The 50,920-nt window shown below is 61.4% G+C and carries 55 protein-coding genes and 3 pseudogenes; 37 read left to right on the top strand and 21 right to left on the bottom strand.

The window, feature by feature from the left end:
* The first annotated feature begins 338 nt into the window (after positions 1-338).
* Positions 339-1,486, top strand: a protein-coding gene (locus tag FOA17_RS19390) for an IS3 family transposase (RefSeq protein ID WP_407646079.1) whose coding sequence is annotated in 2 segments (ribosomal slippage) — positions 339-594 and positions 594-1,486 — 1,149 coding nt in all. Because the reading frame shifts where the segments join, the coding sequence is not laid out codon by codon here.
* A gap of 307 nt (positions 1,487-1,793) precedes the next feature.
* Here the strand turns inward: FOA17_RS19390 and FOA17_RS19395 are convergent.
* The 7 genes from FOA17_RS19395 to lnt all read right to left on the bottom strand — a co-directional run bounded on the left by FOA17_RS19395 (position 1,794) and on the right by lnt (position 6,929).
* On the bottom strand, positions 1,794-2,264 hold the full coding sequence (locus FOA17_RS19395) for a DUF411 domain-containing protein (protein ID WP_089258465.1): 471 nt from the start codon (positions 2,262-2,264) through the stop codon (positions 1,794-1,796).
* Entirely contained in the window at positions 2,261-3,490 is a 1,230-nt protein-coding gene (locus FOA17_RS19400; protein ID WP_089258463.1) for a M23 family metallopeptidase, read from the bottom strand. Before FOA17_RS19400 ends, FOA17_RS19395 begins: the two co-directional genes overlap by 4 nt.
* On the bottom strand, positions 3,441-3,983 hold the full coding sequence (locus FOA17_RS19405) for an SCO family protein (RefSeq protein ID WP_189382369.1): 543 nt from the start codon (positions 3,981-3,983) through the stop codon (positions 3,441-3,443). Before FOA17_RS19405 ends, FOA17_RS19400 begins: the two co-directional genes overlap by 50 nt.
* Positions 3,984-4,021: 38 nt before the next feature.
* A complete protein-coding gene (locus FOA17_RS19410) occupies positions 4,022-4,495 on the bottom strand; it encodes a copper chaperone PCu(A)C (RefSeq protein WP_089258459.1) in 474 nt (157 codons plus the stop codon).
* 3 nt (positions 4,496-4,498) lie between these two features.
* Positions 4,499-5,092, bottom strand: a complete 594-nt coding sequence (locus FOA17_RS19415) for an SCO family protein (protein WP_089258457.1) — start codon at positions 5,090-5,092, stop codon at positions 4,499-4,501.
* Between the two features lie 104 nt (positions 5,093-5,196).
* Entirely contained in the window at positions 5,197-5,370 is a 174-nt protein-coding gene (locus FOA17_RS19980) for a hypothetical protein (RefSeq protein ID WP_100196071.1), read from the bottom strand.
* The gene (lnt, locus tag FOA17_RS19420) at positions 5,367-6,929 is read right to left on the bottom strand and encodes an apolipoprotein N-acyltransferase (protein WP_089258455.1); all 1,563 of its coding nucleotides are present in this window, start codon (positions 6,927-6,929) and stop codon (positions 5,367-5,369) included. The genes FOA17_RS19980 and lnt overlap by 4 nt, the downstream gene beginning before the upstream one ends.
* 343 nt (positions 6,930-7,272) lie before the next feature.
* Here lnt and FOA17_RS19425 point away from each other — a divergent pair, with 343 nt between their 5' ends.
* Complete coding sequence (locus FOA17_RS19425) at positions 7,273-7,866, top strand: L,D-transpeptidase (RefSeq protein ID WP_089258453.1); 594 nt, start codon at positions 7,273-7,275, stop codon at positions 7,864-7,866.
* An 83-nt stretch (positions 7,867-7,949) separates the two neighbouring features.
* On the opposite strand, the gene FOA17_RS19430 is transcribed toward FOA17_RS19425, so the two are convergent.
* A complete protein-coding gene (locus FOA17_RS19430) occupies positions 7,950-9,275 on the bottom strand; it encodes an Nramp family divalent metal transporter (protein WP_089258451.1) in 1,326 nt (441 codons plus the stop codon).
* Positions 9,276-9,393: 118 nt separating this feature from the next.
* On the opposite strand from FOA17_RS19430, the gene mntR reads away from it, so the two are divergent.
* A complete protein-coding gene (mntR, locus tag FOA17_RS19435; RefSeq protein WP_089258449.1) occupies positions 9,394-9,846 on the top strand; it encodes a manganese-binding transcriptional regulator MntR in 453 nt (150 codons plus the stop codon).
* Between the two features lie 6 nt (positions 9,847-9,852).
* Here mntR and FOA17_RS19440 read toward each other — a convergent pair whose 3' ends face one another.
* Genes FOA17_RS19440 through FOA17_RS19460 form a run of 5 tightly spaced genes read right to left on the bottom strand, consistent with a single transcriptional unit; the run spans position 9,853 to position 14,358 of the window.
* Positions 9,853-10,512, bottom strand: coding sequence for a DsbA family protein (locus FOA17_RS19440; protein WP_089258447.1), 660 nt, complete (start codon positions 10,510-10,512; stop codon positions 9,853-9,855).
* The gene (locus tag FOA17_RS19445; protein ID WP_089258445.1) at positions 10,509-10,946 is read right to left on the bottom strand and encodes a disulfide bond formation protein B; all 438 of its coding nucleotides are present in this window, start codon (positions 10,944-10,946) and stop codon (positions 10,509-10,511) included. The genes FOA17_RS19440 and FOA17_RS19445 overlap by 4 nt, the downstream gene beginning before the upstream one ends.
* The gene (lspA, locus tag FOA17_RS19450; protein ID WP_089258443.1) at positions 10,933-11,418 is read right to left on the bottom strand and encodes a signal peptidase II; all 486 of its coding nucleotides are present in this window, start codon (positions 11,416-11,418) and stop codon (positions 10,933-10,935) included. The genes FOA17_RS19445 and lspA overlap by 14 nt, the downstream gene beginning before the upstream one ends.
* A complete protein-coding gene (locus FOA17_RS19455; protein WP_089258441.1) occupies positions 11,415-12,038 on the bottom strand; it encodes a methyltransferase family protein in 624 nt (207 codons plus the stop codon). Before FOA17_RS19455 ends, lspA begins: the two co-directional genes overlap by 4 nt.
* A 4-nt stretch (positions 12,039-12,042) precedes the next feature.
* A complete protein-coding gene (locus FOA17_RS19460) occupies positions 12,043-14,358 on the bottom strand; it encodes a heavy metal translocating P-type ATPase (RefSeq protein WP_413081135.1) in 2,316 nt (771 codons plus the stop codon).
* 83 nt (positions 14,359-14,441) lie between these two features.
* On the opposite strand from FOA17_RS19460, the gene FOA17_RS19465 reads away from it, so the two are divergent.
* Entirely contained in the window at positions 14,442-14,879 is a 438-nt protein-coding gene (locus FOA17_RS19465; protein ID WP_149143157.1) for a MerR family transcriptional regulator, read from the top strand.
* A 399-nt stretch (positions 14,880-15,278) separates the two neighbouring features.
* On the opposite strand, the gene FOA17_RS19470 is transcribed toward FOA17_RS19465, so the two are convergent.
* The 3 genes from FOA17_RS19470 to FOA17_RS19480 all read right to left on the bottom strand — a co-directional run bounded on the left by FOA17_RS19470 (position 15,279) and on the right by FOA17_RS19480 (position 17,377).
* The gene (locus FOA17_RS19470) at positions 15,279-16,121 is read right to left on the bottom strand and encodes a hypothetical protein (RefSeq protein ID WP_149143158.1); all 843 of its coding nucleotides are present in this window, start codon (positions 16,119-16,121) and stop codon (positions 15,279-15,281) included.
* Between the two features lie 216 nt (positions 16,122-16,337).
* The gene (locus tag FOA17_RS19475) at positions 16,338-16,970 is read right to left on the bottom strand and encodes a hypothetical protein (protein WP_229825825.1); all 633 of its coding nucleotides are present in this window, start codon (positions 16,968-16,970) and stop codon (positions 16,338-16,340) included.
* The gene (locus FOA17_RS19480) at positions 16,967-17,377 is read right to left on the bottom strand and encodes a hypothetical protein (protein WP_149143159.1); all 411 of its coding nucleotides are present in this window, start codon (positions 17,375-17,377) and stop codon (positions 16,967-16,969) included. Before FOA17_RS19480 ends, FOA17_RS19475 begins: the two co-directional genes overlap by 4 nt.
* 191 nt (positions 17,378-17,568) lie before the next feature.
* On the opposite strand from FOA17_RS19480, the gene FOA17_RS19485 reads away from it, so the two are divergent.
* From FOA17_RS19485 to FOA17_RS19560, 16 genes are all read left to right on the top strand, one after another.
* Complete coding sequence (locus FOA17_RS19485) at positions 17,569-17,907, top strand: hypothetical protein (protein WP_141135736.1); 339 nt, start codon at positions 17,569-17,571, stop codon at positions 17,905-17,907.
* A complete protein-coding gene (locus FOA17_RS19490; RefSeq protein WP_238991906.1) occupies positions 17,816-18,505 on the top strand; it encodes a lytic transglycosylase domain-containing protein in 690 nt (229 codons plus the stop codon). The genes FOA17_RS19485 and FOA17_RS19490 overlap by 92 nt, the downstream gene beginning before the upstream one ends.
* Positions 18,506-18,525: 20 nt before the next feature.
* Positions 18,526-18,825 carry a TrbC/VirB2 family protein gene (locus FOA17_RS19495; protein ID WP_149143160.1) on the top strand — a complete coding sequence of 100 codons (300 nt, stop codon included), beginning with the start codon at positions 18,526-18,528 and terminating at the stop codon, positions 18,823-18,825.
* 12 nt (positions 18,826-18,837) lie between these two features.
* Positions 18,838-19,104 (top strand): VirB3 family type IV secretion system protein, encoded by a 267-nt coding sequence (locus FOA17_RS19500; RefSeq protein WP_149143161.1) that lies wholly within the window; start codon positions 18,838-18,840, stop codon positions 19,102-19,104.
* Entirely contained in the window at positions 19,094-21,436 is a 2,343-nt protein-coding gene (locus FOA17_RS19505; RefSeq protein ID WP_149143162.1) for a VirB4 family type IV secretion/conjugal transfer ATPase, read from the top strand. Before FOA17_RS19500 ends, FOA17_RS19505 begins: the two co-directional genes overlap by 11 nt.
* A 242-nt stretch (positions 21,437-21,678) precedes the next feature.
* A complete protein-coding gene (locus FOA17_RS20365; protein ID WP_275260250.1) occupies positions 21,679-22,770 on the top strand; it encodes a lytic transglycosylase domain-containing protein in 1,092 nt (363 codons plus the stop codon).
* Positions 22,767-23,564: a type IV secretion system protein gene (locus tag FOA17_RS19515; RefSeq protein WP_149143164.1), complete on the top strand. Its 798-nt coding sequence runs from the start codon at positions 22,767-22,769 to the stop codon at positions 23,562-23,564. Before FOA17_RS20365 ends, FOA17_RS19515 begins: the two co-directional genes overlap by 4 nt.
* Before the next feature lie 2 nt (positions 23,565-23,566).
* The gene (locus FOA17_RS19520; RefSeq protein ID WP_162528327.1) at positions 23,567-24,046 is read left to right on the top strand and encodes a hypothetical protein; all 480 of its coding nucleotides are present in this window, start codon (positions 23,567-23,569) and stop codon (positions 24,044-24,046) included.
* A complete protein-coding gene (locus FOA17_RS19525) occupies positions 24,046-25,044 on the top strand; it encodes a TrbL/VirB6 family protein (protein WP_149143166.1) in 999 nt (332 codons plus the stop codon). Before FOA17_RS19520 ends, FOA17_RS19525 begins: the two co-directional genes overlap by 1 nt.
* Positions 25,045-25,091: 47 nt before the next feature.
* Complete coding sequence (locus tag FOA17_RS19530) at positions 25,092-25,772, top strand: VirB8 family type IV secretion system protein (protein ID WP_149143167.1); 681 nt, start codon at positions 25,092-25,094, stop codon at positions 25,770-25,772.
* 1 nt (position 25,773) lies between these two features.
* Positions 25,774-26,490 (top strand): TrbG/VirB9 family P-type conjugative transfer protein, encoded by a 717-nt coding sequence (locus FOA17_RS19535; protein WP_149143168.1) that lies wholly within the window; start codon positions 25,774-25,776, stop codon positions 26,488-26,490.
* Positions 26,487-27,809, top strand: a complete 1,323-nt coding sequence (locus FOA17_RS19540) for a TraB/TrbI/VirB10 family type IV secretion system protein (RefSeq protein WP_149143169.1) — start codon at positions 26,487-26,489, stop codon at positions 27,807-27,809. The genes FOA17_RS19535 and FOA17_RS19540 overlap by 4 nt, the downstream gene beginning before the upstream one ends.
* Positions 27,809-28,795, top strand: coding sequence for an ATPase, T2SS/T4P/T4SS family (locus FOA17_RS19545; protein ID WP_149143170.1), 987 nt, complete (start codon positions 27,809-27,811; stop codon positions 28,793-28,795). Before FOA17_RS19540 ends, FOA17_RS19545 begins: the two co-directional genes overlap by 1 nt.
* Positions 28,796-28,860: 65 nt before the next feature.
* Complete coding sequence (locus FOA17_RS19550) at positions 28,861-31,071, top strand: hypothetical protein (protein ID WP_149143171.1); 2,211 nt, start codon at positions 28,861-28,863, stop codon at positions 31,069-31,071.
* A 2-nt stretch (positions 31,072-31,073) separates the two neighbouring features.
* Entirely contained in the window at positions 31,074-33,056 is a 1,983-nt protein-coding gene (locus FOA17_RS19555) for a type IV secretory system conjugative DNA transfer family protein (RefSeq protein WP_149143172.1), read from the top strand.
* Positions 33,057-33,251: 195 nt separating this feature from the next.
* Complete coding sequence (locus tag FOA17_RS19560; RefSeq protein WP_203232361.1) at positions 33,252-33,848, top strand: WYL domain-containing protein; 597 nt, start codon at positions 33,252-33,254, stop codon at positions 33,846-33,848.
* Positions 33,849-34,260: 412 nt separating this feature from the next.
* On the opposite strand, the gene FOA17_RS19565 is transcribed toward FOA17_RS19560, so the two are convergent.
* Positions 34,261-35,031 (bottom strand): IclR family transcriptional regulator, encoded by a 771-nt coding sequence (locus FOA17_RS19565; RefSeq protein WP_149143174.1) that lies wholly within the window; start codon positions 35,029-35,031, stop codon positions 34,261-34,263.
* 215 nt (positions 35,032-35,246) lie between these two features.
* Here FOA17_RS19565 and FOA17_RS19570 point away from each other — a divergent pair, with 215 nt between their 5' ends.
* The 10 genes and pseudogenes from FOA17_RS19570 to FOA17_RS19615 all read left to right on the top strand — a co-directional run.
* Positions 35,247-36,083: a cyclase family protein gene (locus tag FOA17_RS19570; protein ID WP_162528328.1), complete on the top strand. Its 837-nt coding sequence runs from the start codon at positions 35,247-35,249 to the stop codon at positions 36,081-36,083.
* The gene (locus FOA17_RS19575; protein WP_149143175.1) at positions 36,083-36,430 is read left to right on the top strand and encodes a cupin domain-containing protein; all 348 of its coding nucleotides are present in this window, start codon (positions 36,083-36,085) and stop codon (positions 36,428-36,430) included. The genes FOA17_RS19570 and FOA17_RS19575 overlap by 1 nt, the downstream gene beginning before the upstream one ends.
* A complete protein-coding gene (locus FOA17_RS19580; protein WP_149143176.1) occupies positions 36,430-37,224 on the top strand; it encodes an SDR family NAD(P)-dependent oxidoreductase in 795 nt (264 codons plus the stop codon). Before FOA17_RS19575 ends, FOA17_RS19580 begins: the two co-directional genes overlap by 1 nt.
* Positions 37,202-38,164 carry a 3-hydroxyacyl-CoA dehydrogenase family protein gene (locus FOA17_RS19585; RefSeq protein ID WP_238991907.1) on the top strand — a complete coding sequence of 321 codons (963 nt, stop codon included), beginning with the start codon at positions 37,202-37,204 and terminating at the stop codon, positions 38,162-38,164. Before FOA17_RS19580 ends, FOA17_RS19585 begins: the two co-directional genes overlap by 23 nt.
* A 50-nt stretch (positions 38,165-38,214) precedes the next feature.
* Entirely contained in the window at positions 38,215-39,486 is a 1,272-nt protein-coding gene (locus tag FOA17_RS19590) for an ABC transporter substrate-binding protein (RefSeq protein ID WP_149143177.1), read from the top strand.
* 58 nt (positions 39,487-39,544) lie between these two features.
* A complete protein-coding gene (locus FOA17_RS19595; protein WP_149143178.1) occupies positions 39,545-40,273 on the top strand; it encodes an ABC transporter ATP-binding protein in 729 nt (242 codons plus the stop codon).
* Positions 40,266-40,970: an ABC transporter ATP-binding protein gene (locus FOA17_RS19600; protein ID WP_149143179.1), complete on the top strand. Its 705-nt coding sequence runs from the start codon at positions 40,266-40,268 to the stop codon at positions 40,968-40,970. The genes FOA17_RS19595 and FOA17_RS19600 overlap by 8 nt, the downstream gene beginning before the upstream one ends.
* 5 nt (positions 40,971-40,975) lie before the next feature.
* Positions 40,976-41,839 carry a branched-chain amino acid ABC transporter permease gene (locus tag FOA17_RS19605; protein ID WP_149143180.1) on the top strand — a complete coding sequence of 288 codons (864 nt, stop codon included), beginning with the start codon at positions 40,976-40,978 and terminating at the stop codon, positions 41,837-41,839.
* A gap of 3 nt (positions 41,840-41,842) precedes the next feature.
* Positions 41,843-42,868, top strand: coding sequence for a branched-chain amino acid ABC transporter permease (locus FOA17_RS19610; protein WP_149143181.1), 1,026 nt, complete (start codon positions 41,843-41,845; stop codon positions 42,866-42,868).
* Positions 42,869-42,872: 4 nt separating this feature from the next.
* Positions 42,873-43,394, top strand: a pseudogene (locus FOA17_RS19615) (beta-keto acid cleavage family enzyme); the annotation flags it as partial.
* Between the two features lie 16 nt (positions 43,395-43,410).
* Here the strand turns inward: FOA17_RS19615 and FOA17_RS19620 are convergent.
* Positions 43,411-43,629 (bottom strand): annotated as a pseudogene (locus FOA17_RS19620) (transposase); the annotation flags it as partial.
* A 95-nt stretch (positions 43,630-43,724) separates the two neighbouring features.
* Here FOA17_RS19620 and FOA17_RS19625 point away from each other — a divergent pair.
* Positions 43,725-44,123 (top strand): annotated as a pseudogene (locus FOA17_RS19625) (beta-keto acid cleavage family enzyme); the annotation flags it as partial.
* Between the two features lie 278 nt (positions 44,124-44,401).
* On the opposite strand, the gene FOA17_RS19630 reads toward FOA17_RS19625, so the two are convergent.
* The 3 genes from FOA17_RS19630 to mobC form a co-directional block, all read right to left on the bottom strand.
* Positions 44,402-44,884, bottom strand: coding sequence for a helix-turn-helix domain-containing protein (locus tag FOA17_RS19630; protein ID WP_149143182.1), 483 nt, complete (start codon positions 44,882-44,884; stop codon positions 44,402-44,404).
* 76 nt (positions 44,885-44,960) lie between these two features.
* The gene (locus FOA17_RS19635; protein WP_149143183.1) at positions 44,961-46,784 is read right to left on the bottom strand and encodes a relaxase/mobilization nuclease domain-containing protein; all 1,824 of its coding nucleotides are present in this window, start codon (positions 46,782-46,784) and stop codon (positions 44,961-44,963) included.
* Positions 46,777-47,334 carry a plasmid mobilization relaxosome protein MobC gene (gene mobC / locus FOA17_RS20240; RefSeq protein WP_149143184.1) on the bottom strand — a complete coding sequence of 186 codons (558 nt, stop codon included), beginning with the start codon at positions 47,332-47,334 and terminating at the stop codon, positions 46,777-46,779. The genes FOA17_RS19635 and mobC overlap by 8 nt, the downstream gene beginning before the upstream one ends.
* Before the next feature lie 545 nt (positions 47,335-47,879).
* On the opposite strand from mobC, the gene FOA17_RS19645 reads away from it, so the two are divergent.
* The 6 genes from FOA17_RS19645 to FOA17_RS19670 all read left to right on the top strand — a co-directional run bounded on the left by FOA17_RS19645 (position 47,880) and on the right by FOA17_RS19670 (position 50,694).
* Complete coding sequence (locus FOA17_RS19645; RefSeq protein ID WP_149143185.1) at positions 47,880-48,605, top strand: nucleotide-binding protein; 726 nt, start codon at positions 47,880-47,882, stop codon at positions 48,603-48,605.
* Positions 48,605-49,318 (top strand): hypothetical protein, encoded by a 714-nt coding sequence (locus FOA17_RS19650; RefSeq protein WP_149143186.1) that lies wholly within the window; start codon positions 48,605-48,607, stop codon positions 49,316-49,318. The genes FOA17_RS19645 and FOA17_RS19650 overlap by 1 nt, the downstream gene beginning before the upstream one ends.
* Positions 49,315-49,551: a hypothetical protein gene (locus tag FOA17_RS19655; RefSeq protein WP_149143187.1), complete on the top strand. Its 237-nt coding sequence runs from the start codon at positions 49,315-49,317 to the stop codon at positions 49,549-49,551. The genes FOA17_RS19650 and FOA17_RS19655 overlap by 4 nt, the downstream gene beginning before the upstream one ends.
* 156 nt (positions 49,552-49,707) lie before the next feature.
* The gene (locus FOA17_RS19660) at positions 49,708-49,953 is read left to right on the top strand and encodes a WGR domain-containing protein (protein ID WP_149143188.1); all 246 of its coding nucleotides are present in this window, start codon (positions 49,708-49,710) and stop codon (positions 49,951-49,953) included.
* Between the two features lie 118 nt (positions 49,954-50,071).
* Entirely contained in the window at positions 50,072-50,362 is a 291-nt protein-coding gene (locus FOA17_RS19665; RefSeq protein ID WP_149143189.1) for a hypothetical protein, read from the top strand.
* 44 nt (positions 50,363-50,406) lie between these two features.
* Positions 50,407-50,694: a type II toxin-antitoxin system RelE/ParE family toxin gene (locus tag FOA17_RS19670; protein ID WP_238991908.1), complete on the top strand. Its 288-nt coding sequence runs from the start codon at positions 50,407-50,409 to the stop codon at positions 50,692-50,694.
* Positions 50,695-50,920: the final 226 nt, after the last annotated feature.

Below are 50,920 nucleotides of genomic sequence, written 5' to 3' on the forward strand. Positions count from 1 at the left end.
GTGGGCTATTCTTCCAGGCCCGGCAGTTTCGAGAGCGGAAACTTCGCGCTCTGACTTACTCTTGGTGCGCAATCAGATTCTGGAATTGAAGCGTCCAAAAAAACCTTTGTGAGATTCAACACAACCAAGTTGAAAAGTATGTCACAGAACGCCCGTCAATACACTCTCACCTAAGGAAAATCCCCCCTGCCATAACTGAAACCCATCGTTTGGGCTTCCGAGGGTCCTGCATTCTCAAAAAGGTGTATCCTGTCTTGTGAGCTACTCCCCGAAAATCGGACAGTTACGGAAGCTATGATCTGACGTCTGCTGGTCTCTAAGAACGAGGAGATCAGGATATGAAGAAACGTAGGAACCATGACGCTGGGTTCAAAGCCCGCGTGGCGCTGGAAGCCGTGAAGGGCGAACGCACGGTTTCGGAGTTGGCTGCCGAATACGGTGTGCATCCGACGATGATCCACCAGTGGAAGAAGGCTCTGCTGGAGGGGGCAGCTGACATTTTCGAACGTGGCGGCGGCAAGAAGGCCCCTGAGGTCGATGAAGACACGGTGCGGGCGTTGCATGCCAAGATCGGGGAACTGGCCGTCGCCAATGATTTTTTGTCCAGAAAGCTCAAGCCCTGGACCGGGAAGTGAGGCGTAGCATGATCGAACGGACCCACCCAAAGCTGTCGGTCGGTGAGCAGTGCCGCCTGCTGTCGATCTCGCGGTCGTCGTTCTACTACGCGCCGCAGGGCGAGACGGCGATGAACCTCGACTTCATGCTGCTGATCGACAAGCAGTTCCTGGACACCCCGTTCTACGGCGTGCGGCAGATGACTTGGCACTTGCAGAACGAGGGCCATGCCGTGAACCAGAAACGCATCCGGCGGCTGATGCGTCTCATGCGCCTGATGCCGATCTACCAGAAGCCCGACACTAGCAAGCCCGCGAAGGGGCACAAGACCTACCCCTATCTGCTGGGCGGGCTGCGGATCGACCGACCCAATCAGGTCTGGTGCGCCGACATCACCTATCTGCCGATGAGAAAGGGCTTCCTGTATCTGGTCGCCATCATGGACTGGTTCACCCGAAAGGTTCTGGCCTGGCGCATCTCCAACACGCTGGAAGCCGACTTCTGCGTCGAGGCGCTGAACGAAGCAGTTCACAAGTTCGGCACGCCCGAGATCATGAACACGGATCAGGGCAGCCAGTTCACATCCTTCGCCTGGACCGACCGGCTAAAGCGTATCGGCACCCGGATCTCGATGGACGGTAAGGGGCGCTGCCTGGACAATATCTTCATCGAGCGTCTCTGGCGGTCCCTGAAGTATGAATGCGTCTACCTGCATGCTTGGGAGACCGGATCGCAGGCCAAGGCCGGCATTGGGCGCTGGATCATCTTCTACAACCACCATCGCCCACACACTGCCCATGGCGGACAGCCGCCCGCCGTGGTCTACTTTACCGCAACCCAAACCGATCAGCAGGTGCAGGCAGTAGCTTAAATCAGCCGGAAAACTGTCCAAAAGTTGGGGAGTAGCTCACTCTCCTCAAAGTCGCCAAACCAGCCGCGAGCTGATTCTTGACGGGTACTAAGCGGGATAGTCTGCCGACACCTCATTATTCAGGTCGTCAGAACTGTCCCGCCGTATTCGGCTGCTGTACAGCGCCTACGGCAAAAATTGACGTCGATAATCCGACGTTGTGCTGAAACCTCGGTTAGTCAAAATAACATGACCGGACACCATTTTCTGCGTGAGCACCAAAAGACGCACAGGCAGTCTGGCTGATCCGATATAATTACAGTTCATGTCAGGCGGCCGGATAGCTTGAAAAAACTTCCAGGCTTCCATCCCGGCGAACCAGCAGAACGTCATAGGCGTCCCGACCGTCTTCTGATCCCATGCCCGGCGAGCCGTAAGGCATGCCGGGCACGGCGAGGCCAACTGCGTCAGGACGCTCGTCAAGAAGCCTGCGGATATCCGCAGCCGGGACATGGCCGTCTAGCGCATAGCCGTCAACAGTGCCCGTGTGACAGGAAAACGCCTTTGCTGGTATGCCCTGATCCATCTTGAAGCGGATTAACAAGGTTCCCATCGACACCTCATCCGTAACCGTGAACCCCTGTTCGCGCAGATAGTCCACCCATGCATCGCAACATTCGCAGCCACGCCCCTTTACGACATGGATCGGCGGTTCTTCCTGTGCCCTTGCAGCAGGGGCTATGGCCAAGGCGGTCGCTGCCAGAATGACCTCGCGGCGGCCGATGCGATAGTCCGTCATCCACGTTCTCCATCGATCGCCGTCATGAAGCCGGTTTCGCTGCGCCAGGTGGCGAGGGTATCGAGATCTTCTGCCGAAGCAATCTCTTGTTCCGGCAGGGCATCCTGATCTTTCGGGTCAACCGGTCGGCCGTCGACACGAACTTCGTAGTGAAGGTTGGGGCCGCTCACGAGCCCGGTCGCGCCGACGGCACCAATCTCGTCTCCAGCCTTGACCCGTGTGCCCACGCGAACGTCTTCGGCAATTTCAGAGAGATGCGCATATCGCGTCACAACCCCGCCGCCGTGATCGATGTCGATCGTGGTGCCGTAGCCGCGGATCGTTCCCGCAAAGATCACCCGCCCGGCACCAGTTGCCGAGACGTCGGTCCCCACAGGTGCCGCATAATCGATCCCGGTATGCATGCGCACGCCGCCCAACACCGGATGGTTTCGGCGGCCGAAAACGGATGACAGTCGTGCGCCAAGTATGGGCGCCGCTGAACGCTGCACGGCTTCACCGTCTTCGAAGACTATGACTGGACCCGCGGCTTCGGTCGCAACGAGTTCGAGCACGCGATCCGCAAGTTCAAGTCTGGCGTAACTCAGGCGAGGCTCTCCCGCGATGCTGCCATCGGGAAGCTGATCTTCCTGCCAGACCAGCGCGAAGGTTTCTCCGCCTTTGAGATCGCGCCTGAAATCGACCTGACCCGCAAGCAGTGCGGTCAAATCAACAGCAAATCGTTCGGGTGCATTTCGTGCCATCAGGGCGTCATAGAGAGTTCCGTTGAGGGTCAAGGTCTCTCGCCGGTCTGTCTCACGAACCGGCGGGTCAAGACGCTGTGCCGCGATCGGCCCGTCGAACGAGAGAGCGATCTCCACACCATCTTCCACGAAGAGCGATAGGCGTGTCAGCGATGCCGGATCCCAGGACGCCGTAGTCCATTCGATCCGGTGGCCAGGTCGCAGGTCCGTCAGGTCGTAGACACCTGAGAGCGCAAGGGCTGCTTCTGCCCGGACCGTCCCGGGGATTCCTGCGTGACCAAGGACGCTGTCCAGGGTGTCACCGGGGGCGATTGTGGCTTCGAATGCCACGGGCAAATGCGCCGTCGGAGGATCGGCCACTGCCTGGAGCGGGGCGAAAGCCGCGATAGCAAGGATCAGAAATGCGGAGCGGATCATCTGGCAGAATGACCTTTCAACTGAGGGTTCGGCGGAGTTTGGGGACGGCGAAACGCCGGTCTTCATGGAAGTCTATGATGCTGGCAAAGCGCCCATCGGGGTGGAAAAGAAATACACCGGCGGTGTGGTCCATCGTGTAGTCGCCGCCCTCCTTATCGACGCGGCGATAGGTTGCGCGAAAATCCGCGGCCGCCTGAGCGACCTCGTCAGCAGGGCCCGTCAGCCCAATGATGCGTGGATCGAAGTTGCTGACGTAACCGGCTAGGGCATCGGGCGTGTCGCGCTCCGGATCGACCGAAATCAACGCCACGATCAAACGATCCGCGTCGGCACCCAGCTCCTCGAGCCAGAGCGATATGTCGCTCAATGTGGTCGGGCAGACGTCCGGGCACCAGGTGAAGCCGAAAAATACCATGACAGGGCGACCGGCCCAGTCAGAAGGTCGGACCAAGCGACCCTGGTGGTCGGTCAATGTCCAGGTCATCTGACCGATCGGCACGGGCAGGACCTCGCTGCGGGCTGGCCGATTGCGCGTGCGATAGGCCCCGACGCCCAGCATGAAGGCGACGGCTCCGACTGCCCCTCCCGCACCCAGGATTATTGCCCTGCGTCGGCGCAATCCGGACCCTCCGCGCGCAACGAGAGGACGTCGACATTCACGGTAACCTCGCCAGACTTTTCGAAGGAAAGGGTAACCGGAAAGCTGTCGCCCTCCTTGAGGGCCGTCGTCAGCTCCATCAGCATGCCGTGGTAGCCACCCGGCGCGAGCTGGACACTCTGACCGGCAGGGACCGGGACTGACATCGCATGCGGCATCGATGCGATGCCATCCTGTACGACAGTCTCGTGCAACATCGGCATTCCGGCTGCTGGCGTCGTGATGCCAACGAGCGCATCGTCGGTCGTCCCGGAGTTCTTGATCTCGACATAGAACACTCCGGGCCGTCCCGCGCCGATTGTCGCCTTGGACCAAGCGTGTTCAACGGTAAGATCGCCGATTGTCACGGTCTCACAGGCCATTGCTGCAGGTGCGGAGAAGATCAGTGTTGTGGCGAGAAGGAAGTGTTTCATGGGTCAGAGCCTTGTTAGAAGGTCGGAAACGATTTCGGCAGCAGATGTACCGTAGGTGAATTGACGCAGCCACTCCCCGTCTGGGCCGATGAGATAAAGGCTAGGGCTGTGCGCCATCGTGTATCCGTCCGGCGACGAAGTGTCGGCCTCCTGCTCGTAGAAGATCTTGAAGCTTGCGGCCGCAGACTTTGTATCCTCTTCGCTTCCTGCCAAAGCAAGGATCGCTGGATGAAAGGCCTTTGTGTAGTCATCCAGCCCTAAACGCCTGTCCCGTTCTGGATCGATTGAAATGAAAATCGGCTGCACCGATCCCGCGGCAGATCCAAGATCATCCATGACCTGAGCGACTTCGGAGAGCGTCGTCGGACAGACATCCGGGCAGCTTGTAAAGCCGAAGAACACCAACAGGAACTTTCCGCGAAATTCGGCAGTCGTGCGCATACGGCCTTCGCTGTCTGCAAGCGCGAAGGTAGGCATAAAGGCTGAATCAGCTGTTGCGGTGTCGTCCGTTGCAGGCCACCACCGCACCGCCAAAAACGTGATGACCGCCGCAGTGGCGGCGATCCAAAGGATAATCTGAAGAGAACGAAGACGCATGAACAGTCCGGAAGGCGAGATCAGCCTGTCGTCTAGAACCTCGAGCAACTAGAGGTTCAACCGACGAAAAAGTGAGGATTTCAGGATCGGCGATGTTTCGCCGATCAGGCTGCCCCAAGATACCTTGCGAGAGCGATTCCAAGGAGAGTGCCGAGCAGCCCGAAGGCGATGGCGAAGCCTGCGCCGTACTGCAGGCGGTCGACGGTCTTTCCGCCCCGCCGCCGTGCAACGAGGTAACCCCAAAGGAACCCGATGATTGCGAAGAGCGGCCCGATCATTTCGATGCACCTTTCAGGTTTGCCTGTTGCTGCCGGGCCCAATAGCCACTGATCGCCCACGAAGTGAGCATGAGAAAGAGAAGCGCCCAGTCTCCGAAGCGGGCGTAGATGGTTGCGGGCAATGGGCGGGGCAAGCGGATGTCGATCACGCCTGACGTGTCGATTTCGAGCATGGCCAATGTTGCCCCGTAGGAATCAACCACTGCCGAAATTCCCGTGTTGGCGGCCCGGACGAGAGGCAGGCCCTCTTCAATGGCCCGCATCCGGGCCGATGCCAAATGCTGCCATGGCCCGATCGAGGCACCGAACCAAGCGTCGTTTGTCGCGTTGAAGATCCAGTCCGGTCTGATCGCATCATCGACCACGTGTCCGGGAAAAATGATCTCATAGCAGATTGCGATCCCTGCATAGGGGTGTGGGCCGAACGCCAGTGTCCGGGGCCCTGGCCCCGGCGTGAAGTCTCCGAGCGATTGAACCAGACGCTGAAGGGGCAAAAGGCTCCGCCACGGAACGTATTCACCGAACGGGACGAGATGATGTTTGGCATAGCGGGTCAGGATGGTGCCGTCACGAGAGATAGCAAGCACGGCATTCCGGTAGACTGTCCCGGCCCCGGTTTCCTCCCGTTCCGGGCTGCCTGTCAGCAAGACGCCGGTCTCGGGCAAGAGCCAGCCCAACATTGCCCGGGCACCGGCATCCTCTGCCAGGAACCCTGGCCAAGCGGTTTCCGGCCAGAGCAGAATGTCGAAGTCGCCGGGCTGGGCCGAAAGCGCGATGAGTTTCAGGATGTTTGAGTTTCGGGTGGCATCATCCCATTTGGCACTCTGTGCGATGTTCGGCTGGACGACACGGATTTGCGCGCCGCGCTCTGACGGCACATCGGCGAACAGCAAGCGCATTGCACCAAATGCGGTCACCGACAAGGCGATCGCGCCCGCAGTGGCGAGGCGGCTGATGCGTTTCCCGTCGGCGGCCGAGACAAAAGCCAGTCCGGCCAGCGCGGCGCAGAGCACCAGAAGAAATCCCAGGCCGTAGCTTCCGAAGACAGAGGAAGCCTGCGCAGCGACCGGCCAGTCAGAGAGTGTGTAGGCAGCCAGGTTCCAGGGAAACCCGGTGAGAACATGGCCTCGCAGCCACTCCGTGGCGGTCCAGCTTGTCGCCATCGAGAGTGCCAACGGCAACCCGGCGCGTTCCATCCGTGCCGCCAGAGCGCAGGCCAGGGCAGGAAAGACCGACAGAAGCGCCGAAAGACCAAGAACCGCCGGCAGAGCCAGCCAACCGAACCGGTCCGCCTCAACCTGAAAACTTTCGGTGATCCAGAAAAGCCCGGGCACGAATTGACCGAGGCCGAAGAAGTATCCCAGCCTGAACGCGATGAAACCGGATGCGCGACGCACCAACACTGCCAGCAGAGCAAAGGCGATCAGCGCAAGTGGCAAGATCGAGTATGGCTGCAGAGCCAAGACGAAAAGGACACCTGCCACGATGGCGGCCCCCAAACTGGCCCAGCTTTGGACAGGCTTCCGGCTCGAGAACTGGTGTGCGCTTGAAACGTACATTCTTGCCACAACCCCTAAAATGGGAGGGATGGATAGCTGCTCTAGTAGCTTGAGGTGCAACGCATATGTTCGAAGATCACGGCATTGTCAGATTGGTGGCGCAGCGGTCGATTTTCGACGTGGGCTTGAAACTGTGGAAGGATCTTCCGCTTAGAACAAAACGACCAAGAGTTGGTGGGACATCTTCGTCGCTTGCAAGCCGCCAGATAAACTAGTGTGCGGTTGCGGGGAGAAAGGATGGTCGCGCTCATCGCCCCGAGTGCCGCGTGCTAACGGCTGTTTGATTTGCCTCGTCCACGAGCGAACGATACTCACACTCGAAAAGCGCTTGGAGGAGTGTTCCATGACCAGCGATTTGATGAAGCGGCGGGCTTTGCTGAGGGGCGCAATCGGGGTGGCCAGTTTTGCATCCCTGCCAGCCTGGGCGCAGGAAGGCAGCACGGAGTTTCAAGCTCCCGTCTCCAGCAGCGTGCGGAACAACGTGTCCAGCTTCCGGATGCCTCAGTGGCAGGATTACTTTGAGAACACCCGCGGTGGCGCGATCCTTGCGGACACCAAGTCACGTGCACTGCACTTTTGGTCAGAAGATCAATCGATCTACCTTCTCTATCCATCGTCCGTCCCTCTGTCCGAGGAACTGACCCGGCTCGGGCGAACCGAGGTTGTCCGCAAGGCCGTGAACCCGCCGTGGCGCCCGACGGCTTCCATGCTCGAGCGAAACCCAGATTGGCCGAAGATGGTGGAGGGCGGTGCACCTGACAACCCACTGGGTGTTCGGGGATTGTATCTGTCATGGCCAGCCTACTTGATCCACGGTACTCACGACACCCGAAAGATCGGACGCAGATCATCGAATGGATGCATCGGTCTATACAATGAGCATGTCATAGAACTCTACGACATCGCACAAGTTGGCACTCAGGTGCTGCTGATCTGATTTCTTGTACCGCCACACTCTTTGACCCAAGCGGGTTTCCGTGACGGGTTTCACCCTTGGAATCCAGAAGGAACAAGCAGGCGTTAGCCCAACACAACAGTCGACAGCAGATTCACGTTTAGCACGATGATCACCGTCGCGATCAACCAGCACACGGCAGTCAACCACCATGGAGCCACCAGTTCGCCCATCTTGGCGCGGCTGGCGGTGAACATGACCAAAGGCACGATGGCAAAAGGCAGCTGGAATGACAGCACGACCTGACTGAGGATCAGAAGCTGCCCCACGCCTTCGGTGCCATAAAGCAGGATCACGAAGATCGCGGGCACGATCGCAAGGCAGCGGGTGATGAGCCGCCGCGCCCAGGGGGCGATGCGCAAATTGATGAACCCTTCCATCACGATCTGGCCTGCCATGGTAGCGGTCACTGTGGAATTGAGGCCCGCACACAACAGCGCCACGCCGAACAGGATCGGCGCCAGCGATGATCCCAGCAAGGGCTCTAGGAGCAAATGCGCCTTGTCGATCTCGGCCACGTCGTTTTCGCCCGCAGTGTAGAAGGTGGCGGCCGCGAGGATCAGGATAGAGGCATTGATTGTCAGAGCGAACATCAGCGCGATGGTGCTGTCCCAGGTCGCCAGTCGCAGCGCCTCGCGCTTGGCGGGCAAGTCAAGGCCGAAGGCGCGGGTCTGCACGATGCCGGAATGTAAGTAAAGATTGTGGGGCATCACGGTCGCACCGATGATCCCGAGCGCCAAATAGAGCATGGTCGGGTTGCCCAAGATCTCGCGGCTGGGGGCAAACCCGGCGATGACCTCACCCCACACCGGATCAGCCTGCGCGATGAGCACGACGAAACAGGCGGCGATTAGCGCCATAAGCGAGATGATCAGAGCCTCGATCCAGCGGAAGCCCTTGTTCTGGAGCCACAGGATCAGGAACACGTCAGCAGCGGTGATGAAGATGCCAATCTCCAGCGGAATGCCGAAGAGCAGATTTAGGCCGATGGCGGTGCCGATCACCTCAGCCAGGTCGGTGGCGATGATGGCCAGTTCGGCAAAGATCCAGAGGGGAATGGACATCCACTTCGGAAAGGCGTCGCGGCAGGCTTGTGCCAAATCGCGGCCCGACGCGACCGCCAGGCGCGCGCAGAGAGATTGCAGGAGGATCGCCATGATGTTCGACAGCAGCGCGACGAACAACAGCGTGTAGCCAAAGGCCGCACCACCCGCGAGCGAGGTCGCCCAGTTGCCGGGGTCCATGTAGCCCACGGCCACTAGGTATCCGGGGCCGATGAAAGCAAGGAAGCGCCTGAACCTGCTGGTGCCGCCATTGCCGACCGCGATAGTGCGGAAGACTTCCGAAAGGGAGGGTGTCTCGCTCTCTCGACGCCAAGCGTTCGCGGACATGGATTTTGCTTTCTGCAGTCATATGGTCGCGCCAAAGTCTTGGCGCACAAAGTTAGACATGGCTAACAATCTGCCCTATGCCTTTACTTGTCAATCCATCCCATGCGACACTGACGCGATGACAGAGTTTGATCCTGCACCCCACGCCACATCGGATGACCGGCCTGCGGACCTGCGCGCCGGAGCGTTTCAGGGCGTGCGCGAAGCCCGGCGCAATGAGCTGGCCGAGGATTACGTCGAACTGATTGCGGAGTTGATCCACGACCAAGGTGAGGCGCGGCCCGTGGACATCGCCGCGCGGCTTGGCGTGAAAGTGCCGACGGTGAGCAAGACGCTCGACCGCCTGGCGCGGGAGGGGCTGATCACGCGCGCGAAGTATCGGTCGGTCTTTCTGACAGATGACGGGCGTTCGCTGGCAAAGGAATGCCGGCGGCGGCACGAGATCGTGCTGCGCTTTCTCATCAGTCTAGGTCTCGACCCCGTAACGGCGGAGCGCGATGCCGAGGGCATCGAGCATCACGTCAGCGAGCGGACGCTGGCCCTGTTTTCGGCCTTCGCTAGCCGGTCCTGAACGCCGTCAGCTATTCTGGACCGCGAACCGCACATCGGCGATCAGGCTGTCGGCGCTGAAGTTTTCCAGCCGCTTTCCGTTCAAGAAAAACGTCGGTGTCTGGCGGATGCCCAGGGCTTCGACATCGGCCGCGTCCTGGTTCAGAATTCCGGTGATCCCCGGGAAGAACTGGTCGGTTTCTGCCTTCTCGAGATCGAGACCTGCCGCACCAGCGATTTCCCAAGCGACATCCATCTCTGGCGAGCCGTGAACGGCCCAACCGGGCTGCTGCTCGAGAAGTGCGTCCAGCACCGGCTCGAACTTGTCCTGCATCCGCGCGGCCTCGAGGATGCGCACGGCCTCGTCCGAGCCTTCGTGGAAGACGGTGTAGCGCAGCACAACGCGGACCTGCGTCGGAAACTGCCGTCGGATTTCCTGCACCACCGGGTGGTAAGCGCGGCAGGCCTCGCAAGAGGGATCGAAGAACTCGACCAATGTGACGGGCGCATCGGCGGGACCGAAGCTGGGGGAATACTCTCGGACCAAAAGCGCCTGATCTGCGGTGGGCGTGGCGGCTGCCAGTGCCTCGGCCTCGGCTTCACGGCGACGGTTCAGGATGATGGTGCCAGCTGCAAAGGCGGCAAGCCCGACTGCGGATGCTCCGATCAGGAGGTTGCGGCGATTCATGGGCGGTGCCCTTTCGGCAAGAGGAGACAAACAAGGATCGCCGCGAAGGCGACCGCTGAAAGATAGGGGATGGGCAGGCCGAGGATCATCTGCGCCTCGCCGGTGCAGGATGGGCCATTCTCAGTGCAAGGCACGATAGGCGCGGGCAAGAGGCCGGCGTATAGGCCCGAATGCCAGGCCGCTAGCGCCAGCCCGGCCAAGGCCAACGGCAAGGCGTATGTGCGCGCTATGCCGTCTGCACGCCAGAGCGACAGACCAAGGATTGGCACGAGCGGGAACATGGCGATGCGCTGATACCAGCAGAGCGTACAGGGCATCTGTCCCAACACTTCGCCGATAAAGAGCGCGCCAAGCGTCGCCGCCAATGCAATCAGGAAGGCGGCGATCAGTGAGAGATCGTCGCGCGACAGACTCTGCGGGTCAGCTTTGGTCAAGAACAGGCTCCTTGCGGCGTCGAAGGGGAAGAGAGGCGGCAAGGATCAAGACCGCGCCCAGAGTGATCGCAATATCGGCGACGTTGAACGTGGGCCAATGCCAGTCGCGCCAATAGAAATCAAGAAAATCGGTCACGGCACCCTGTCGCAGGCGGTCGATGATGTTGCCAAGCGCCCCACCCACAACCAGGCCATAACCTATTCGTTCCAGCGGGTGCTGCGCCCGAAAAGCCATGACGGCGAAGGCAAGCGTCAGCGCGCCCGTCAGCGCCGCCATCAGGAGCGGCTTGCCCGCCATGACGCCACCCATCATACCAAAACTCGCACCCTCGTTGAAGCCAAGGGTGAGGTTGAAGCCCGGAAAAACCGGGACCGCAATCCCCTGCGACAGCGCAGACAGGGCCGCTGCCTTGGTCAATTGGTCTGCCACCACTGTGGCAGCGATCAGGCAGATCAGCACCGCTCGGGTCATCGTGCAGCCTTTCGGTTTATGCCGATCCAGCGCGGGACCGATGCGGCGTAACGGTCATAGTCAGACCCGATTGCGTCATGCAGGGCGGCCTCTTCCGACCGGACTTGCGTGCTGGCCGACCAGAGAAACAGGATTGGCGCGAGGACTGTCGGGACTGCCGGAACCGCCATCGCAACACCTGCCAGCAGGGCAAACTGACCGACAAAGGTTGGGTTGCGGCTAAAGCGGTAGAGCCCGTTCGAGACCAGATCGCCGGTCTCGCCGCCTGCCACGCCGACGCGCCACGACGATCCCATCGACATCTGTGCTGCAAAGGCGACCATCGCGCCAAGTCCGGCGACAAATACTCCGATCAGGCCGAGGACCACGGCACCCCCCTCGGTCCAGAGGGGATCGACCTTGTGCAGGGCAGGCATGGCGAGCCAGAGGAGTGGCCCGAAAAAGGCAAGTACGAAGGCGAGACGGAAGCCCATCGCAGCCAGACGGTCGCGTCCCGTGGCGCGCGAAAACAGCCAGACAGGCCGACCCGCCGCTTGCGCCGCCAGCGCACTACCCCAGAAGAACAGAGCCAGATAGCCGAACAGAAGGGCCAACGCGGCCCAGCCAAAACCTGAGATCATGATGTCAGCTCTCACGCTCAGGGTTGAACCGAAGCAGGCGCAGGGCGTTCAGGGTCACAAGCACTGTCGCCCCGGTATCGGCCAGGATCGCAATCCACAGGCCGGTCAGACCGAAAACCGAGGTCACCAGAAACACGGCTTTCAGCCCCAATGCGATGGTCACGTTCTGGCGGATGTTGGCCATCGCTACACGCGACAGGCGGATCGTGGCGGGGATGTCTGTCACCCGGTCGCGCAGGATTGCCGCATCGGCGGTTTCCAGCGCCACATCGGTGCCCGAGCCCATCGCCACGCCGACCGACGCCTGCTTCAGCGCCGGCGCATCGTTGATACCGTCGCCAATCATCATGACGCCACCCTTGGAGCCAATCTCGCGGATATAGGCGAGCTTGTCTTCGGGTAGCATGTCGGCCTCGAACCGCAGGCCGAGGCTTCCGGCAATCGCGGAGGCTGTGCGGGGGTTATCCCCGGTCAGGATCACAGAGGTCACCCCCATGGCCGTCAGCTGGCGCACAGCATCCTTGGCGTCCGCCCGTGGCTCGTCTCGCATGGCGATCAACCCAAGTGGGGTCTTCTCCCGGAACACCGCAACAGCGGTCTTGCCATCCTCTTCGAAGATTGTGGCCTGTCGCAAACCAAGGGCTTCAAGCCCACCATGTTCCATCGCGTAACGCGGAGAGGTGACCCATGCAGGCGCACCACCCACCGTCGCGACCACGCCTTTCCCCATCAACGCCTTTGCATCCTGCGACGACAGCGCGGCCACGCCTGCGTCCTTTGCCTTGTTCAGGATGGCGATGGCCAGCGGGTGGCTCGACCCCGTCTCGACCCCGGCCGCAACGGCCAGAAGCTCGGCTTTGGTGGTGGCCCCGAACGGCACGACGTCCGTCACCTGTGGACGACCATGTGTCAACGTCCCGGTCTTGTCGAAGGTCACGACATCAACCTTCGCCGCCGCCTCGATCACGGCACCGCCTTTCATCAAGAGGCCGCGCCGCGCGCCCGTGGACATAGCCGAGGCAATGGAAGCGGGGACCGAAATGACCAGCGCGCAAGGGCAACCGATCAGCAGTAGGGCAAGACCGCGGTAAACCCAGGTGTCCCAAGGCTGGTCGAACGCCAGCGGCGGCACCAGCGCCACCAGCGCCGCCACGGCAACGATGGCGGGCATATACCAGCGGCTGAAGCGGTCGATGAAGCGCTCGGTCGGCGCGCGGGCCTCCTCGGCCTCTTCGACCAGACGGATGATGCGGGCGATGGTGTTGTCTTCCGCGCCCTTAGTGACTTTTACCCGCAGCGCTGCCTCGGTGTTGATTGCGCCTGCGAAGACCGCATCCCCCGGCCCGCGCGTCTTGGGCACGCTTTCGCCAGTGACCGGGCTTTCATCGACGCCCGACGTGCCGTCCACGATCTCGCCATCCGCCGGAATCCGGTCGCCGGGGCGGACCAGCACGGTCTGGCCCACGTTCAGGCTTGCGGCAGGCACCTCGCGCGTGGTGTCGCCGGTGACGAGTTGCGCGGTCTTCGGGACAAGATTTGCCAGCGCCCGGATCCCGTCGCGCGCTTTGCCTGCCGCGACGCCTTCCAAAACTTCGCCCACGGCGAAGAGGAAAACGACCAACGCCGCCTCTTCGGCCGCATTGATGAACAGCGCGCCGATGGCAGCGATGGTCATCAGGCTTTCGATGGTAAATGGTTGCCCCATCCGCAATGCCGCAAAGGCACGCTGCGCCACCGGGGCCACGCCGATCAGACAGGCCGCGACGAAGGCCCATTTGCCGATCTCGGGCGCAAGATATTCGATGATCCAGGCGGCACCCAGCAAAAAGGCAGTGAAGATCACCAGCCTACCCTTGGCCGTTTGAAACCACCGCTTGCTCCGGTCAGCAGGGTCGTCATGGATATGGCCGGCGCTACCGTGGCTGGACTCGTCCTGCTTGGTGCCGGCTGCCTTTAGGCCGTGATCGTGACCGGCATGATTGTGACTGGCATGATCGTGTTTGGCGTGATTGACATCCGCATCCGCGTCAGTCTTTTCGACTGCAGCTTGTCCGGGCAAAACGAACTCTTTCTTCGCCGATGCCGTGCGTGGCGCAATCTCGTAGCCAAGTGCGCGGACAGTCTTCTCGATCCTGTCTTTCCCGGTCTGTGTTTCATCGAGCGTCAGTCGCAGGCGCTCCGACATGATCCCGACCTCAACGCCGCTTACTCCCGGCAGACGCGCGACAGCATCTTTGATTTTAGTTGCGCAGGACCCGCAGTCCATGCCTGTCACTGTCCAGTCGCAGGACGTTTCGCGTGCAGCTTCTGGCATCGTCATTCCTCCTGCCGCAGGGCGGGCAGTTGATTTCATCGAATCAGTAACTTAATGTCTCTAGCAACTATAGCTTCAAGAGGAATCTGATGCTGACCATCGGAAAATTGGGCGAAGCCGCCGGGGTGAAGGTTCCGACGATTCGCTACTACGAGCAGATCGGCCTTTTGCCCAAAGCGGAGCGTAGCTCAGGTAACCAGCGGCTTTACAGCCGCAAAGCGCTGGAACGGCTGGCCTTCATCCGCCACGCCCGAGACCTGGGCTTCAGCCTCGAGGCAATCCGCGACCTCCTCAGCCTGTCGGACAAGCCCGACCAATCCTGTGCCGGCGCCGATGCCATCGCCAAGGCGCAACTGGCTGAGGTCGAAAGCCGTCTTGCGAGGCTGACGGCGTTGAAAAGTGAACTGGAACGCATGGTCGTGCAATGCGCAGGCGGGAAAATCGCCGATTGCCGGGTGATCGAAGTGCTGGGCGACCATTCCCTATGCTCTGCTGATCACCGCCACCCCGAGCCTGAGCCGAATTGACGGCCGCCAAAAGCGCGCGTGCGGTTGATGCCGGAGCGGCGTCGGCGCGAGATCGCGGTGTGCTTCATCTATTGGACATATACGCGCCAAGTCGCAACAAAACTTTGACTGGTTCCCGGTTTGGCAAGTCCTGCCATCTTCTCCAGTCTGTTAACCTTGGTACTTTCGAATCTTGCAAGAAGGTCGGGTGCGGTGAATGATGAGATCTACATCATTTCCTTTCGGTTCCTGGCGTGCAGAGCAGTAGTGGTCGAATCATGTCTGACTAACGCACCAGTCGTTCTTTTTTCCCTCCTGACCGGCGCGAGACGTCACGTAACAAGCAATCGCTCAAACCAAAAAGCTGGTCAACGACTGCTTACCGTGGCCACGATGAATTAGAATTCGGAGTTTCTCTTCTCATCGCGATATCTCAGACGCGATGACCGCGTAGCCATGGACCGCAAGGATGGCCGCGAACCTTGCGCATCCGAATTGTTCAGCGACTCTAATAACCCGGGCATCGTAGGCCGCTTTGCCAATAAGCCTGCAGAGATCAGATGCGTGAAACTGCCAATTCTTGCTCGGAGCAGCCGAAATCAGCCGCTGCAGTTCCTGTTCCTTCAGGGTTGCCGCGCGCTTCGGCTCTACGTGCACAGCGCCTTTCACTTTCGTTTCTGGCAAGGCGCGCCACCGCCGCATGAAGCCCAGAAGAAACCCCGCGGGCACAGCTGCATTCCCGCGCGCTCTGTTGAAGGCAACGAAGCGCTCCCAAATGACCTGCGCATCGACGTTCCAGCAGGCGAGCGACGCTTTCGCAGCCTTGATCAGATCCGCCCAAGGTGTGCGATAAACGTTGCTCCCTGCATCAATGTCGATCCTGCCTGCAAAGATAGTTTTGTTCTTAGAGTCGCTAGATAGTGATGTGTCGCCTGAGGCTGACACGACATCTGGCGGCGCATCGGCAGCCTCGTGCCCCCCAAACCTGAAGAGCCACGGCGCGAACTTACCGTTTGGCTTCCACCGGACCAGCGCCAATCCTGAAGCCGCAAGCTCGACCAACAGTGCCGTGAGGTGCTGACGCGACACTCCCATCTTCTCGGCGAGATGCGCCAGCGTGAACGCGGCTGTTCCGCGCTCCAGGCCGTTGTAGCCATCCTTCCAGGCGATCCCGTCGAGGATGATCGTCGCGAGCTTGTGCGCCGCCGTGGAGAGCGGCGTTTCGGTGATACGGCGCAGGATGGCACCGGTCGTGAGTTCCATGATGTGTCGTTCCGTCTTGGGGCGACACCAGACCGTGAGGCGTGCAAAATTTCGTTTCGGCAAAGGCATTTGCCGGTTGAACGGACCCAAAGCTCGCGCTAGATTCCCACTACCACGAGGGAATTCAGTGCGGCGTCGGGCCTATGGTCTGGCGTCGTTTCTGTTTCTCGGTGCTACGTCTTCCGATCGTTATGTCAGAGGGGGGTCGTTCAGGGCTCAGTAATGAACCTCTTCGTGTCCGTAGCTGCCTTCATAGTCGCGCCACTCGACGAAGACTGACCGGTGCCGATAGTCGCGGCAATCCGCAGGAACAGCGAGATCTGATGCAGCTGGAACAGCAGAAACACTGCTCCGGCGACGGCTGTAGTCGCCCTGATCGCCATAGGTGCCCATGTACACGACGCCCCAGCTGTTGCAGTCGCCATGCTGATTGCGTCGCTGCTGGTAGGTGATCTCGAACACGCGGATCGAGCGGACGAAGTCAAACGCGGGATCGGAGATGTCGACATCTGCCCGGTCCTGGACGAGCTGAAGCGCCCACGGCGTTTCTGGGATCGAGACGAGAGGTTCACCGCGAACGGCGATGTCGAACAGGCGCTCGATCGGTTGCGCCTCACCATGGAAACTCGCCCGCATTGGACAGTTCCAGATCTGCAGCGGCGGTTCGATCGGCCAGGGTGTGATGCGCCGGATGAAGACCGCCCGCGCGTGGGCGCATTCGGCGGAGGCCGGCCAGCCCCCTGCGAGACAGAGGAGGATCGCGCAGTCGACCGGATAGGCAGCGGCCGGTGAGACGACGGCAGTCGAAAGCCCAAGACCAAGGAGCAGGGCATGGAGGTGACGTTTCACGGGAGATCCTTTCTCACAGGGATGGTGTTGATGAGGCGGGTGTAGGCCTTGGTCGCCGCCCGGGCCTCATCCATGACGCGGGCGCGCTCTTCATCGAGGCAGGCGATGTGTTCCGTGATCGACGAGAAATACGTCTCGAACTCTGCGGCAATTTCTGCGCGGTACTCGGTCAGGACGTCGACTGGCAGCTCGGTACTCGGTGCTTCAGGGGGCAGGCAACGAATCACCTCAGGTTGTGCCGAGGTGGGGGCCACACCGAGCAAGGTGCTCGTTGCTACGGCGTATGCGACACGCAGCACGCCCATCTGACGTAAATGCATCGCGCTGATCGGCACCGGAGGCGGGGCGCTATTTCCCTTGTTCCGTAGGTCGCGCGAGGTCTGTTGATCTTCTGAATTCGTCGACACCTTCGGTCCTTCCCCAGTCATCAATCTCGCGTCTGGCCGACCAGGAGCGACCCTTGTCGAACGCCATCGAAGACTTATTTTATAGTGTTTGTCATTTTTACGTTGTATGCGCCAGACTTTCTGTTAGGCATCGCCGCACGGAAAACTTTCCGTTACAACGATCCCCGACAGATCGAACCCGAGGGGAACCCATGACGACAAGAAGACGTGCTTTGCCCGTCTTGCTGGAACGCGATTTCCGCAAGATGGCGGCAACGGAAGGAGCAACGGTTGAGATCGAGTGTGTGTCAGCTCCGGACCCCGAGGGGCGCTTTTCCGGCGAGTGGCTGTTCTATGTCGTCAACGCCTCAGGCGAACGCTTCATGCTGGTCACGGCCCTTGCACGGGAACGGATCGTCAACTCGCCGATCGGGATGTTCGGCCTCGCCTTCGGCAAACTTGCCCTCGATCATCTCGACGTGCCTGCTGTCGCTGGCGATGTCCGGCGCGGCATGCGGAGCCTCGCAGGCCGAGGTGATCCGGTGGAATGACAGGGGCGGGCAGGGGACAGCGATCGAGCTTGCCGCACTCGATACATCCGTCCTGCGCTATGACGGACAGGGCAAACTGATTGCTCCGATGCGGCAAGAACCGGAAGAAGAGGCCCGGGAAGGGGAGGGGGAGACAGTCGACGTCTCTTTCAGCTCCAAAGGCGTTGCGGCACCGGCTGAGGTGCTACCCGCGATCCGGCTGATTGCAGCCCGCTATCAGGATGATCCGGCTCTCTTGGCGCTGGATCTCTCACCAGCTGAATGGGCCGCGTTCTTCCAGGCGATGATTAAGGTCGAGAGCAATTACACCCAAGGGGCCAGCAGCCATGCCGGGGCCCTGGGCCTCGCTCAGCTGATGCCCGGGACGGCCAACTACCTCCGCGTCGACCCGGCCGATCCGATCGAAAACCTCGACGGTGGCGCGCGCTACCTCCTCGAGCAGATGGCCGAGTTCGGCAGCCTTGAGCTTGCGCTTGCCGCATATAACGCCGGGCCGGAAGCCGTGCGCAAATACGACGGCATCCCGCCCTATGACGAGACCCAATCCCACATCGTAAAGGTGATGGCGGTTTACGACCGCCTCCTCGCCGATCTCTGATCAAAAGGACAAACCAAACCATGCGCACTTCCACACTGGCTCTTCTGGGCCTGACCTTTTGCACCCTGTTGGTGGCTCAGGCTGAACCTGCTCTCGCACAGGTCGTGTTCACGAAAGCTGAGAAGGTCGCGACAGGCCTCCTCGCGTCCTTCCGGGGCGTCCTTGCGACTGCATTCTTTGGTATCGCCTTTGTGGTGACCGGTTTCCTTGCAGCGTTCAACCGCATCAGCTGGGCCTGGGTGGCGTTGGTTGTGGTTGGGGCCTTCCTGGTATTCGCAGGTCCTACCATTGTTGCCAATCTGCGCACCTCTTTCAGCTAAAGGGGGCGCGAGATGGAGAAAAGCGCGGTCATCCTCGGGCTCTCGCGGCAAGCCAAGTTTCTCGGCCTGCCGATGCCCTATGCCATGGCAGTGGGAGCGATGACCGTGGTGCCCTTCATCTTGTTCAAACCGGTCTGGTGGTTCCTGACGGCACCGGTCTGGTACGGCATTGCCCGCACGGCCGCAAAAATCAACCCGAACGGCCACCATGTACTTGCGGTCATGATCGAAACCACGCCGCTCGCCATTTTGAACCGGAGGCGGCGCCATGTTTCTTGAGAGTACGATAACAAAGGGCAGGGCAGGGCGGCTGATCCCGGCCAGCCCGAAGATCTATGCCCATCTGCCATACGTCATCGAGCTTGATGACGAGGTCGTCCGCACCCGGGACAATGCGCTCATGCTGTCACTTGAAGTGACGGGCATCGACGGCGTCACCTCCGGTGCGGCTTCGGTCTCAGCCCTTCGGGCAGGCTTCGCGCATCTCCTCGACACGCTCGACGAGCGGTTCACCTTCTATCTGCACCGGATGATGCGACCAGCGGACACCGGCATCGTGCCCATCCATGGGCTCAGCTTTGCGGCCGACATCGACAAGGCTTGGAGCCGGGAGCTCACCCGCCGCAACCTGCAGGACTCGGTGTTGATCCTGACAGTGGTTCGGCGACAAGTGGCCCCGCTGGCCGTTCCGTTCTTTGGCAGGGCTGCGGCCCGGGTCTGGGGCGAAGACACCGCCCGCCGTCTGGAGGAACTGCGCGAGGTGGCCTCCATCCTCGAGACCGGTCTTGGCATCAAGACCCGCCGGATGAAAATCAGCGATGGTAGCCTGGTTGGCTTCTACGCTTCGCTCCTGACCGGCGAGTTGCGGGACCACCCGCGCAGCCCGTACTGCCTCCTCGCGGAAGACGCCGCCGGTGCCTCCGTGCAGTTTGGCAAAAGTGTGGTCGAGATCGAAGAGGGGACACCCACCACAAAGCTTGCCGCCATCCTCTATGTCAAATCCTACGCCACCGCGACCTGGCCGGGCATGCTCGATGCGCTTGGCGCCGCGCAGGACACGATCATCACCCACAGCTACACCCCCATCGAGCGCGGCAGCATCGCCGAACGGGTGAAGCGCCGCGTGGCCCAAATGCGGTCGGCGGAAGACATCGCCGCCACTGTCGAGGCCCAGCTTTTCGAGGCAGCGGACAAGGCCGAAAGCGGCGCGCTTGGCTTTGGCGTGCATCAGATGACGATCACGGTCTTTGCCTCAAATGAGGCAGAGCTCGACTCAGAGGTCGCCCGCATCCGCGGTATCGCGCATCAGAATGGTATGCGGCTCGTGCGCGAGGTGACAGCGCTCGAAGCGGCGTTCTTCGCCATGCATCCCGGCAACATGGACTACCGGGCGCGCGACATGACAGTGTCGTCAATCAACTTCGCAGACATGGCGTCCCTCCACGCCGCCGATACCGGGACGGAGAAGGCGCGTCTCCCCTGGGCGACGCCGATCACGGCTTTTCAGACGCTGCAGGGCTCATTGCACCGGTTCAGCTTCCATGAGCCGGGCGATCCGGCAGCGGAGCCGACCAATGGCCACACCCTCGTCCTCGGAAAATCCGGCGGAGGCAAGACCACGACCGTCGCCTTCCTTGCCGCCCAAGCGCAAAGGGCAGGGGGCCGGACGATCATCTTCGACAAAGAAGCTGGTCTCAAAATGGCCGTGCACGCCTTGGGCGGTCGCTATGCCGAAGTTCGCGCGGGACGTCCAACGGGCTTGAACCCACTCGCGACCGAGGCCGGAGAGCGCGGGGAAGCCTGGCTCCTCGACTGGCTGGTGGCACTTCTGGAAAGCCGATCCGGACCCATGACGCCCCTGCAATCCGAGGCTCTAAAATCCGCCATCGCCCAGAACGGGAAGGCGCGCGAGGGTCTAAGGAACTTTCAGTCCTTCCAGGAACTCTTCGGCGATGTGGGCGACGGCCTCGATCTCGCGCAGCGCCTGCGCGAATGGGGACCGGATGGCCGCTATGGCTGGGTCTTCGGCGAGGCCAAAGAACCGGTGGTGGATTTCGCCAGCCATGACGTAACTGCCGTCGATCTCACCGAGATCCTCGATCTCGGCACCGAACGCACCGCGATCCTCGGCTATCTCTTCCGCCGCATCGAGATGCTGATCGAAGAAAAGCGCCCGACGCTGATCCTGATCGACGAGGCCTGGAAGGTCCTCGACGACGAGTATTTTGCGAAGAAGCTCGCCGAATGGCTGGTGACGGCCCGGAAGAAGAACGTCGTCGTCGTCATGATGACCCAATTCCCGAGCCAGATCCGGGGTTCCAAAGCCCGGTCGATCCTCGAAGCGCTGCCAAACCAGCTTCTCTTCCCGAACGGCGAAGCGGCCTCGGCCGACTATGACAGCTTCCGGCTGACCGATGGCGAGCTCGACTTCGTGCTGAACCCGATCCCCGGCCAGCGTCTGGTCCTGTCCCGCTCGCCGCGCGGTTCGACCGTTCTGAACGTCGATCTAAAGGCGCTCGGGCCTCTGCTGACGGCCCTCGGCGGCGGTCAGGCCGGGCTCAATGCCTTCGGCGCAGACTATGCCACGCGGCCCAAATTCTGGAAGGAATAATTACTAAATGAAATCATTGTATTACATAACTTTGCTTATCGGACTCGGATGTTCTGGCCTCGCGGGCTGCGCTGAAGTGCCGATCACCAAGACCAATTGCTGGGCCACCGCTGGTTCTACTGTGACGACTTCCACCAAGGGTGCAAGCCCGGATGCGGGCCTTGTCTCGCGTGGCAACACCTCGCCCGTCGATGTCATTCCCTGCCGCTAAATCTTCCCGATCCGTTAGGGCGCTTGCCCTGATGGCGGCGGCGCTGCCGCTGGCGGCTTTTGCGCAAGGCGTGCCGATTGCCGACGGGAAGTCGATCATACAGCACAGCCTCGAGATCGCGCAGATGTCCTATCTGAGCGGTGCGCGGGAGCTCGAGGCCGACAAGAAGGCGCGGATCGCGGAGTTGCATCAGGAACAGCTCGATGCGCTCGACGCCACGCTGGCGATGATGACGGGCAACACACCATGGATCGGTGATCTGGAAGTGATCCCCGGAGCCGAGGCGGAAGTCCTCTATGATGTCGAGGACGACAGCCCCTATGCAGCGCGGCTGTTCGGAGATGGCAAGACCGGCATCGAGGAGATGATCGTCACTACCGCGAAGAAGTACGCGGGCCATCCGGGCCTCGCGCGGGCCGGTCTCAACCCCGTCGAATTCCGCATCTGGTTCCAGAGCCTCGTGAAACAGGAATCCGGGTTTTCCATCGGTGCGCGGTCACCCGTCGGCGCTTTCGGTCTGACGCAGATCATGCCCGATACCGCCCGAGGCCTCGGCATTTATCCGGCCTATTACGACGACCCGATGCTGCAGCTTGATGGGGGTGCCCGGTATTTCCTGACCCAGCTCAACAAGTTCGGCTCGGTGCCGCTGGCCTTGGCGGCCTACAACGCCGGCCCCGGCAATGTCACGAAATACGGTGGCATCCCGCCCTTCAAGGAAACCCAGGACTACGTTGTCCGCATCACCGGGTTCTTCAACGCCTATGCATCAAAGATCAGCGGCATTGATCAGGTCGGCACCTTCGATCCGCGCGACATGGCGATCGCCACGGCTTCGAATGTCTCGGATGCCGGGCTGCACTATGGCATGGAAGCGAGCCTCGAGATCGAAGCCTCGCTGAAACGGCTCCGCGCAATCATCGAGAAGATCCCGACCACAAAGTCGGCCAAGGAAGCGCTGGATCTCAACACTTATGCCCGGGCCGAGGCCGTGCGGATCGCGCTGATGGTCGACCGAGTTAAGGCCGCAAGGATCAAGGTCGATCAGGCGCGCTACGCGCTCTGGATCGAGGCTTACGCCCGCGACGCAACATTCATCAAGGTAAAGGCTGGTTCCGAATGATCCCAAAGCGCATCCGGGGCGTCAGCGCCCTTCTCCTCACCGCATCCCTGGCGCTGCCGCTCCCAGTGGCGGCCCAAGGCGTGCCCACCATCGACCTCACCAGCATCGCCAAGATCGGCGAGGTGCTGACCGAGGCCAAGCTGCAGGTGCGCGAGATGATCGCCTCGAACCTGAAGCTCGACGAGCAGATCCTGAAGCAGATCGAACAGATCGCCACCCTGAAGGCGCAGCTCGACGCCCTTCGGAACGGGCTGACGCTGGAAGCCTTGGGCATTCCTGACCCCGACACCTTCTTTGACGACATCATGCCGGACGTGGCTGACCTGACGGGCGGTCTTATCGCTGCGAAGGACGGGAAGTACTCCCTGATGACCACCTCGGGCAAAGTCGGCGACAAGCCGGCCGGACAATATGTGTCCGACTTCTTCGCCTCGGTCGGTCTCGACGCGGCCACCGTCGACACGCTTTCGAAAAGCGAGGATCCGGGCGCAGCGCGGATTGGTACGCAGGCCAACACCGCCGCCTTCCTGTCGGCTGCGGCAGAAACCTCCTCCGTCAAGGCGTCCGAAAGCCTGGAACGGGTCCACGATCTCGTTCAGGAGATCCCGGACACCGAGGGGCTGAAGGAAGCCATCGACCTCAACACAAGGGTTACGGCCGAGCTCTCGATCGCCATGGCCAATATCTGGAACATGGAATCTGCCCAACTCATGGGAATGGGGGAAGCCGGTGTCATGGATGCCGCGACGGCCGCCGAGGAAGAGAAGTTCATCAAAGTGATCCGGAAGGAATGAGCATGGACAAGTTTCAAGGTAAGCCGTTCAGCGCGGCACTGATCCTGGCGACCCTGCTGGCGGGGATGGCCAGGGCCGAAACCCCTGCCCCGGCCGATCTGGTGCAGGAAGAGTCCTTTCTCGACGTCCTGCCGAAGGTCGTTTTGCCGGACGATGTCCAGCCGATCCCGGGTGCGGTGAACGAAGAGTTCCGCAACTGCGAGGCCCAGTGGCCGCCGGAATATGCCCTGAGCCAGAAAGGGCCGGAGGCACGCGCATATCGGGATATCTATGGCTACGTGAAGGTGCGGAACGTGATCGCCACAAGCGACTGCACCTGTGCAGGGAAAGTTGCAGCCTGGTCCGACGTGGACCTCATTGCAGCATCTATCCGCAAAGAAACCGGAACAGAGCCTCTGAGCTGGCAGGACACCAAGGCGGTCTTCGACGCCTCGAATGAGCTGTTTCCCATCGCCGAGACCATGTGTGGCGGTTCTTTCTGATGGACAGCGTCTCGACCATTCTGACGACTTTGGATGCGGCGATCACGGCGGCGGGCCAACGGTTTTTCGAAGCAACGGCCAGCGCCGTCGGCCCGATCTATTCGAGCCTCCTTGCCCTCCTCCTCGTCATGGTCGGGATCAATGCCGCCCTCAACGTCTACCGGATCGCCATGCGCGATGCTGTGCAGCTCGCTTTCCGCATCGTGATGGTGCTGATGTTCGGTCTTACCTGGTCGAACTTCAGCCAGATCTATCAGGCCGCCAGCAATGGTCTGAGCGATCTGGCGCTGGAATATTTCCGCCTTGGCGGCAGCGGTGTCGCGACCTCCGCCACAGCAGCCATGGATGACATGGCCAACATGATGGCCGGGAACGTCGATAGCGTTTCCTCTGCCATGTCCTCGATCATGCGGGGGTTCGTTGCCGCCATCCTCTATGTGGTCCTCGGCATCCTGATGGCGGTCTATGTTTTCATCGTCGGCTTCGCCAAGCTGATGATCGCCTTCCTTCTGGGTGTCGCCCCGCTCGCCATCGGGGCCACGATCTTCGAGAAGACCAAAGGCATCTTCGAGGCCTGGCTCTCGGCGATGATCGGCTACCTGATGTACCCGGTTGCCTCCGCAGGGATCATCGTTGCCGTCGTGACCGTCGCGCATGATGTGTTTCGGAACGCAGATGCGGTCACCGATCTCGGCTCGATCCTCGGTTTCTTCGTCATCGTCTTTGTGGGCATCTTCGCCCTGAAGGCCATACCGAATGCCGTGACGCATATCACCGGCCAGATCAGCCTCGCCAGCATCGCGCCCCAAGCCCTCCGGGTTGCGGGCAAGCCTCTCGAAAAAGCCAGCGACTATTCCGCCAGGCGCATGAACGAGTTCCGCTCAGGCTTCATGACCGGCAAGACCGAACATCACCATTTGCGCGATCAGGCGCGGTCGGATGCCGAGCGAGGCCATGCCGCCCGCATGCGGCTCGGCCAGTTCATCCGCGACAGCTGATCGAGCCACCGCCAGCCGCGCCAAACCCCATTTTCCGGAGCAAGACCATGACAGGTTCACCCCCTGAATTGAGAAGTTTTCTCGAAGCCGAGATGTTCTTCGGTGTGAAGAAACGCGAACGCATCGCCTATGCCGTGGCGGGCGGCGGTCTCGCCATCGGCCTCATGGGGATGATTGCCGTCGTCTCCCTCCTGCCCCTGAAAGAGACAGAAGCCTTCCTCGCCATCGTCGACAAGGACACCGGCGTGGCCGAGCGGGTGGTCGCCGTCGAGAAGGCCGGAATGGAACAGGCCGAGGCCATCCGTCAAAGCCTCCTCTTCGCCTATGTCACCGACCGCGAAACCTATGACCAACACGACAACGAGGAACGGATCCTTCGTGCCTATACCTGGTCCGAGGCCAATGCGAAGGCGTCCCTCGTGGCGCTCTGGACCGAGGGGCATCCGAACTACCCGCCAAAGCTCTACGGCGAGAGTTCCAAGGTCCGGGTCGACATCCTCTCGATCACGCCGGTGACCGAGACCACAGCACAAGTCCGCTTCACCAAGACCTGGGTCTCGGATGGCGAGGGTATTCCGGACCGGGAAGGCAAGTTTACCGCGACCGTTACCTACCGGTTCGAGCCCACGAAACAGACCACACTCGATCTCGTCTGGCAAAACCCGACCGGATTCCTCGTCACCGATTATCGCCTCACATCCGAGGCCCTCACCCCTTCGGAAGGCTGACATGACCCGACGCTTCACATTCCTCACGGCGGGTCTTGTGGCCAGCCTCGCGGCCCTGCCCGCCTTTGCCGAGACCGCCCCGAAATCAGGCAGCCATGATGCCCGGGTGACCTATGCCACGTATCAGGAAGGTCAGGTCTACCGGATCACCACGCGGCTTCGGACCGTGACCCTCGTCGAACTGGGCGATGGTGAGAAAATCCAGTCCATCGCCATCGGCGATCTCGAAAGCTTCAAGATCGACAAACTCGAGCGGTCGAACCTCTTCATCATCAAGCCGGTGGTGGCGGGCGCCACGACCAACCTGACGGTCGAGACCCAGAAGAACATCTATTTCCTGCAGGTGACCGAAAGCGCGAAGGGCAGTCCGAACTATTCCGTGAAGTTCACGGTCCCGGGCAGCGCCCGGGCCACGTCGCCCGGAACCGACATTCCGGCGGCCCTGCCGATGACCTACAAGGTCATGAAAAAGGGTAGGCGGCTCCCCGACTTCGCGCCAGTGTCGATCTCTGACGATGGGCGGAAGACCATCTTTGCCATCCCGCCTGGCGCGCCGATGCCGACAATCTTCCGGGCCGATGCCAAGGGGCAGGAATATTCGGTCAACTCCGCCGTGCGCGGCACCACGATCACCGTCAGTTCCCGTTCCGAACGCTGGGTCCTGCGCTACGGGGATGAGTATGTCTGTGTCACCGCGGTAGCGGGTGTCGGCCAATGAGTGAAGAAGATCAGGACGGCAAACTCGCCGCGCGCATGGCTCGTATGAAACCCTCCGAGCTCCCAAAACGCCGACGCGGCGTCAACCCCTACGCCCTCTCGGCAGTGACCGCCGTGGCGGGCGTCGGCGTTGGGGCCTGGCTTGTCCTCGCCGCACCGGAGGCCCCAGCGCCCTCACCCGCGCTCGAAACCGCCTCGGTCAGTGACTTCCAAGGAGCGCAAGGTGCCGACGGTTTTTCAATCACGAAGGAAAAGCCGCAGATCGTCCCGGCCGTCCCGGATACTTCCGAAGCGGATCGGCTCAAGGCCGAGATCGAGGCGCTGAACGCCCAGATCGCCGATCTGAAAGCCAATCCCATAACCGTCACCGATGAGGCGGCGCTCGCCGATCTGAAAGCACAGGTCGCGGCCCTCGATACCGATGCCAAGGCGCGGGAGGCGGCTCTGTCCGACCTCGAACGCGAAAACATCCGGCTCCAGACCGAACTTGAAACCAAAGCTCTCGTCGAGGGTGACGCGGAGGCCGAAGCGGCCCGAGCCCGCGAAGAGGAACTGGCCCGCAAGCGCCAGGAAGCCGAGATGCTGAAAGAAGCCCAAATCCATTCCGACATGGTCGCGATGCGCTCTTCTATGGATATGGGCGGGGAGTCGGGTGGCGCAGCCCCGGCGGCCGGTCCCGGAGGTGGAGGGGCCGCTGTCACGGGCGATGAGGCCTTCCGGCGCGCGGGGGCAAAATCGGCCGAGGTCCGGCAGGCGGAGGTGATCGCCAATCCCGCCTATACCGTGATGCAAGGCACCCTGATCGAGGCCTCGCTTGAAACCGCCGTCAGCACCGGTCTTTCCGGCAACGTTGCCGCCATCGTCAGTCACGATGTCTGGTCCTTCGATATGTCCCGCGTCCTCATCCCACGCGGCTCCCGTCTCTTTGGCCGTTACGATTCCGAGGTCGATGCCGGTCAACGCCGGGTGCTGATCGCCTGGGACCGGATCGTGACCACCGATGGCCAATCCGTGGAACTCGCAGCCTACGGCACGGACCGCATCGGGCGCTCGGGTCTGCCCGGCAAGGTGCGCAACCACTTCCTGCAGCGCTTCGGCACCGCCGCCCTGATCTCAGTGATCGGGGCCGTCCCTGCCATCGCGGCCAGCCGATACGAAGGCGACGAGGTGGCATCCGACACTGCAGAGAGTGTCGGCAATGACCTTGGCGAGGCGGTGAATGATGTCATGGCCGATTATCTGCGCATCCCGCCGACGATCAGCGTCAATCAGGGGGCTGTCGTCATGGTCCGGGTCGACGCCGACATCGAGTTCTACTGATGAGCTACCTCGATACCTATCTCGGGCAGCTCGACGCGGCACTCGCCGACCCGGCCGTCATGGAACTTGCGATCAATGCCGATGGCACGATCTGGGTGGAGCGGTCGGGGCAGATCCACATGGGCCCGAGCGGGCTTGCACCCCTGCCCGCGCGCTCGGTGCGCGATCTCGCCGCCCAGATCGCCAATTCGACCGCGAACACATTTACCGAAAGCGTGCCCCTCGTCTCGGCGGCGGTCCGCTACCGCGAACTGATGTTGCGCTGTCAGGTGGTGGGCACCCCCGCCGTCTCCGGCGGCACAGTCATTGGCATCCGGGTGTTTCGGTCGCGGCAGGGGGACCAGAGGCGCGCACCGCGATCGTTCAGCTTCTTGCGCGGGCAAGAGAAATCCCTGGAAGAGGAGCGGCGGCTCATGGTCGCGGAAATCCGCGCCGGGTCGGAGGGGACTGATGTCAATGCCTTCCTCTTGCGTCTCGTCACCGAGCGGCTGAACGTCATCGTCTCGGGCGGCACCTCGACCGGAAAGACCGAGCTTGGCCGCAAACTTCTGGAGATGGTCGCCCCAGAAGAGCGCATCGTGACCATTGAGGATTCCCTCGAACTCCTGCCCGGTCAGCCCAATACCGTGAGCCTGATCGCGCAGCGTGACGAGGCCTCGCCTCGCTCGGCCGACAAGCTTCTGCAGGCGACCCTGCGTCTTCGGCCCGACCGGATCATCCTCGGCGAATTGCGCGGGTCCGAGGCCGTGACGTTTCTCGATGCGATCAACACCGGCCATTCCGGCTCTTTCACCACGCTCCACGCCCATTCGGCGCGCAAAGCCATGGACCGGCTGGCACTTCTCGTCATGGCGCAGGGCACCAAGCTCAGTTTCGCCGAGGTCATCCGTTACCTCGAGACCTCGATCGACGTGATCCTGCAGATGGGCCGCCAGGGCGACCGCCGCGGGATCATGGAGATGTATTTCCCCGGGCTCGAGAACTGACGGGCTGCGGTCCCCGCCCCTCCCTTTCCTCTCTTGAACGGCCAGCGGGCCGAAAGGTTGCATTCATGGACCAGGAAATTGACGGCCAGCATCTGAAAGGGTCCACAGGGCGTACCGCCGCCCCGGAGCCCGAGGCAGGTGTGACCCGAGCGGCCGCAGAACGGAAGAAGGAATACTTCTCGGTCCGCTTGACCTTCTCCGGGTCTTCCCAGAAGTTCGAAGATCCACGTCTTGCGGGTGAGGCCTTCTTCCGGGCCGATCCGGCTGAGCGGCCTTCGGTCACCCATGTCGATGGCAACACCGCCAGGACCATGGCCCGGACGGAACTCCATGGGCAGCACGAGAGCGGCGAGACGCGGTATTTCAAAACGCTGCCGGACTCGCACGCCTCTGACACAGAATTCCGGGCCGGGTTTTTGGCGGCAATGGAGGCTTCGATCACCGAGCGGCTTGAGAAGGTCGCACTTGGGCGGGATGGCGCAAATGTCCTCGAGCGGCTGGACGCCGGGCTGAAAGACGACCTCGAGGCCTTCGCGCGCCGCGAACCCGAGAAGGCAGCAAGCCTTTGGTCAGAGCGGACGGAGGAACCTGCGCCAGGACCCATTTTGCAGGCGGCAGTGAAGGCGCGGGAAGGGGTGGTGGAAGCGGAAGCGCAGGTTGGTCAGGTCGCCACGGCGGAGAAGCCGCAAGTGGTTGCGACCGGAGATTGGGTGACCACGGACCGGAATGTTGAATTGCGCCCAGTGACTGTCGCAACCGACAGGGGTCTACATGCAGGCTTTGAGGCAAGGGTGCCGGAAGGAGAGACGGAGATCAGCTTTTCGGACCGGGCCTTTGCGACCAGCCGCGATGCCCTGCGCCACGCCTGGGATTTCTACGAAGGCGGCGAAGAGGGGCTCGAGATTGCCATCAGCCGGGCCGCGGCGATGGAGCATGACACGGACGATGATGCGGACCGCGTGCCCTCGGGCCTCGTATTGGAGCATCGCGAACAGCCGGAACTCCCCCGCCCGGAAACCGCGATCTACGCGGGCGAAGAGGCCCAACTCGTCCTGACCCTTGGCCGAGACACGGAAGCGAGTCGCGATCTTGCCGAACGTCTGCTCGCCGATACCGCGTTTCGGCAGGTCGTGGCCGAGCATATCGCCGATGCCGAAGCCACCCTTGGCACCGGCCGGTTTGTCGACGGCGAAGGTTCGAGAGGCTTTCTGCCCGATGAACTCCTGGCCGTCACCTCCTATGGCCGCGATGGGAGTGTTGAGGTGTTGGCCAAGTTCCCGGATGAAGGGCCCCTGAGTGAGGCCTTGGCCAAGCATTTGGCTGAAAGCCCGGTTCTCACGGCCCATGTCGAAGAAGAAAGGTTGCGCAGCGACTTCACGGCTGATCCCGCGCGGGCGATCTCCGCTTGGATCGCGCAGTCAAGCGCCCGGATTGATCGATTGCCGTCGGACCGACAGGAAGAGCTGCGATCCGAAATGCGGGGAATCGCCCAGGAAGCCGCGGCAGCCCTTGGTCTCGATAGAGATCACGCTGGGCGCGAGGCCCCTCCCCGCTCGACGCTCTACAGCACTGCGATCAGCCCAACCACGTTGTCGATAGCAGGCGAAGAAACGGCACTTCAAACGGGCGGCGCCGGCAATCTGCAGACAAGTCTGACCCTCAACGCCCGCCTCGCAGGCATCGACGCCGAAAAGCTTGGCAAGCGTCTCGAAACTGGTGCCGCCAATGCCCGCGAAGAAGAAGCTTGGGTGAAATCCGATCTCACCGACGTCGCCAAGCGTCACGGCTATGACCTCGACAACCCGCAAGGCCGCAGCGCGGCAGCGGAACGCCTGGATCGCTTCTACGAACGTGCCGCCGAGATGATCCAGTCCGCCCGCGGCATCGACGTTTCGCGAGCCCCCGATCCCATGTTCGAAGCCTTGGACAGGATGGCAAAGCTCCATGCCCAGCAAGGTTCCGTCGCCTTCCGCAATGAGACGCAAGCGCGGGATTTCGCGGAAGAGATGAAGGAGCGCTATGGCGCCACCGTACTGAAAGACATCGTCGCCGGACGCACCGATGCCTTGGCCAAGGATGTTCCCGACGCGAGCGCCCGCCAGGCTATGGCAGCGGCCGTTGTTTCCGCGGCAAAGGAACACCCTTCCCTCGGCCTCAGCGCCCATGAGGTCGAGGCTGCAGAGCGCCGGATGGCTGCCGAGGCCGCGAACAAGCCGCCGGAACATGCGCGCGCGCCTGTCCCTGACCGGGCGCATGCCAAGGACAGGGAGTTCTGACCATGCAACGTATTGCGCTGTTGCTCCCGCTCGGCTTGACGGCTGGTGCTCTGGTCGGCCTCATTGCCGGCGGCCTCGTTCTGAACCTGATCCTTGGCCGCGATCCGAACGCGACCGGCATCTTTGTCCTGATCGAGGAATTCCCCGGCTTCGCCCGGCTGACCTCCGTGCCTTGGGTTCTGCCCTGGCAGATCGTCGGTGCCTCGACCGTGGTCTTCACAATCGCCGCCGTCGCCCTGACCTTCCGCCAGCAACTCACGGGCTATGGTCAGGCCAAGTTCCAGGCCCGACCCGAGATGAAGGCGAATGGCCTTCTGCAGCCTTTGGGCGCAGGGATGGTCTTCGGCAAACTCGCGGCTCCCTCAAAGCGCGCGCCTTACGTCAGCGCCACTTTCCAGAAATTCCCGCATTGTCTCGTCGTCGCGCCCACCCGCGCCGGCAAGGGCGTGGGCTATGTCATCCCGAACACGCTTCTGTTCAACGGCAGCATCGTCGTTCTCGACGTGAAGGGGGAGATTTTCGAGGCCACGTCCCGGCACCGGCAGGCCGAAGGCGACGCGGTCTATCGCTTCTCGCCTTTCGATTTTGAACACCCGACCCATCGCTACAACCCGCTCGAGCGCGTCGCACGCATTGAAAATCTCGAACAGCGATACACCGAACTCGCCAAGATCTCGGACTATTTCTTGACGGTCTCGGACAAGGGGACGGCTGGCGACTTCCTGACCGAAGGGCGCGAGCTGTTCGTCGCCGCAGGGCTTCTTGCCATTGAGCGAGGCAGGCCCACCATCGGCGAAATCAGCCGCATCCTCTTTGGTCGTGGTGCGACCCAGGAGATCTACGGGGAGCATGCCGAGGAGGTGAAACACCCCAACGCCGCCCAGACCTTCCGGAAGTTCGCGGGCTATTCTGACCGGACCCTGTCCTCTCACGCTTCAGTCCTTGGTGGCGCGGGCATGACGCTCTGGAACAACCCCGCGGTAGATCGCGCTACCTCTGGCAACGACTTCTCCTTCACGGATCTCCGCAAGCGCCCGATGTCGATCTATGTCGTCGTCAACGCCGATGACATCCGCACCTTGTCGCCGCTCGTTCGTCTGTTTTTCGGCGAGCTCATCGCCACGATGCGTTCCACCCTTCCCGACCCGAAGACCGAGCCCTGGCCCGTCATGGTTATGCTAGATGAATTCGACCAGTTGGGGCCCATGCCCATCGTCGAGCAGGCCCTGAAACAGCTCGCCGGTCACGGCGCGCGAGTGTCGATCATCACCCAGTCGATCCCCGGCCTCGACAACATCTATGGCGAAAACATCCGCATGTCCCTCGAGTCCGCCGCCGGCATGAAGCTTTACCTCGCGGCCAACGACAAGAAGACGGCCGGGGAGATCTCGGACGCACTGGGAAAGACCACGAAGCTCTCGGTGTCGGACAGCGTATCGCGGGATCGGGACTTCATGCAGCGGCGGTCGGTTAGTCGACGCATGGAGGAGCGGCCGCTCCTGACCCCCGACGAGGTGCGCCGCTTGAACCCGGATCAGGCGATCCTCATCCCGGAACGGCAGAATCCGCTCCTCGTCCATCGGATCGTGTACTTCCAGGACCCGACCTTCAAGACGCTCTTTGAGGCGCAGTCCGGGCCCCTGCCCTATCCGCCCAAGGAAGCAGCCGCGGTTCAGGTGCTGACCGAGCGAATGGAAGCGCTGGAGCGGCGGCTGGCCGAAAAGATGGTCGTCGATTTTGTGCGACCGGAGAAGGCCAAGGCGGACACCTTGGTGGAGCGTGAGCCGAAGCTCGCGACCGAGATAGTGGCGCGGCAGGGGGTCTCCGCGAAGGCGGTGCGGGCACAAACCGATGCCGACGTGGAGGTTGAAGGAAAGGCGATTGCCGCGCGCGAGGTTGATCTCGATGTGCTCAAGCCATCCGTCACGATCGCGGTCGCCAAGATGAGCAAGTTTTCGCAGAAGCTTACCGGCATGGAGCTGTGACACCATCCGGGATTGGACAAGGGACGCAGTCCGTCGTTTCGAGCACTCTGGGCTTGTCAGATACGGGCAGTTTCCAGAGTCTCTGGCAGTCGGTTTCCGTGAAAATACTGGACCAAACGCCCCCTGCCGTGCGATTAAGGGCACCTTTTCCAGTGCTCAGGAGGTTTTGCCATGCGACCCGGTCGCCCCCTGCCCTTGACCCTGACTCGTCGTGCCCTCGGCACCCGGCTTGCCGGGCTGGCCGCTGCAATCGGCTTTGCGCAGAGTGCCGCGGCCGGCGTTGCAGCCCAACCAGCATCTCCCCTGGATCACGAACTGCGTGACGCTGCCCTTCGCGGGCTTGCCCTTGCACGCCACCGCGGCGATCCGGTAGCCGCGGCAACCGCCGAAGCGACGCTGGCCCGCCTCGCGGAAACCGACCCCGAAGCCGCCCTTCTCGGCCGCATTTATCAGTTGCTGGACGTGCGTCCCGCTGCCTATTGGCACGGGGATTTGACTGAGGCTGCCGCTGCCGATCTTGCTGTCCTCCACGGGGCGATCCGCGCCAGCCAGCCGGTGGCCTTCGGCTACGTCGACCTTTCGGGCCAAGAGACCACGCGCACCGTACTGCCACTGGCCCTGGTGCATCCGCCGCAGGGGGTGAAGCTCCTTGCCTGGTGCGAAGAACGAAAGGATTTCCGCCAGTTCTTCGTCCGCGCCATGAAGGGGTTGAGGCTCGGGGTCGGTGATTTCGGCGGGGACCGGCTGGCGCTGCTGCAGGGGTTGCTGGACAAAGAAGCCGGTCGCGCTTGACTGTCGGGGTGAGCGTCGATTGCGGCCCTAAGCCGACCTCCATTACACTACCGATGCCGCGGCGCGGCCCGTCGAACCGGACATTCGCGGCGAGCGCAAAAATTGCTGTTTTTCGGAGATCGGGACCGCGGTGCAAAGTAGACTTTCGCTGCACCTCAGCAGCAATCTCTTTTGCAGGCCGGAGCGCATGGCGTGCACGACGTTGCCCCTTTGCGTCACCAACCTTGCATCATCACGGCAAGGCGGATGATCTCGGGGCTGGTGTTGGAATAGCGGAACAGGGAGCGTTGGGGCATGGCCGGCCACTAAACCGCAGCCCATCCCGGCTCAAGCCAGGTTCTTCTGACAAGACCCTAAGTTGCCCTCGACATCCGATACGGATGGTTGATCACGAACTACAGATCGAAAATCGTCACAACCCAAGCAGGCGCGGGAGCTCAGACCGGAGCCGGAGAAGGGCTGCCGTGACGATCGGTTTTTGATTGATATATCGAGGACTGGGAACCGGAACCGAAACCGCGTGAAGGTCGCCGACGGAATCCACAAACGCAAATCCAAGGGCACTGATACCTTCGGTGTGGTCGTCATGATCCTCAGCAAGTCCAAGAGCCCGGGCTTTCGTGAGAGCCTTGGAAAGGCCGGGCCAGTCGCTTGGTTGCCCCAGTCGTTCCCACTCGTTTTCGGCGATCTTCCGCGCCTCGCTCTCGGACATAAGGGCAAGGCAGGCACGACCGTTAGCTGTTGAAGTTACCGGAAACACCTCGCCGACTGACGACACGGCACGAAGCCGATGCGTGCCCTGCACCTGATCGAGGAAAATCATCCGGCCGCCACGCAGCACGGAAAGATCAACCGTCTCGCCGGTCTCTTCCATCAGTTCCTGAAGAGGCGGACGAAGCTGATCAACGATGTTGTAATGGGCAGCACCTGCCAAAGAATGCAGCTCAGGCCCGAGGCGGACTCCTCCGGCTGCGCCCGAAGTGATCACCAATCGTTCCTCCTGCAGCGCCTGGACGATTCGCTGCACCGTCGAGCGGGGCAGTTCAGCGCGGTCCGCGATCTGGCCAAGGCTCATCCCGCTTGGTGCATCCTTCAGTGTTCGCAGGATTGCCGCGGCGCGGGCGATCACCTGGATGCCATTGCGATTGCCCGACTTGTCCGTGTCGATTTCCTCGACGTCCATAACTGACCCTTTCAGCACACCGGCCGCATCCCGTATCGCCTCAGTGCATCACAGAACGCGGCGAACTGCAATACGATGCAGCTGAACCGACATGTGAGAAATATGTTGACCGTATCGCGGTTCATATGCATCAATGTGCGGGACAGGCGGGGGAGCCTTCCTGAAAATACTAAACGGAAAAAACGCCGCGCTGCGGTGAACGGAGGAGTCATTTCATGGTCATGGTCCGTGGCATCGAGTTCGAAGGTAACCTCGACAACAGTATGGGGCTCGAGTTCTACAACCTCTCGCACCGCTTCGGGTATCAGCACCCGAACTGGCCTTACTTCCAGGACGTAAAGATCGAGCGCATCCATTACATGGCCAAATCGGGTGTGCTGTCGCAGCGCATCACTACGACTATGCACGCCACCACCCACATCGACGCGCCCGCTCACGTTGTTCAGGGGACGCCCTTCATCGACGAAGTGCCGCTGCCACATTTCTTCGGGACGGGCCTCGTTGTGTCGATCCCGAAGAAGAAGTGGGAGCCGATCACCAGCGAAGACCTCGAGAAGGCCTGTGGTCATGCCATCCGCAAAGGCGACGTGCTGATCATCAACACCGGATGGCACAAGCAGTATGAAGACGGGGATTACTTCGCCTATTGCCCTGGCTTCGTGCCGTCTGCCGGTCATTGGCTGGTCGAAAAAGGGGTGAAGGTCGTCGGTCATGACACGCAGGCAAACGACCACCCGCTTGCAACGGCCATCGGCCCCCAGCGCAACGGTCCACTACTACCGCACTTGGCCGAAGAATATAAGGAATGGTCCGGCGGTCGCGACTGGAAGGACGACTTCCCGGAGTGGGAACCGGTTCACAACATCCTGTTCAAGAACGGCATCCTCGGGATCGAGAATGTCGGCGGCGATCTGGATGCCGTGACCGGCAAGCGCTGCACCTTCGCCTTCTTCCCGTGGAACTGGGACAGGGGCGACGGCTGCATCATCCGTCTCGTCGCCATGATCGACAAGGGCGGTAAATACCGCATCGAAAGCGGCGAGGCATTCTGATGCTCGTGAAGCGTTTTCAGGACGCGAAGCCCTATGACGCTCCGAACCATCGGGGCGTCTCTGGCCTGCGCTTACAGGGTTTCGAAGAAGGCGGTCCGACCAACCAGTGGCTGGGCTATTCGCAATTCCTGCCCGGCGGCGGAGCGGGGCCCGACGCAACGCCGTTCGAGAAGGTCTACGTCGTCCTCGAAGGCGAGATGACGGTGATCGTCGGCGGGCAGGAGACTGTCCTGGTGGCGATGGACAGCTGCACAATCGAGCCGGGCGAGGTGCGCGAAATCGTCAACCGGTCCAACCACGTCTGCAAGATGCTGGTGGTGATCCCTTATCCGCCAAAGGTGAACTGATGTCCCTTTCCGACCCGCTTTCGATGTTCGACGTGAAGGGTAAGGTAGCGTTGATCACAGGTGCTTCCGGTGCGTTTGGTGCGGTGGCCGCGCGCGTGCTGGCGGGCGCCGGTTGCTCGTTGGTTCTGACTGCCGGCAACAAGACAGCACTGGACGGGGTCGTTACCGAGGTCGAGGGGATGGGTGCCGCTGCAAAAGGCGTCAACATTCGACCGGACTCGGAAGATGTCTGTGCCGCCCTTGTGCAAGCGGCGGTGGACACCTTTGGCCGGCTCGATATTCTTGTCGTGGCGTCCGGTATGAACAAGGTCGCCAAAATCGAAGATATGGATCCGGAAACCTTTCTGTCGGTGATGGATGCGAACGTCACCCAAAGCTGGCTTCTTGCCCGGGCGGCTACGAAACAAATGAAAGCGCAAGGGGACGGCGGAAAGATCGTCCTCGTCTCTTCTGCGCGCGGGCTGCTTGGTCATCCGGCCGGATACACGGCCTATTGTGCCAGCAAGGCAGCGGTCGATGGCATCACCAAAGCCCTGGGATGTGAACTTGGACCCACGGGAATTACGGTCAATGCCATTGCTCCGACCGTTTTCCGTTCGCCTTTGACGTCCTGGATGTTCGAAGACAGCGAAAATGCCAAGCAAGTCAGGACCGGCTTTCTTGCGCGAGTTCCCAAGGGGCGCCTGGGCGAGCCGGAAGACCTGGCGGGTCCGCTCCTGTTCCTGTCGTCCAGAGCGTCGGACTTTTACACCGGCCACATCCTCTATGCCGATGGCGGATACACGGCGGGCTGAAGCTATGGTCAAGAACCTACAGACAGCGGTGATCGGTGCGGGCCTGATGGGCCATGGAATCGCCCTCACACTGGCGCGCGCGGGCCAGTATGTCGCCATAACGGATTCCATCCCCGAGGCGCGCGCCGCAGTAGCAGGCCGTATAGCGGATAGCCTCCGCCTCATGGGCGAAGACGAAGCGCGTATCGAGAGAATCCTGAGGAAGATCGAAATTTTCGACACCGTGCCGGGCGCGGTGAAAAACGCAGCCTTCATCTTCGAAGCTGCTCCGGAAAAAATGGCCTTGAAGCAAGCGATCTTTGCCGAGATCGAGGCATATGCGCCTGCAGATGCCATCCTTGCGTCCAACACGTCCGTCATGCCGATCACGGAAATCATGTCGGGTTTGCGCGTCAAGTCCCGCGCATTGGGGACGCACTGGTGGAACCCGCCGCACCTGATCCCGCTCGTCGAGGTGATCCGCACCGCTGACACCTCGGAAGCCGCGATCGAGGCGACGATGTCGTTGCTTATGGATGCAGGCAAGACGCCCGTGCGCGTGGAGAAGGACGTTCCCGGATTCATTGGAAACCGTTTGCAGCATGCCCTTTGGCGCGAAGCGGTATCGCTCGTCGAACGCGGCATTTGCGATGCTGAAGCGGTTGATACGGTCGTGAAGTCCTGCTTCGGCCGACGTCTGGCTGTGCTGGGACCGCTCGAGAATGCCGATCTCGTCGGCACCGATCTGACGCTCGACATTCACAACACCGTTTTGGCTGATCTTGAGCACCGGCCCGGTCCGTCGCCGTTGCTCGAACGGCTGGTGGCCGAGGGGAAACTCGGAATGAAAAGTGGTGAAGGCTTCCGGCGATGGACACCAGAAGACGCGAAACGACTGCGCGAGAAGGTGGCCCGCCATCTGATCCGATTGGAAGGACTGTTGAACGATAACGAAGCATGACGGGTGAATGGCCGGAGGAGAGCCAGGTAACCTGAACAGGGAGGAAGACTATGCAACGATTGACCAACCGCCGCCGTTTTCTGACTGGAGCGGCCGCCATATTGGCCGCACCCGCCATTCTGCGGTCCACCCGCGCTTACGCCGACACCCCGACGTTGCGCATCGGTCATGTCAGCCCCCGCACCGGCCCGCTCGCCGGCTTTGCCGAGGCAGATGACTACATTCTTCAAGCCATTTCCGAAAAATTCGGGGCGGGCATCGACAACAACGGCAAGACATGGGCAATCGAGATCATCTCGAAGGACAGCCAGTCGAACCCGAACCGCGCGGCCGAGGTCGCAAGCGAGCTGATCCTGTCGGACGAGGTAGATATCATCGTCGCGGCATCAACCCCGGACACCGTGAACCCGGTTTCCGACCAGGCGGAACTGAACGGCACACCCTGCATCACGACGGACTGCCCATGGCAGCCTTATTTCTTTGGTCGTGGGGGTGTCCCCGACAAGGGCTTCGAGAATACCTATCACTTCTTCTGGGGTCTTGAAGACGTGATCGGCGCATTCCTCGACCTTTGGGGCAAGTCTGGCGCCGGCAAGACCGTGGCTGGCTTGTTCCCGAACGACGCCGACGGCAACGCATGGGGCGATCCCGAGCTCGGTCTGCCGAAACCGCTTGCGGCTGCAGGTTACACGTTGGTCGATCCGGGTCGCTACCAACCCCTGACCGACGATTTCAGCGCCCAGATCACCGCCTTCAAGGAAGCCGGATGCGAGATCGTGACGGGCAATATGATCCCTCCGGATTTCGGCACGTTCTGGGCTCAGGCAGCGCAGCAGGGATTTGCTCCAAAAGTGGTGACGATCGGCAAGGCGCTGCTGTTCCCCAGCGTGATCGAAGGGCTTGGCGATCGTGGCATCGGCCTGACCTCCGAAGTCTGGTGGTCGCCCAACCATCCGTTCAAGTCCTCTTTGACGGGCGTGTCGTCCGCAGATCTGGCCGGCGGTTACACTGCGGCGACGGGTCGACCCTGGACTCAGCCCATCGGCTTCAAGCACGCACTCTTCGAAGTTGTGGCGAATGTCGTCGCGCGCGCACAGGATCTCGAAGATCCTGCGGCCATAGTTTCGGCAATCGCTGCGACCGATCTTTCTACCATCGTCGGCCCCGTGAACTGGTCCAAAGGGCCGGTCAAGAACGTGACCAAGACCCCGCTTGTCGCCGGCCAATGGCAGAAGGACGAGAAGGGGCTCGACCTGAAGATCGTCGCGAATTCGAGCGCGCCCGAAATTCCGGTGAACGGCGAGCTGCAGCTTTTGGGCTGAACGAGATGCCCGCGCGTCGCTCTGGGGACGCGCGGGGTTCCACCCATGCGGGGCAACCATGACGGAAATTCTGCGACTTGACGATCTATCGAAGGCCTACGGGGCGGTGACGGTGGCCGACAGCCAAAGCTGGCATTTGAGTGCAGGCGAGGCGCTTGGTGTTATCGGCCCGAACGGGGCGGGCAAAACCTCGATGTTCAACCTCGTGACCGGCACGGTTTCCCCTGACAGCGGGCGTATCTTCTTTGGCGGGCAGGATGTTACCTCGTGGCCTGCGCCGCGCCGCTGCCGTTCCGGCATGGCCCGCAGTTTTCAGGTTCCCCAGCCCTTTGGGGGCATGACGGTCTTCGAAAATGCCATGGTCGCGGCAACCCAAGGTGCCGGACTCTCTTCGCGGGACGCAGAGGCGCTTTGCCTTGATATCCTTGACCGAACAGGACTGTTGCACCGATCCAATACGCTCGCGAAAGGGCTGACGCTGCTCGAACGGAAGCGTCTTGAACTGACACGCGCTCTTTGCGCAAAACCCAAGCTCTTGCTGCTCGATGAAATCGCAGGCGGTTTGACTGAAAGCGAATGTGTATCGCTGATCCAGACCATCAAGGACATTCGCGAAACTGGCGTTTCCATCGTCTGGATCGAACATGTCGTCCACGCGCTCCTTGCCGTGGTCGATCGTCTGATCGTTATCGACTTCGGCAAAAAGATCGCGGACGGCACGCCGCACGAGATCATGAACAGCCGCGAGGTTCGGGAAATCTATCTGGGGATCGAAGCCGATGCCTGAGCCGATCCTCAAAATTGAAGGCCTCGACGCGCACTATCGCGATTTCCAAGCCCTCTACGGCGTGTCCGCGCAAGTAGATCAGGGCGAGGTCGTCGCCATAATCGGGGCGAATGGCGCGGGCAAGACGACGCTGATGCGCTCTGTCGCCGGGTTGCTGAAAAACCGGCCCGAGGCGATCCGTTGGAAAGGCCAAGCCATTGGCCGGCTGCGTGCGGATCAGGTCGCTGCACTCGGCATCGCCCTGGTGCCCGAGGGGAGGCTCTTGTTTCCTTCGCTTTCGGTCGAAGAGAACCTCATCATCGGCGGACAGATCGGGCGCAAGGGGCCGTGGTCGCTGGATACTGTTTACCGGCTTTTCCCGATCCTCAAGGAACGCCGAAATCAACAGTCGACCTCGCTGTCTGGTGGACAGCAACAGATGGTCGCCATCGGGCGCGCGCTCATGTCGAACCCCGAGCTCATCCTGATGGACGAAATCAGCCTTGGTCTTGCTCCGGTGATCATCCGTCAGATCTACGAAGCCCTCCCCGGTATCGTCGGCGAAGGCATGGCAGCGGTGATTGTCGAGCAGGATATCGCCAAGGCGCTGTCGGTCACGAGCCGCGTCTACTGCCTTCAGGAAGGCCGCGTGGCGCTGCAGGGCCTTTCGGCCACTCTCTCGCGGGAAGAGATTTCCCGCGCCTATTTCGGGATGTGACGCGTATGGATTGGGTAAATGCCATTCTTCAGGGCACGCTGCTGGGCGGCCTTTACGCGCTGTTTGCGGCGGGGCTCAGCCTCATCTTTGGCGTGATGCGTTTGGTAAACATCGCGCATGGCGATCTTATCGTTTTGGCAGCCTATCTGGGCCTGACCGCCTCGACGGCGCTTGGACTTCATCCGTTGGTCGCGCTCGTGCTGGTTGTGCCCGCGATGTTTGCCATCGGCTACGTCCTTCAGCGCGGCATCCTGAACCGGACCATGGGGGACGATATCCTGCCACCGCTTCTCGTAACCTTCGGCCTTTCCATCATAATCCAAAACGGACTTCTGACCGTTTACACCGCTGACCCACAGAAACTTCAGGCGGGCAACCTTGAAACAGCAAGCCTTTCGGCGGGCGGGTTGACCGTGGGTGTGTTGCCCTTGATCGTCTTCATAACGGCGGTTGCGATTATCGGTGCGTTGCAGTGGATGTTCTATCACACAGCGCTTGGTCGCGCCTTCCGCGCCACCTCTGATCGTCAGGACATTGCCCAGCTCATGGGCCTCAACCGCGCGCATGTCTTTGGCCTTGCCATGGGCCTCTCCCTTGCTGTGACGGCCGTGGCCGGAATCTTTCTTGGAATTCGCACCTCGTTCGATCCGGCAGTAGGCGGCAGTCGTCTGATCTTCGGGTTTGAAGCGGTGATCATCGGCGGGCTTGGAAATCTTTGGGGCACCCTAGCCGGCGGCATTGTTCTTGGGGTTTCGCAGGCATTGGGCGGGCAAATCCATCCCAGTCTGCAAATCCTTTCTGGGCACATCGTATTCCTTGTGATCCTCGCGGTCCGCCCACGCGGCCTTTTCCCGAAGATGGAGGGCTGAGCCATGCAGGTGACACGCACTTCTCCCCTTTCGCAGGGCGCGATGATGATCGGCTTGCTCCTACTGATAGGGCTTGTCGCCGCGCCCTGGTGGGCTGGACGCGCCGATCTGCGGCTTCTGGGCGAGATCTTCCTTTACGCATCGCTTGCAACGCTCTGGAATCTGCTCGCCGGTTACGCGGGCCTCGTTTCAGTCGGCCAGCAGGCCTATGTGGGACTTGGCGGCTATGCCTTCTTTGCCCTGACGATGCTTTTCGGTGTGCCGATTTATCTCGCGCTTCCGATCGCAGCGGTGGCGGGGGCAATAATTTCAGCTCCGGTGGCCGCACTGATCTTTCGCCTTCGCGGCGCATATTTCGCAATCGGGACTTGGGTCATCGCGGAAGTGTTTCGTCTGGTCGCTGCACAGATCCCGGCGCTTGGTGGGGGATCTGGCGCATCTTTGCCCGCAGACATCGTCAAGACGCTGGCCGACGGTCGCGATGCACGTGAGGCGGTTGCCTATTGGCTTGCCCTTGGCATCGCGGTTGCGGTGCTTGCTGCGGCCTTTGTGGTTCTCCGCTCCCGTCAGGGCATCGCACTGATGGCAATCCGCGACAACGAACTTGCGGCGCGCAGTCTCGGGATCGACATCTGGCGCACCAAATTCGTGACCTACGTTATGGTTGGAGGCCTGACCACCTTGGTCGGTGCACTGATCTTTCTCCAAAAGCTGCGCATCTCACCCGAGGCGGCTTTCAGCGCGAACGACTGGACGGCCTTCGTCATCTTCATCGTGGTCATCGGCGGTATCGGCACGCTAGAAGGGCCGATCCTCGGCACCCTCATCTTTTTTGCCCTGCGCGAAACGATGGCTGACCTAGGCACGGTCTACCTCATCGCTCTCGGCGCGGTCGCCATTGCCGTCATGCTCTTTGCCCCGGCGGGCTTGTGGGGCCTCATCCGGGCAAAGACCGGCGCCGAACTCTTCCCGCTTTCTTTCCGTGTCGTGGGTCTGGCGGCCCGTCAAGCGACCTCGTCAAAGGACTGATCCCATGGCCAAGCGCCCCAAGACGATCATCACCTGTGCGGTAACAGGTGCCATTCACACGCCGACCATGTCGGACGCACTTCCTTACACTGCCGATGACATTGCCGCCCAGGCGATCGCTGCGGCGGAGGCGGGGGCGTCGATCCTGCATCTGCACGCGCGTCGCCCTGCAGATGGTGGCGTAACCATTGATCCCGACGCCTTCGCGAGCTTTCTGCCACGGATCAAGCAGGCAACGGGCGCGGTCGTGAACATCTCGACCGGCGGTAGCCTGAAAAACACCATCGAAGAGCGCATTGCGCCTGCGCTGCGTTTCTCACCCGAGATGTGCAGCCTGAACATGGGCTCGATGAACTTCAGTTTCCATCCCCTCGCGAAGCGATACGAGACCTGGAAATTCGACTGGGAGAAGGACTACGTCGAAAACTCCGACACTTACATTTTCCGCAACACATTCCGCGACATACAAACCGTCGCCGAAACACTCGCACCCCATCAGATCAAGTTCGAGCACGAATGTTACGATGTGGGCCACCTCTATAGAACAATCCGTCAAGCCGATGGAGCGTGTTCTTCCCGGTGCGGCTGTCTCGCAGCGCCTCCGACGCCAGATTGGACAGGCCGAGCACGTCATCAAGCTCGCGCATCACCAGCAGGCCACCGTCTGAACTGATCTGCGCACCACGGAACTCCAGACGCACACGGCGGTCGAAATCAACCCGATCTCCCCGCGCCAAGCCCGCACCCTCCAGGTGATCCATGAAACGCGCCCCTCGCAGCCGTCAACGCCATGATTTATATGCGAAATATCACGATTACGACAGCGAAATCAGCGACTTACTTGGAGAATGTGGGCTATAATCTGCGCTTCTGCATGGACATCGGGCTTTTCAAAGCACCGATCTTTATCCAGTTCATCTTCGGCATTCTCGGCGGCATCGGACCCGAGGTCGACAACCTTTTGTTCATGAAGCGGACCGCCGACAGGCTGTTCGGAGACGACTACCGCTGGTCCGTCCTCGGAGCCGGCGGCGCTCAGATGAGCCTTGGAACGACGGCCAGCCAAATGGGTGGTAATGTTCGCGTTGGTCTCGAGGACAGCCTGTTCATCGGTCGCGGCCGCCTTGCTGAAAGCAATGCTCAGCAAGTCTCGAAAATCCGGCGTATCGTCGAAGACCTTGGTTGCGAGGTCGCCACCCCTGACGAGGCCCGTGAAATCCTGGGTCTCAAGGGCGGGGACCGCGTCAATTTTTGAGATCCTGAAATTGCAGGAGCTCCATCCGGCGGTTCAATTTTTGCTGTAGAGACGTTTGAACCGACTGCAAGAGAAGGTCGCGTTGATCGGCGCGAGGGGCAGGTCCGGACCCGTCTGATCGAAACGGCGCGGGTCTTGATGGTTGAAGGGGGCGAAGCGGACTCCGCCATTCGCGCCTCATGCGACACCTCACTTGGTCCAACATGGCCACGTGGCCGTTTCAAAGCGGCCGTTCGCACGAAGTGCCGCGAACGACCGCTTCCCGCCCATCCTGCTGTTCAGCCAGCTAGGATCTCGAGCCAGCAAAAAACATCGTCGGGATCGACCTCTGTGCCCTTGAGCCGCGCGTGGTACCAGCGCGCGATGATGGCCTCCCTCCGCTCAGGCGCAATCTTTAGTTGCCTCGAGCCGATGTATCGGTCGAGGTCCGAGACAAACGTCCGGAGCGCGCTTCTCTCGGTCGGCGATCCCACCATTTCGGTGCCAAGGAGCACCCAGGCCGCATCGATTCCGAACGCCTTCTGCAGTCTGACAAGTGCGGCAGCAGGGACCGACTTCTTGCCGCGCTCGAAGTCCTTGTACGTATAGAGGCCTATGCCAATGCAAGATGCGGCTCTTTGCTGAGACAAGGAAGCATCGATCCGAGAAATCGCCAGACGGGCACCAAGTGCGACGTGTTCATTTTGCTTGCCACCCGAAGCACGCCGGCCTTTGCAAACGAAGCGCGCGCCAACACTCGTAAACAATCCCGCAATCGTCATCTTGTTCCTTCCTTGCCCAACATGGAGGTCGCGACGCGTTGCGCAGTCACGGCCCATATCCTGTCCTTCCGATGCATCAGCGCTCCCAGTCTCGCGCTTCCGGGTTTCCTGCTTCGCGCAGTCCTCGCTCGGACTCCCGCGCCGCGCTCAGCGTAAGGCCAAAGGCGACATGCGCTTTTGCGGCTGACACCACCGCCCGCGCAATCCAGCGGCGGTCCTGGTCTCCCTCGATGTCCCGCGCCAGTGCGTCGGTCTTCCCGGCCGCCAGATCGGCTATGACGCCCTTTCCATACCGCTGCCGCAGCTCTTCGGCGAAGCGCTCGGCATGGGCATCGCCCCGGAACTCAACCTTGCCCTCGGTCTGCATGATCCGCCCCAGCGACCGCAGGGTCCGCACCAGCCGGTCGTTCTCAGGCACGGCCTCCTGCTCAACGGCGTGGTCAATCACCGCCGCCGCTCGGTCATAGAACCCTTGCAACGCGTCTGCCACGCGCCTCCCCTGATCCGGGTTACGCAGATCCAGCCGTCGCCGACCCGCGAGGGCCAGAAGATCACTGCGGACCCAGTCCCGTTCTTCCCAGGCGTTCGCCGCGCCGGTTTCCAGACGGCTGGCGATGCGTTCGCCGCTCAAGCCAATCGCAGTCGCGCCCGCAACGATCTCCGCTCGCAGTCGCTCCGCCGCCCCACGATGCAGGGTCGTTTGCGCCCTGCCCCGCGTTAAGGCTTCGCCCTCAACCGCCACGCCATAGACCGCCGACTGCGGCATCATCTGCAAAAGCTGCGCACCGCGGGCATCGCCAAGCCCCCGCGCGATATCGACGGCATAGCCATAAAGCTCATCCCGCAGGCCCTTCCGCTCTGCGATGGGGGCCTTGCGGATCCTGCCCTCCGCCTCGGCCATCCACCCGTTGAAATGCCGCTCCAGGTCAGCGCGCTCAAGCGTCGCCGCCTCAGCCGGGAAGGGATGGAGCACCCCGCCCTGCCTAAGCACTTCCTCGGCCTTGGCGATCTTCGCGGCGATCTCGGGCAGCCCAGTCAGCGCCGCCACATGGCTCAGGCTGCGCATTGTGTCGGCCGTGTGCGCCATCGTGGCAAGTGCATCCTCCAGCGCCCTGCCCTCGCGCAGCCGTTCCTCAGGCGCCCGACCTTCTTCCCGTGCTCGTTCCATCTCTGCCCGAGATGGGCCATAGGTCAGAAGCCCCCGCTCTGCCCGCGAGGTCGCATCCAGAAACACGCCTTCCTCGGCCGCAATGGCCACCATGCGACCCTTCATCATGTCGAGGTTGAACGCATGTTCCTTCGCCATGAAGAACCAACTGTCGTTCAGGTTGCCGCGGTTGTTCACGACGATATGGACATGGGGATGCGACCGGTCGGTGTGCAGCGCCGCGACATAGGACCAGACATCGCCCTGATGGTCACCCGACTGAAACATCTCGAAGGCCCAGACCTCGGCAATCATCTTGGCCTTCTCCGGCCGCACATGGGACGGAAAGCTCAGGAGCAAGTGACTGGTGTGCCCGTTCTTGGGCGAACCGCGCCAATCCTCGACCCAATGGCCGACGATGTCGTTCCGCTCGTCAGTGGACAGCCCCTTGGCGTGGGCGTCCAGCATGACCCCGTTGCCGAAGATCGCGGCAGACTTCGAGAACAGATAGTCCATCTGGATCGCCAGCTCTTTGGCGTTCGCCGTGCCACCCTTGCTTATCTTCTTGATCACCGCGGCGTTCGATCCCAGCGAAAACCGCCACAACTGGCTGGCGCGCGGCGCGAACCGGAAGCCCTGCCGAGAGAGGGAAGATGGTCCGGGTTTCACACGCCCGGACTGGGGACGCAGGAAACCGATTTCCCCAAGAATCGCTTCTGCCAGCCCGATCGGACGCGAGCCAAGCTTAACCATGCCGCGCGCCCTCTTGGGCTTCGACAAACTTCCGAAACAGCGCCACGCCCTGCCGGCGCCGTTCCGCGATGATCTGGTTCAGCGTCTTCGCCACCATCGGCAGCGACCGGCGCAACTCATCCACCGACGCCCACTGCGCTTTGACCATCGGCGCCCTGCCCCGGTTCGCCGCCAGCGCAATCTGATTCACGTTGGTCCCGATCTTTGCCAGCTCGTAGCGAATGTCCTCCAGCTTGGCACTGTCTTCCCGGCTGAACTCGAGGAAACCCGAGGCCATCCGCACAACCGACCGCACACCGTCAGAGCGGGATTTCGCGCCAAGCTGGGTGCAGAGCGCATCGAAGGCCTGAAGCTCTTCGGCAGGCAGACGGCAGCTGACCACCTGGCCCGAACTCTCGCCTCGGGGCCGCCCCCGCCGGGTCATTTGCTGCGCTGCAGAATCAGTCGTCACGCAATTCTTCTTGGCTGAAAAATCGGACCCCGACTTAAGTTCTGTTTTGCGAGGCTCTGATTTTCCTGCCAACTTCTGCCACTGATTATTTGTAGACATCACGCATTTCCTGCCACCCTTTCTATCCCCTTCTTTCAGCTCTTGATCAAGCACAATCTATGCGCGATATGACCCCTTGCAGGTTGTGTTAACCTTGGGTAACTCACCTGCCACCGAGTGCACTTCGCTGATCGCCGAATGCACAAGGCGCAACCGGAGAAGGTGCCCCTCGAATCCCTTGGCAGGATGGTATTTACCGGGCAGAAGTGGCGGTAACGCCCTGTTTTGTTTGATGTACGGACCCAACCGTTCAGTGTTGCGGGTTCGGAGAAAGGAAGTGTGGGATGCGTCTTGTGGCATCAGCGACGTGTGATCAGGGCTATGCCTTATGATACACGCCTTGCGCGATCAGATAAAAGACATACGCATCCAGTAATCAGACAAGCGATTAAAGATATACGCCTTGCGCAATAGGAGTTGCGCGAGATGGTTTCTGATATCCGCGGTCGTGGTTCGGATTTATGAGATGCGATTTAGGATAAAAGTTTTCAGCGATCGGCATTCAGAAAAATGGGATCGGCGATACGCGAAGTGAGGGAGGTGATATGGGTTACGGAATACGGGTTGTTCTGGTGATGAACAGGAAGGGCGGATCGGGCAAGAGCACGCTCTGCCGCGCCCTCGCCTCTGCCGCAGCAAGTCGCGGCGAGACGGTCACGATCTTCGACACGGATGCCTCGAAGTCTTGCCTCAAGTGGATGAAGGCGGGGCAAGAGGCCGGAAACTGGTCGCCGCTGGTCGAGGTGATCCACACACTTGATGCCCACCGGGTCGTCGAGGCGATTGACCAGATCTATGAACAGCCGGACCAAGAACATCTGATCCTGATCGACACCTTCGGCGGCGGATCTGAAGCGCAAGACGTTCTGGCGGTCGCAGCGCACCGGATCATTTGCCCGATGATGCTGTCGCGCGGCGATCTCAGCGAGACCCTTGAGACGGCCAGCTGGTATCTGAAGCTGCGGGGGCGGGTCGACAACCCGGATGAGCTTGCCGGCTTCTCTGTTGTGTTCAGCCGTGTGCAGGTCCGGCTTTCTGAGGCGGAGCGCGCGGTGGCGGATGAACTCTTCCGGTCATTGCCCGCCTGCGAGGCCTGGCTGTCCAATCGCAGCGCCTATGTCCGGATGGACAAGGAAGGGCTCCTCGGCCCGATCGCGGACAAGACGCCTAACCGCGGGTTGGCGGCGCATCTTCAGACGGCCGTGAAGGAGGCAGGGGAGCTTCTCGACGAAATCGATCAGTTGATCGCGGCCCCGGCGGAGGTCGCATAATGGCACCGCGTAAAGATCAGATGCGGATCATCCGGCAGGACGCGGGTTTTTCAGCGAAGCTTGGGTTTGGTGGGATGGTCGCGCCCCCGGCGGAGGTTGAAAGACCGAGCGCGATGCCGTCGGCGCCGGTCAACTCCCGGCCAGAATCGAAGCCCGAGCAACCGGCAATCGTGACAGCCGCCGCACATGTCATGCCCCAACGCGATGATGATGGCGGGTTGCCCATCCGCGGAAAAGAAGAAGCCCGGAAAGAGGAGGGTGAACCGCGGGCACCAACGAACTTGGCGCGGCCCCATGCGGTGCCTGCCCCTTCCGCAGCGGCACGGGGGCAGGTTGTCTATGTTGCGGTGTCACTCACTGCCCGGCAAGCCCATCTCGCTGAAGCCTGGGCCTCAGTGGCGCGGTGCTCGGTCCAGTTCCTGATCCGTCGCGTGGCGCAGGGACTGCGTGACCAAGTCTTTGACGATTGGGAGCGCGATGGCATGCCCGAAGTCGTTGAGCCTCGCGGCGCGCGGGGCAAGCATCCGACCAGTGTTACCTTGACCCTGCGACCGCCTTTTGCAGCCGACCTGACCGCCCGGCACGATCCACTTGGGATTCTTGGTTTGGCGCGGGTCATGGGCCCGGCTTTCCGCGCGCGGTTCCAGGAGGCATTCGACATCGCCTTGGACAAGGCGCCGCTGCACACGACAACCGAGGGAGAAGAGAAATGACTGATCAGAAAACGAATGCCCTCGACGACGACACGTCGGCAGCCAAGTTTGATGTTGGCAGGCCTGTGGAATGGATGGTCGACCCAGATCATCGCGAGAAGATCCTCGGCGTCACCTATGAGTTCAGCCACACCGGCGAGCGCAAGACAGTTTGGTACACGGCGAACAAGCGGCGGGCGAAGAACTTCGTTGCCGTGGATGTCCCACACTCGCGGGATGTAGCAACAGTCTGACATTGGCAAGCAGCTAGCGGGCAACGCCTTGGTGTCCAGTATACGCGGACAGAACGGCAACCCATCAAGTTTCTGAATCGATCCGCTGGTTTCGATTCAGAAAAGCAATTGGACTTGGAACGCGGTAGGACAGATTCTGTGCGAGGGAGACCCACCATGGCTTTGGCACATCTGCATCGCATCGACCCTGAGGCCAACATGGCGCGGTTCTACTGCATCGATGTTGCTGCGACACTGTTCGGGGAGGTTTGTGTCATACGGGCTTGGGGCAGGATCGGAACGCGAGGTCGGACATCTCTTGAAACTTGGGCATCTCCCGCCGAGGCAGAGAAGGCAGCAGTCCGGACCCTTCGTCAGAAGGCGCGTCGCGGGTATCTACTTGCCAGCCCAATGCATCAATGAGTTATAGATCTTGAGTCCATCGCTCATGCTTGGCCTACAGACGTCGGTCGCTTGCAGTCGTTGAAAACACATCGCGAAAGAGCTATGGTGTTCCAACAGACTACCGGCGGAGAAAATCATGGGCGTACACAAGCAGAGTGTCAGCTTCACGGATGCAGCGTTCAACTTCGCTCGCGAGTTGGTCGAAAGTGGTGAGTATCCGAACATCAGCGCTGCTGTCTCTGGCGAAATGGCCCGTGCGCGCGCAACGCGGGAGAGGGAGCGTCTTCTCTTCGAAGCCGAAGTGCAACGGCGCCTCGCGCTGCCCCCTGATGCCTGGGAGCCCGTGCGAACAGGCGAGTCCATCACGTCAGGCGCCCGCTCGCATCTTGCCCGACTCGCAAAGACCGCCGGTGGCACCGCTGCCTGATGCGCATCGTTCGACATCCCTTGGTCGACCAAGACCTTGCAGCATTGGTAGACCACATCGTCGACGTCACCGGCGGGGACTTCAACGCCGCCAGCAGGCGCCTTGATGAGGTGGACGACCTAATTGCCGAGATCGCTGCCAACCCGATGTCTGGAGTTCGCTTGGCCCCACCGCTGGACGGTTGGCTGGTCCGCCATGGCGGCCGCGGCTATCGTCTGACCGTCGTGTTCCGCGCCGATGTCAACAAAAACTGTGTCTTTGTCGCCCTCGTCGCCTTCGGCGGGCAGGACTGGATGACCGAGGGAGAGGCAAGGAAGTCCTTTAGAGGGTGACCGGGGTCCCAGTGACCGAAAGAGCGTGCGGCACAGTTCAACTTTGCGCTTACAGCGCCGTGCCGCAGAATTTTGATTATGTAATGCGCTCTACAAAAAGTAAGCATGCGCCGAGAGCCGCGGTTATGCAGCCTTGACGTTGGCTTTTTCCGACGGCTTCCACTGCCACGGCAGCAATTCCGGCAGTCGAGAGACCGGCAGGTCTGAGATCCGGGCGATGACGTCT

Origin of the sequence: Gemmobacter caeruleus (genome assembly GCF_008271655.1) — a bacterium.
Lineage (GTDB): Bacteria > Pseudomonadota > Alphaproteobacteria > Rhodobacterales > Rhodobacteraceae > Gemmobacter > Gemmobacter caeruleus.

Coding starts and splice junctions, on each gene's coding strand:
- FOA17_RS19395 (WP_089258465.1), bottom strand. CDS start 2,264: ATGACGGACTATCGCATCGGCCGCCGCGAGGTCATTCTGGCAGCGACC.
- FOA17_RS19400 (WP_089258463.1), bottom strand. CDS start 3,490: ATGAAGACCGGCGTTTCGCCGTCCCCAAACTCCGCCGAACCCTCAGTT.
- FOA17_RS19405 (WP_189382369.1), bottom strand. CDS start 3,983: ATGCTGGGCGTCGGGGCCTATCGCACGCGCAATCGGCCAGCCCGCAGC.
- FOA17_RS19410 (WP_089258459.1), bottom strand. CDS start 4,495: ATGAAACACTTCCTTCTCGCCACAACACTGATCTTCTCCGCACCTGCA.
- FOA17_RS19415 (WP_089258457.1), bottom strand. CDS start 5,092: ATGCGTCTTCGTTCTCTTCAGATTATCCTTTGGATCGCCGCCACTGCG.
- FOA17_RS19980 (WP_100196071.1), bottom strand. CDS start 5,370: ATGATCGGGCCGCTCTTCGCAATCATCGGGTTCCTTTGGGGTTACCTC.
- lnt (WP_089258455.1), bottom strand. CDS start 6,929: ATGTACGTTTCAAGCGCACACCAGTTCTCGAGCCGGAAGCCTGTCCAA.
- FOA17_RS19425 (WP_089258453.1), top strand. CDS start 7,273: ATGACCAGCGATTTGATGAAGCGGCGGGCTTTGCTGAGGGGCGCAATC.
- FOA17_RS19430 (WP_089258451.1), bottom strand. CDS start 9,275: ATGTCCGCGAACGCTTGGCGTCGAGAGAGCGAGACACCCTCCCTTTCG.
- mntR (WP_089258449.1), top strand. CDS start 9,394: ATGACAGAGTTTGATCCTGCACCCCACGCCACATCGGATGACCGGCCT.
- FOA17_RS19440 (WP_089258447.1), bottom strand. CDS start 10,512: ATGAATCGCCGCAACCTCCTGATCGGAGCATCCGCAGTCGGGCTTGCC.
- lspA (WP_089258443.1), bottom strand. CDS start 11,418: ATGACCCGAGCGGTGCTGATCTGCCTGATCGCTGCCACAGTGGTGGCA.
- FOA17_RS19455 (WP_089258441.1), bottom strand. CDS start 12,038: ATGATCTCAGGTTTTGGCTGGGCCGCGTTGGCCCTTCTGTTCGGCTAT.
- FOA17_RS19460 (WP_413081135.1), bottom strand. CDS start 14,358: ATGACGATGCCAGAAGCTGCACGCGAAACGTCCTGCGACTGGACAGTG.
- FOA17_RS19465 (WP_149143157.1), top strand. CDS start 14,442: ATGCTGACCATCGGAAAATTGGGCGAAGCCGCCGGGGTGAAGGTTCCG.
- FOA17_RS19470 (WP_149143158.1), bottom strand. CDS start 16,121: ATGGAACTCACGACCGGTGCCATCCTGCGCCGTATCACCGAAACGCCG.
- FOA17_RS19485 (WP_141135736.1), top strand. CDS start 17,569: ATGACGACAAGAAGACGTGCTTTGCCCGTCTTGCTGGAACGCGATTTC.
- FOA17_RS19495 (WP_149143160.1), top strand. CDS start 18,526: ATGCGCACTTCCACACTGGCTCTTCTGGGCCTGACCTTTTGCACCCTG.
- FOA17_RS19500 (WP_149143161.1), top strand. CDS start 18,838: ATGGAGAAAAGCGCGGTCATCCTCGGGCTCTCGCGGCAAGCCAAGTTT.
- FOA17_RS19505 (WP_149143162.1), top strand. CDS start 19,094: ATGTTTCTTGAGAGTACGATAACAAAGGGCAGGGCAGGGCGGCTGATC.
- FOA17_RS20365 (WP_275260250.1), top strand. CDS start 21,679: ATGGCGGCGGCGCTGCCGCTGGCGGCTTTTGCGCAAGGCGTGCCGATT.
- FOA17_RS19515 (WP_149143164.1), top strand. CDS start 22,767: ATGATCCCAAAGCGCATCCGGGGCGTCAGCGCCCTTCTCCTCACCGCA.
- FOA17_RS19520 (WP_162528327.1), top strand. CDS start 23,567: ATGGACAAGTTTCAAGGTAAGCCGTTCAGCGCGGCACTGATCCTGGCG.
- FOA17_RS19525 (WP_149143166.1), top strand. CDS start 24,046: ATGGACAGCGTCTCGACCATTCTGACGACTTTGGATGCGGCGATCACG.
- FOA17_RS19530 (WP_149143167.1), top strand. CDS start 25,092: ATGACAGGTTCACCCCCTGAATTGAGAAGTTTTCTCGAAGCCGAGATG.
- FOA17_RS19535 (WP_149143168.1), top strand. CDS start 25,774: ATGACCCGACGCTTCACATTCCTCACGGCGGGTCTTGTGGCCAGCCTC.
- FOA17_RS19540 (WP_149143169.1), top strand. CDS start 26,487: ATGAGTGAAGAAGATCAGGACGGCAAACTCGCCGCGCGCATGGCTCGT.
- FOA17_RS19545 (WP_149143170.1), top strand. CDS start 27,809: ATGAGCTACCTCGATACCTATCTCGGGCAGCTCGACGCGGCACTCGCC.
- FOA17_RS19550 (WP_149143171.1), top strand. CDS start 28,861: ATGGACCAGGAAATTGACGGCCAGCATCTGAAAGGGTCCACAGGGCGT.
- FOA17_RS19555 (WP_149143172.1), top strand. CDS start 31,074: ATGCAACGTATTGCGCTGTTGCTCCCGCTCGGCTTGACGGCTGGTGCT.
- FOA17_RS19565 (WP_149143174.1), bottom strand. CDS start 35,031: ATGGACGTCGAGGAAATCGACACGGACAAGTCGGGCAATCGCAATGGC.
- FOA17_RS19570 (WP_162528328.1), top strand. CDS start 35,247: ATGGTCATGGTCCGTGGCATCGAGTTCGAAGGTAACCTCGACAACAGT.
- FOA17_RS19575 (WP_149143175.1), top strand. CDS start 36,083: ATGCTCGTGAAGCGTTTTCAGGACGCGAAGCCCTATGACGCTCCGAAC.
- FOA17_RS19580 (WP_149143176.1), top strand. CDS start 36,430: ATGTCCCTTTCCGACCCGCTTTCGATGTTCGACGTGAAGGGTAAGGTA.
- FOA17_RS19585 (WP_238991907.1), top strand. CDS start 37,202: ATGGCGGATACACGGCGGGCTGAAGCTATGGTCAAGAACCTACAGACA.
- FOA17_RS19590 (WP_149143177.1), top strand. CDS start 38,215: ATGCAACGATTGACCAACCGCCGCCGTTTTCTGACTGGAGCGGCCGCC.
- FOA17_RS19595 (WP_149143178.1), top strand. CDS start 39,545: ATGACGGAAATTCTGCGACTTGACGATCTATCGAAGGCCTACGGGGCG.
- FOA17_RS19600 (WP_149143179.1), top strand. CDS start 40,266: ATGCCTGAGCCGATCCTCAAAATTGAAGGCCTCGACGCGCACTATCGC.
- FOA17_RS19605 (WP_149143180.1), top strand. CDS start 40,976: ATGGATTGGGTAAATGCCATTCTTCAGGGCACGCTGCTGGGCGGCCTT.
- FOA17_RS19610 (WP_149143181.1), top strand. CDS start 41,843: ATGCAGGTGACACGCACTTCTCCCCTTTCGCAGGGCGCGATGATGATC.
- FOA17_RS19630 (WP_149143182.1), bottom strand. CDS start 44,884: ATGACGATTGCGGGATTGTTTACGAGTGTTGGCGCGCGCTTCGTTTGC.
- FOA17_RS19635 (WP_149143183.1), bottom strand. CDS start 46,784: ATGGTTAAGCTTGGCTCGCGTCCGATCGGGCTGGCAGAAGCGATTCTT.
- mobC (WP_149143184.1), bottom strand. CDS start 47,334: ATGTCTACAAATAATCAGTGGCAGAAGTTGGCAGGAAAATCAGAGCCT.
- FOA17_RS19645 (WP_149143185.1), top strand. CDS start 47,880: ATGGGTTACGGAATACGGGTTGTTCTGGTGATGAACAGGAAGGGCGGA.
- FOA17_RS19650 (WP_149143186.1), top strand. CDS start 48,605: ATGGCACCGCGTAAAGATCAGATGCGGATCATCCGGCAGGACGCGGGT.
- FOA17_RS19655 (WP_149143187.1), top strand. CDS start 49,315: ATGACTGATCAGAAAACGAATGCCCTCGACGACGACACGTCGGCAGCC.
- FOA17_RS19660 (WP_149143188.1), top strand. CDS start 49,708: ATGGCTTTGGCACATCTGCATCGCATCGACCCTGAGGCCAACATGGCG.
- FOA17_RS19665 (WP_149143189.1), top strand. CDS start 50,072: ATGGGCGTACACAAGCAGAGTGTCAGCTTCACGGATGCAGCGTTCAAC.